Raw genomic sequence first — 51,211 nt, 5'->3', positions numbered from 1 at the left:
ACTCGACACGCTTTTCGTCGAGTTGACACCCCTCCTCGTGGGTGGCTCGCTCTGGCTCGGCTCGTGACGGGACCACCCACCCGAACCGCACCACCTACGCAACGCAACTCCGCCCAACGCAACAGGCGTGCCATCAACCCGCTGACGGCGTGGGCAGGTCTTTGATCAGATTGGCGGGGTCTGGGGCAGCGCCCCAGGAAAACTCTCGCAACCGCCAGGTAACTACGGCACGCAACCACCTACGGACTCGCAACCGGCAGCCGCCAACGCAACAGGGGGACGACCTACGCAACCTGCGCGCCCCAATCCACAAGCTGACGCAGGCGTCCCCTCAAAAGGAAGACCCCCTGAGCCCAAACGCTACTCAGGGGGTCCGACAAGATCGAAAATCCGACATCCGGCGGCCAGTCGATCCACCGATCTCCCAGCTCACCGCCGTACGAACGTCACCGCCGCATGAACGGCGGCACGTCAACCTCATCATCCGGATCATCAGTGACCGGCACCGGCCGAGAGGGCAACGACCCGTTCTGCGACAAAGACCGAGGCACCGACGGCACGTACCCGTTGCCCTGAGCAGGCGAAGGCTGCGGCGGCACAGAAGTAGCCGCCGGAGGAGCCTGCCGAACCTCACCCTGCGAACCAGGCTGATGCCCCGCCTGCGAATGCGCCTGCTGCTGGTGCACCGGCTGATGCACCTGCTGGTGAACCGGCTGCGACACCTGCTGATGCACCGGCTGAGCGACAGGCGGCGGAGGCGTCTGCGCCACCGGAGCCGACTGGTGCACCGGCGCCGCCGAAGCGGAAGCGATCGGCCCGGAAGCAGTCCGCGGCGGTGACGACAACGCCGTCGGCTCCAGCTTCTTGTGCGTGGGCCCGCCGCTGTCAAAACCCGCGGCGATCACCGTGACCCGAACCTCGTCGCCGAGCGAGTCGTCGATGACCGTACCGAAGATGATGTTCGCGTCCGGGTGAGCAGCTTCCTGGACCAGCGACGCGGACTCGTTGATCTCGAACAATCCGAGGTCGGAACCACCCGCGATCGACAGCAGCACCCCGTGGGCGCCCTCCATCGAGGCCTCCAGCAGCGGCGAGTTGATGGCCTTCTGCGCGGCCTGGACCGCGCGGCCTTCTCCTCGGGCCGAGCCGATGCCCATCAACGCCGAGCCCGCCCCGGACATGACCGACTTGACGTCGGCGAAGTCCAGGTTGATCAGACCAGGGGTCGTGATCAGGTCCGTGATGCCCTGAACACCGGACAGCAGCACCTCGTCGGCCGAACGGAACGCGTCCATCAGGCTGACACCGATGTCGCCCAGCTGAAGCAGCCGGTCGTTCGGGATGACGATCAGCGTGTCGCACTCGTTGCGCAGGGCCTGAATGCCGTCTTCGGCCTGCTTGGCGCGGCGCTTGCCCTCGAAGGAGAACGGGCGCGTCACGACGCCGATGGTCAGTGCGCCGAGCTTGCGAGCGATCGAGGCCACCACCGGTGCGCCACCGGTGCCCGTGCCGCCGCCCTCGCCGGCGGTCACGAAGACCATGTCGGCCCCCTTGAGGACCTCCTCGATCTCTTCTCTGTGGTCTTCGGCGGCCCTGTGCCCGACCTCGGGGTTCGCGCCCGCGCCGAGGCCGCGCGTCAGCTCGCGGCCGATGTCGAGCTTGACGTCGGCATCAGACATCAGCAAGGCCTGTGCGTCGGTGTTCACCGCGATGAACTCGACGCCTTTGAGCCCGACCTCGATCATGCGGTTGACGGCGTTGACGCCGCCACCACCGATGCCGACGACCTTGATCACCGCGAGGTAGTTGTGCGGGGGCGTCATCGGATCCGCCTTCCTGATCGTGGTCCGTGCTGTGGTGCTGGGTGGTGATGCACCCGGATTGAAACTCTCAACCTCTCCTAGAGGCTCAGAGTTATGTCAACCCCATATGTTCCTGCTGGACGGTAAGCACCGGTGGCACGTCGGTCCAGCAGCCACGCCGTAGGGTCCCAACACTGTGCGCTACTACTCCCCGGTCGTGCAGTCAAGTAGTGCGCACGGCCTGAGGACGACGCACCCCAAGCCTAGTCGGACGTCGAATCAGAGATCGTCTCGCCCGTCCTAACCCACGATTTCCTGTCGGTGCCGCCCGCTAGCGTGGTCACATGGGGATGAGAAAACTGTGCGTTGCCCTCGCGGCGATCGCACTGGGGGCAGTCGTGGCCGCGCCGGCGAGCGCCGCCACCGAGGGAAACAAGATCGTCGAGATCAGAAACGTGGGCCACGATCTCTGCGTCGACCTGACCCCGCAGGGCAGGGTCTCGCCCAGCCTCGCCACGTGCACGGGAAGCGCCGCGCAGCAGTTCGAGCGCGTCCCGGCGGCCATGGGCGGGGAGTTCCTGCGCGCCGTCGCGAGCGGGAACTGCCTGGACAGGCTGCAGCAGGGCATGGAGCTGTACCTGCTCCCGTGCAACGCGGAGGCGGCCAGCCAGCGCGTTCAGGTGCTGCCGGTCGCCACGGGCGCCGTCAAGCTCCGGTTCCAGGACAGGTTCGCCCAGGTCCTCTACTCCGACATGGGTGTGCTGTTCCTGAAGGACGACGGCGAGGAGAACGAGCTGTGGCAGATCCGCGAGGTCGGGGTCGCACCACCGCGGCAGGAGCCGGCTCGGGTCGTACGACTGAAGAACGCCGACCGCACCGACGCCTGCGTGACCGAGAACGGCGTCACGGCGATCATGCGGCCCTGCGCGGCGGCGCCCGGCCAGTCGTTCCGGCGTGTCGACCTCGGCGACGGCAGGACGGGGCTGCGCAGCACCAGGAGTGAGCTGTGCCTGGCCAACCTGAGGCACAGCGCGGTCACCCTGGAGAACTGCTCGGCGACGGACGCCGCCCAGCACTGGACGTTCACCGTCGACGAGCTCGGCAACCACAAGATCGCGAACGTGTCGACGGCCCGGCACCTCACGCCGGCCAGCGACGGCGAGGTGGCCACCTTCCCGTACTGGGGGATCAGCCTCTCGCAGCAGTGGCAGCTAGTGGTGTGACCCACCACGCCACTAGTCGCCGGTTGACCCGTCCAGCAGCTCCCTGACCACGTCCAGCTGACCGGCGTGCCGGGCGGTCTCCTCGATGACGTGCGCGAGCACCCATCGGGCCGAGACCGTCCGGTCGCCCCGGAACGGCACCTCGCCGTCGAGCTCCACGCCGGCGAGGATCTCCCGGCTCACCGAGGCCTGCCGCCGGTAGTCCTCCAGTAGCCCGGCGAGCGTCTCGCCCTCCTCGACGCGCCAGTCCGCGTCGGGGTCCTCCATCGTGTACGGCGCACGCGACCCCCGTCCGGCCAGCACCACCTCGAACCAGTGGTGCTCGACCCACCGCACGTGCTTCACCACACCCGCGGCTGTCGTCAGCTTCGACGGCAACACCGCACGCGCCGCGTCGCCCTCCGCGAGTCCCTCGACCTTCAGCTCGATCGTCGCGCGGAGGTAGTCCAACAGGGCCGTGTACGTCGCACGTTCATCAGCGACGAGTGGTGGTGCAGTCCGTGTCATGCGGCGCAGCCTGCATGAGCGCCCAGGTCACCGCACCGCATTTATCCGCTGGGCCGCAAGGCGTCCGGAGATCAGCACCGGCGGCACCCCGACACCCGGCGTGGTCCCCGCACCCGCCAACGCCACGTTCTCCACCCCGCGCACGACGTTGCGCGGCCGGAACGGTCCCGTCTGCGCGAAGGTGTGCGCGAGCCCGAACGGCGTGCCCGCCGCGTTGCCCCAGTCCAGCGGCGTCACGAGCACCTCGTCCCGGACAGCCGCACCGAACCCGTCCAGCCCGCGCGCCTCCAGCGTCCGCACCAGCTCGTCGCGGTACCGCGGCCCGACGCGCCGCCAGTCGATCGGCCCGGTCTTCAGGTTCGGGCACGGCGCCAGCACATAGTGCAGCCCGTCCTGCGCGTGCGTGACGAGCAGCGACGGGTCCGACATCAACTGTCCCTTGTGGACGATCTCGTCGAACGTCCCCCGCCACGCGCCCCCGAACAGGATGTTGTGGTGCCCGATGTCCCAAGTGCGATCTGTCGCCGCGTGCAACACCACGGCAGACGGCGACCAACGGTGCCCACCGAGCCGTCGCGGGCTCTTCCCGAGCAACCGGTACGCGTCCGGCAACTCACACGCCAAGACCACCGCGTCACACTCGATGCGCTCCTCAGCCGTGTGCACAGCCCTCACATTGGCCCCACGCCACTCCAGACGTGTGACCGTTGCGCCGTAACGGAACTCCGCACCGTGCTTCTCAGCGGCCTTGCCCAACGCCTGAGGCACCGCATGCATCCCACCGCGCGGGTAGTACACACCCGCGATGGTGTCCATGTACGCGATAACCCCGTACGCCGCGAGGGCATGCTGCGGCGGCACTCCCGCGTACAGAGCCTGGAACGAAAACACCCTGATGAGCCGCTCGTCCCTGATGAACCGCCGCAACTGCGACTCCAGCCGCCCGAACCCACCCAGCCGCGCCAGCTTCACCAACTCCGGCCGGACCAGGTCGAACGGCGAGTCGAAGTTGGCCCCGATGAAGTGCTCCCGCTGAGTCGAGTACAGCTCACCCAGCCACCGCCGCAAATTTCGATACCCGGCCGCTTCCCTTGCGCCGCAGACGTTGCGAACCTCGGCCTCCATGGCCTCGGCATCGGCGTGCACCGCGATCCGCGACCCGTCCGCGAACCGCGCGTGGTAAGCCGGATCGACCCGGTCGAGCGTCAGCCAGTCCGCCAGCCGCTCCCCCACCGCGCCAAAAGCCTCGTCGAGGTATTCCGGCATCGTCAGCACCGTCGGCCCGCTGTCCGCGACGAACCCACCCACCTGGACAGTCCCAGCGCGACCGCCTGGCACATCAGCCTTTTCGACGACGGTGACCCGCCACCCGGCGCCCCGCAAGTGCATCGCGGCCGACAGTCCGGCAAGACCAGCGCCCACAACCACGACGTGGCGAGCCATGAGTACTTCCTTCGGGTGACAACGACGAATCCGGCTAATACCGCGAGAAGCAGTCCGATGAGCACGGTAGTCGTTCACTACGAGGAGGCCCGTCTTGGCACCCGCACCCGCGTCCGTGCGTTCGCTCGTCATCGAGGCGATCGTGTTGGAACTCCTGACGAGCAGGGTGGGCAACCTGTTCGTGCGGGTCGCGACAGCGCTCAGGCCGAACGGCTGACCGGCGAGCCACAGGAGATCCCCCGTGGACCCTCTTCCACCGGAAGAACCGCATGCACAACCCCAGTGGAATGGGGCACACCTGACACGTTCTCCGTCGACGGCAGCATGACCGTGGCCGGCAGCTGTGGATCAGGTGGCTACAGCGACATTCGTGACGGGGCCCAGGTTGAGATCGTCAACCAGGACAACAAGATGCTCGGCGTGTCCGCGCTGAGGAAGGGCGAGGACCGTTGCGTCTTCACTTTCACGGTGCGGGACATACCGACAGGAGAGCGGCTCTACGGCGCGAGCACGGGCAACGTCAACCGCGGCGTGATCTGGAAGACACAGCAAGAGGCGATGGCCGAAGGCTTCCACCTCACGCTCGGCTGACCAAAGAACCTCAGGAGATCTCCATGTGCTCGCAGCCAACTCCCCGGTCCCCGCACCGACGTCCCCGCCGGTTCCCCACACCGTCCCGGCCACCAACCCCGCGTCCGTAGCCGGTCGCCGGCACGCCAGCCCCAGGGTCGTTGGCACGCCGGCGAACACCGCTGAGGAAGCGCTTCCAGCGTCAGGCCGGGATCGGATCAAGGCAGGGCAGAGCCGCCGATCCCGGCCCGCTGAAAGTCAGGAAACTAGGAAACCGTCGCCAGGTCCGGCGACGAGACGTCGTAGGTCGTGCCAGGCCGGGTCAGCAGCACCAGCAGCACGGCCGCCTTGCGCGGGGTGTCGTCGGAGCTGCCCCACTTCACCACGCGGTTCCCGGACAGCGTCAGCTTCACGTCGGCGCCGGACGTCGCCGCCACCGACGCCACCTCCGGCCGCAGCTTCTCCGGCAGCTCGTTCACCACCCCGACCGCGGCGCGCGTGGCCGGGTCCGCGGACGACGGCGCGGCGAGCACGAGTTCGGGCACGCCTGGTGCGGCCGCCGGCAGGACCGCGTAGTCCTTGCCGGTGCTGTCGACCAGGTGGAAGCCGTCGGGCAGTTTCACCGAGCCGACCGGGACGCGTTCGGTGATCAGCAACCGGACCGTGCCCGGCAGCTGGCGTTCGACTTCGACCGCGGCGACGCGCGGCATGGCGGCGACGCGGTCGTGGATGCCCTTGAGGTCCAAGCGCACCAACGGGGAGCCGGGTTCGATGGCGGCGACACCACGAATCTCGTCGTCGGTCAGCACCGCGGCACCACGGACGTCGACTTGATGGACGCCGAGCAACGGCGTGAAGAACACGCAGTAGGTCAACGCCACCACGGAAAGCAGCGTGAGCAGAGCTACCAGGCGGCGGCGCAAGATGATCCTGCGCCGCGCCCGGTACTCCGCGCTCTTCGGTCGCCGGTTCGCAGCGGGACGAACTCGCGTGGACCTGCCGCGAACCGGGGCACTCATGACAGCGCGCTGACGATCTCGGGGCCGAGCATCGTGACGTCGCCGGCGCCCATGGTGATCACGAGGTCGCCCTCGCGCACCAGCGAGGCGACCAGCGCGGGCACGCGGTCGAACGACGGCTCGTAGTGCACGGAAGCCGTTACCTGCTCGGCGATCAACCCGCCGGTGATGCCGGGCTCCGGCTCCTCGCGGGCGCCGTACACGTCCAGCACGATCACTTCGTCCGCCAGCGACAAGGCGGCGGCGAACTCGGTGGCGAACGTGCGCGTGCGTGAGTACAAGTGCGGTTGGAACACCACGACAACACGGCCCGCCGCCGCGACCGGACGTGCCGCACGCAGCTGTGCGTCGACCTCGGTCGGGTGGTGCGCGTAGTCGTCGTAGACGGACACGCCACCGGCGCGGCCCTTGAACTCGAACCGCCGCCGCACGCCACCGAACGCGGCGAGACCTTCCAGCAGCCCGGCCTGGTCCGCGCCCAGCTCCAGGCCGGCCAGCAGAGCGGCGACAGCGTTCAACGCCATGTGCTCGCCCGGCACCGCGACGCGCACCTCGACCGCGACGCCGTCGATCTCGACCGACGCCAGGCCACCGGTCTCGAGAGGCTTGTAGTCGACGAGACGCGCGTCCGCGGCGGCGCGCCCGTACTCGCGCACCCGAATCCCGCGGGCCCGCGCCTCGGCGATCAGTCGCGCCGAACCTGGATCGTCCACACAGGACACCAGCACGCCGCCCGGCACGATCCGCTCCAGGAACGAGTCGAACACGGCCGTGTAGGCCTCAACGGTGCCGTGGTGGTCCAAGTGGTCCGCCTCGACGTTCGTCACAACAGCGACAGACGGCGAGAAGAACAGGAACGAGCCGTCGGACTCGTCCGCCTCGGCCACGAACACGCCACCGGTGCCCTGGTGGGCGTTGGCGCCGGACTCGTTCAGGTCGCCACCGATCGCGAACGACGGGTCCAACCGGCAGTGCTGCAACGCGACGGTCAGCATCGACGTGGTCGACGTCTTGCCGTGCGTACCGGCAACACACACGACCCGGTGGTCTTCCATCAGCGCGGCAAGGGCTTCGGCGCGCCGCAGCACCGTGATGCCGCGCTCACGAGCCGCCGCGTACTCCGGGTTCGACTCCTTGATCGCGGTCGACACCACGACCTCGGTCGGGCCGCCGACGAGCTGGTCCAGGTTCGACGAGTCGTGCCCGACGGCGATCCGCGCGCCCTGAGCGCGCAGCGCCAGCACGGTCCGCGAGTCCTTGGCGTCCGAACCGGACACCTGCGCGCCGCGGGCGAGCAGAATGCGGGCGATGCCGCTCATGCCGGCACCACCGATGCCGACGAGGTGAACGCGCTCGAGACTCACTTCTGGATCACATCCAAGACGGTGCGGGCGAGGATCTCGTCGGCTTCGCGACGGCCGGTGCCGAGCGTCGCCGCGGACATCTGGGCCAGCCGGTTGCGGTCCGCCATCAGCGGCACCACCAGCGAGGCGACCTTCTGCGGCGTCAGTTCCTCGTCCGGCACCAGCACGCCACCACCGGCGGAGATGACCGGACCGGCGTTGAGGGCCTGCTCACCGTTGCCGTGCGGCAGCGGCACGAACACGGCGGGCAGACCGACGGCCGACACCTCGGCGACGGTCATCGCGCCGGAGCGGCACAGCACGGCGTCCGCGGCCGCGTAGGCCAGGTCCATGCGCTCCAGGTACGGCACCGTCACGTAGGTCGGCGCGCCCGGAACCTGTTGCACGGCAATGGTGTTCTTCGGGCCGTACGCGTGCAGCACGCCCACGCCGGCGCGCGCGAACTCGGCCGCCGCGGGTGCGACCGCCTCGTTGATCGAGCGCGCGCCCTGCGAGCCACCGAACACCAGCAGGACCGGCGCGTGCGGGTCCAGGCCGAAGAACCGGCGGGCCTCGTCGCGCAACGCGGCGCGGTTCAGCGTCGTGATCGACTGGCGCAGCGGGATGCCGATGATCTGCGCGTCCTGCAGACCGGAGTCCGGCACAGCCGCGGCGACGTGCGCGGCGAACTTGGCGCCGACCTTGTTCGCGAGACCGGCCTTGGCGTTCGCCTCGTGCACGACGATCGGGATGCGGCCGCGCGCGGCCAGGTACGCGGGCAGCGCCACGTAGCCGCCGAAGCCGACGACGACGTCCGCGCCGACGCGCTCCAGCACCTCACGGGTCTGCTTGACGGCGCCGCGCACGTTCAGCGGCAGCTTCAGCAGGTCCAAGGTCGGCTTGCGCGGCATCGGCACCGGCGGGATCAGCTCCAGCTGGTAGCCGCGGGCCGGCACGATCTTGTTCTCCAGGCCGCGCTCGGTGCCGAGAGCGACGACGCGTGCGTCCGGTCGCAGCCGCATGACCGCGTCGGCCAGCGCCAGTGCCGGCTCGATGTGTCCCGCAGTGCCACCGCCTGCGACCACGACGCACGGACCACTGGGGGCAGGGTGCCCGGTCAAGACTTGCCTCCGGAGATTGGTTTCGACTTCGACTTCTCAGTTGTATCGACCGCGACCGCGGGTCGATCGGCCTTGCTCGGAACGGCTCTGGTTCACCCGCCGCGTTTCGCGGCGACGGTACTCCGACGGCGGTGCGGACCTTCCAGCCATACGACGTTCATCGACGACCGGAAGTTGCGCGGTGCGCCTGCCCGGTGCGCGCGGAGGGGTGGACGGACGGACCGGCTTGCGCTTGGGCGGCGGCCGGTACGCCTCGGGCGCCGGCAGCCTGAGCAGCCCGCCGACGCGACCGGGACCGAGCGACCGCAGCGCCGCCACGGCCTCGGGCTCGTGACGGGCGCAGTTCGCGAGGATGCCGAACACGATCATGGTGGTGACCACGGAGGTGCCGCCGGAGGAGATCATCGGCAGCGTGATGCCGGTGACCGGCAGCAGCCGCACGACGTAGCCGATGTTGATCGCGGCCTGCGCGACCAGCCACACCGTCAGCGTCGCCGACACGATCCGGATCCACGGGTCGGTGTTGCGCGAGGCGATCCGCAGGCCGACCCACGCGAGCCCGCCGAACAGCGCCAGCACCAGCGCGCACCCGACGAACCCGAGCTCCTCGCCGATGACGGCGAAGATGAAGTCCGACTCGACGTTGGGCAGGTACCGCCACTGCGAGCTGCCCTGCGCGAGCCCCTTGCCGAAGAACCCGCCCTCGGCCAGTGCGAACATCGCCTGCCGCGCCTGCAGACCCGCGCCCTGCGGGTCGGCGTTGGGGTCGAGGAACGACGTCACGCGCTGCAGCCGGTACGCGGCGCCGATCGCGAGCACGACGGCACCCGCCACCGCGCCACCGGCGATCACGCCGAACAGTCTCATCGGCGCGCCCACGAACCACAGCATGCTGATCAGCACCACGCCGAGCGTGATCGTGCCGCCGAGGTCGGGCTGCAGCATGACCAGCGCGAACACCAGCATCGCGACCGGCACGACGGGCACCAGCAGGTGGCGGTACTGCGACAGCAACGCCCGCTTGGTGACCAGGACGTGCGCGCCCCACAACGCCAGCGCGAGCTTCACGGCCTCGATCGGCTGGAACGAGATCGGCCCGAGCATGAACCACGACCGGGCGCCACCGCGGACGTCGCCCAGCGGCGTGAGCACGAGCGCCAGCAACACCACGCCGATGCCCATCGCGGCCGTCGACAGGTGCCGCAACCGCCGCAGCGGGAACCGCAGGACCAGCCAGAACAACACCGCGCCGATGCAGACGTAGATCAACTGCTTCTGGAACACGCTGTAGGCGGACACGCCCGACGCGACCTGTCCCGGCGCCGACGCCGACAGCACCATCACCAGGCCGAGCACGGTGAGCATGCCGAAGATCGCGAGCAGCAGGTGGAAGTCGGCGAGCGGACGGCTCAGCCACGCGGTCAGACCGCCGCGCAACGACGCGATGCGGCCCGCAGGCCGCACCTTGCGCTTGGATCTCGTCTTCTCCGCGACGACGCTCATCGGCCGATGAGCTCCTGCACCGCGGTCGTGAAGGCCTGGCCGCGATGGGCGTAGTCGGTGAACATGTCCATGGAGGCCGCCGCCGGCGCGAGCAGCACGGTGTCTCCCGGCTTCGCAAGTTCCTGAGCAGCCCGTACCGCGACGGTCATGGGCTCATCGTCCCCCGTGTCAAGCACACGAACGGGGACATCCGGCGCGTGTCGCGCGAGAGCGTCCGCAATGACCTGGCGATCCTGCCCGATCAGCACCGCGCCGCGCAGCCGGTGCGCCTCGGTCCGGACCATCTCCTCGACCGAAGCGCCCTTCAGGAGCCCGCCGGCGATCCAGACGACGCTGTCGAACGCCCGCAGCGACGCCACCGCGGCGTGCGGGTTCGTAGCCTTCGAGTCGTTGATGTAGTGGATGTCAGCACCGTCGACGGCGACCAGCACCGCGCGGTGCGCAGCCGGTTCGAACGCCTCCAAGCCTTCGCGCACAGCCTCGGACGGCACACCGTACGCACGCGCCAGAGCCGTCGCGGCGAGAGCGTCCGCGATGCCGGGAGGACCGGCCGGGCGGATCTTCGAAACCTCGACCAACGCCTCGTCGTCGGCGAACGCCCGGTCGACCAGCCAGCCGTCGCGCACGCCGAGCTGGCCGTCCTCCGGCTCGTCGAGCGTGAACCCGATCCGGTCACGGGCGGGCGAGGCCTCCAGCAGGTCGACGACGAGGTCGTCGTCGAGCCAGCCGATCGCCACGTCACCGGTGAGGATCCGGGCCTTGGCCTGCGCGTACGGCTGCATGCCGCCGTGCCAGTCGAGGTGGTCCTCCGCGAGGTTGAGCAGCGCGCCCGCCTGCGGTCGCACCGACGGCGCCCAGTGCAACTGGAAGCTGGACAGCTCCACGGCCAGCACCCGGCGTCCCGCGAGCAGCGCGTCCACCACGGGCAGACCCACGTTTCCGCAGGCCACGGCGTCCGCGCCGGCCGCGTGCAGGATCGACTCCAGCATGCCGACCGTTGTGGTCTTGCCGTTCGTGCCGGTCACCGCGAGCCACACCGGTGGGTCGGCCAGCTCGGCGGCCATCCGCCAGGCCAGCTCGACCTCGCCGATCACCTCGATGCCCGCCGACGCGGCGGCCGCGAGCAACGGGCTCGACGGCTGCCAGCCGGGACTCGTGACGACCAGCGAGGTCCCGGCAGGGGGTTCGGTCAGGCCGGGCACCAGCTCGACGCCTTCGAGCATGGTCTCCAGCGCGGCCAGTCGCTCCTGCGACGAGTCCGTCACCACGACCTCCGCGCCCGCCGCGAGCAACGCCTCCGCGGCGGACCGGCCGGTCACTCCAGCACCGGCGACCAGCACCTTTGTTCCGGCCAGCTTGGTCATAGTTCTAGAACCCGCCCGTCAGCCACTCGCTGTAGAACACGCCAAGCCCGAACATGCAGCAGATTCCGGCCATCAGCCAGAACCGGATGATGACAGTGGTTTCCGCCCAGCCAGCTAGCTCGAAGTGGTGGTGGAACGGCGCCATTCGGAACAGGCGCCGTCGTGAGGTGCGGAAGACCGCGACCTGCAACGCCACCGACAGCGCCTCGACCACGAACAGACCGCCGATGACGATCATCAGCAGCTCGGTGCGGGTCGCGATCGCGAGACCGGCGACCAGGCCGCCGAGCGCCAGCGAACCCGTGTCACCCATGAAGATCTTGGCCGGAGCGGCGTTCCACCAGAGGAAGCCGATGCAGCCCGCCATCGCGGCCGCGGCGATCACCGCCAGATCCAGCGGGTCTCGCACGTCGTAGCAGCCGGCCACGGCGTAGCTGGAGCAGTTGTAGCGGAACTGCCAGAACGAGATCACCACGTAGGTGCCGAACACCATCGCCGACGAGCCACCGGCCAGGCCGTCGAGGCCGTCGGTCAGGTTCACGGCGTTCGACCACGCGGCGACCATGCCGTAGCAGAAGACGATGAACCCGACGACGCCGAACGAGACCACGGTGATGTCGCGGACGAACGACAGGTTGACCGACGCGGGCGTCAGGCCGTCCTTGTTCGGGAACTGGAGCACCAGGATCGCGAACGTGATCGTCGCGATGAACTGGCCGACCAGCTTGGCGGTCTTGTTCAGGCCCAGGTTGCGCGCCTTGCGGATCTTGATGAAGTCGTCCAGGAAGCCGACGATGCCCAGCGACGTCGTCAGCATCAGCACGAGCAGGCCGGACGCCGTCGGGGTCTGCCCGGACGCCGAGGCCGACATCGAGTTCACGAGGTGCGTGCCGAGATAGCCGGCCCACATGGCGACCAGGATGGCGAGGCCACCCATGGTCGGCGTGCCGCGCTTGGTCTTGTGGTGCTGCGGACCGTCCTCGCGGATCTCCTGGCCGAAGCCCTGCCGGGAGAAGATCTTGATCAGGTAGGGCGTCAGCAGGATCGACACCGCGAGTGCGATCGCTGCCGCGATCAGGATGCTCTTCACTTGGTTCCTGCCTCCAGCAGGGCCTCGGCAATGCGCCACAGGCGGTAGGCGTTTGATGCCTTGACCAGCACGACGTCACCGGGCCGGATTTCCGCGCGCAGCAACGCGATCGCCGCGTCCGCGTCCGGCACCAGGACGGATTCTTCCCCCCAAGATCCTTCCAGGTGCGCCCCTTGGTGCATCGCGCGGGCCGCGTCACCGATGACGACCAGCTTGCTGATGTCCAGCCGCACCACGAGGCGGCCGATCTCGTCGTGCTCGCGCACCGCGTCGTCGCCCAGTTCCGCCATCGGGCCGAGCACGGCCCAGCTGCGGCGGGCGGGCGTGGTGGCGCGCGAGATCGTCGCGAGCGCCTTCAACGCCGCTCGCACCGAGTCCGGGTTCGCGTTGTACGCGTCGTCGACGACGGTCACGCCGTCGGGCCGGTCGGTGATCACCATGCGGTGCGCGGAAACCCGTTCGGCGGCGCCGAGTCGTTCGGCGACCTCGGCGGGCGTGGCACCCAGTTCGAGGGCGATGGCGGCGGCGACCAGCGCGTTGCCGACCTGGTGCAGGCCGTTCAGCGCGAGCTTGACCTGCGCGTCGCCCTGCGCGGTCTTCAATGTGAAGCTCGCGCGGGCCTGCTCGTCCAGCTCGATGTTCTCGGCGCGGACGTCGGCCTTCTGGTTCTCACCGACGAGAACGACCTTGGCCTTCGTGCGGCTCGCCATGCCCGCCACCAGCGGGTCGTCGGCGTTGAGGATCGCGACGCCGTCCTCCGGCAGCGACTCGATCAGCTCGCCCTTGCCCTGCGCGATGCCCTCGCGGGAACCGAACTCCGACAGGTGCGCGGTGCCGACGTTGAGCACGGCGCCGAACTTCGGCGGGGCGATCTCGCAGAGGTTCGCGATGTGGCCGATACCGCGCGCGGACAGCTCCAGCACCAGGAACTTCGTGTCCTCGGTGGCGCGCAGTGCGGTCCACGGGTGGCCGAGCTCGTTGTTGAACGACTCCGGCGGCGCGATCACGTCCCCGACCGGCCGCAGCACCTGCGCGATCAGGTCCTTCGTGGACGTCTTGCCGGCCGAGCCGGTGACGCCGACGATCGTGAGGTCCTGGAGCTGGTCGGTGACGTACCGCGCGAGCTTGGCCAGCGCGGCCAGCACCGCGGCGCCCTCGCCGGTCGTGTCGCCGGCCAGCACGTAAGCGTTGGCGTGCTTGGTCTCCACCGGCGGCGCGATCACCGCGGGGGCGTCGACCTCACGGCCGGCCAGCACGCCGGCGGCACCGCTCGCGACCGCCTGGGCGGCGAAGTCGTGGCCGTCCACGCGCTCACCGGGCAACGCCAGGAAGAGGCCGCCCTCGGTGACCTTGCGGGTGTCGAACTCGATGGAGCCCGTGACTGCCGGGCTGCCATCGGTTGCGTGCAACCGTCCGCCGACGATCTTCGCGATCTCGGCGAGCGTGAGTGCGATCAACGGTGAGCCTTTCTGATCGCGGCGGTCAGCGTCTCGACGTCCGAGAACGGGTGGATCACGCCGGCGATCTCCTGTCCCGTTTCGTGTCCCTTGCCGGCCACCACGACGACATCGCCCGGACGTGCGAGCTCGACGGCCTTCTCGATCGCGAGCCTCCGGTCGCCGATCTCGAGCACCTCGCCCCTGTTGTCGGCGGCGAGGGCGCCTTCGAGCATGGCGGCCCTAATAGAGGACGCGTCTTCGCTCCTCGGGTTGTCATCGGTGATGATCAACACCTCGGCGCGTTCCGCGGCGGCCTCGCCCATCAGCGGTCGTTTGGCCTTGTCGCGGTCACCGCCGCAGCCCAGCACGATGATCACCCGGCCGTCGGTCTTCGCGCGCACGGCGTCCAGCGCGAGGGCGACGGCGGCGGGCTTGTGCGAGTAGTCGACGACGGCGGTGAAGTCCTGGCCCTCGTCGACGCGCTGCATGCGGCCGGGGACCTGGACGTTCGTGAGGCCTTCCGCGATGGCTTCTTCCGAAATGCCCTCCGCGTGCAGGCAGGCGATCGCGAGCAGGGCGTTCGCGATGTTGAAGCTGCCGGCGAGCTGGAGGTGGATCTCGATGTCGCCGTCGGGCCCGTGCGCGATGAACGTCTGCTCGCCGGTCGGCGACACCTCGACGTTGCTCGCGGTCCAGGTGGCGGGCTTGGTGGTGGCGACGGTGATCGTGTGGTCGCGGACGAGACGGGGACCCCACTCGCCGTCGACGCAGACGATCTCCTTGCGCGCGCGGCCGTCGAACAGCTGCGCCTTCACCTCGAAGTACTCCTCCATCGAGGAGTGGAAGTCGAGGTGGTCCTGGCTGAGGTTCGTGAACGCGCCGATCTCGAACTCGGTGGCGGCGACACGGCCCAGTTCCAGCGCGTGGCTCGACACCTCCATCGCCACGTCGGTGATGCCGCGCTCAGCCATGACGGCGAACAGCGCCTGCAGGTCCGGCGCCTCGGGCGTGGTGTGCGAGCTGTCGAGCTGCTCGTCGCCGATGCGCGTGCCGACGGTGCCGATGAGGCCCGTCCGCTTCTTCGCGGCCCGGAGCACCGACTCGATCATGTACGTGGTGGTGGTCTTGCCGGACGTGCCGGTGACCCCCCACAGCTTGATCTTCGTCGACGGCTGGCCGTAGACGTGCGCGGCGAGCAGACCCACGACCTCGCGCGGCCGCGGGTGGATCAGCACGGGCACGTCCTTGAGGGACTCGCGCGCGGCACCGGCCTCGTCCGTCAGCACCGCGACGGCACCGTTGGCCAAGGCCGTCTCGGCGAAGTCGGCACCGTGCACACGGGCACCGGGCAGCGCCGCGTAGAGGTCTCCGGGGACCACGTGCTGTGCACGCAGAGTCACCCCCGTCACCTGGACGTCAGCATGCGCTGGCCTGGTCAGGTGCACGTCGGCAACCGCGGCGAGTGCGGCCACGGAAGCAGGGCGAATGGCGTTGGGGCGGGGCGGGGCGGTCGCGACCTTGCCCTCGAGCTTGGCAGGCACGGGCAAGAGGCTACCGGCGTGCGCGGAGTGGCCGAGCGGCGCGTTGGCAATCGGGTGATGATCTGCCGTGATAGGCCGTTCGAGTGGCCGTTTCGGGTGCTCTTCAGGGGTGAGCCCGTCCGGCCGAACAAGTTCATGCCCGCTTAGTGACTTCCGACCCTGTGGTCAGTTGTGTGCGCGCGGTGAGGTAGGGGGCGGCAGGAGGCGGCAATGAGAACACGCACGGCGGTGGAACCCAGGAGATTTTCTTTCTGGGCACCGGATTTCAGTCGTTCCGTGACGGTGGGCGTCGACACTTCCGAGTCCGCCTACCACGCGTTCGAGTGGGCGGCACGCCACGCGTGGTCACTCAGAACAGACCTCCAGGTGTACCTCGCGGACCCCGGCGACACGACGGTCCAGCGAGTCCTCGAACGACTCCCCATGCTCACCGCCCACTTCCGCCCGAGCGGTGACGACCCGGTGGCCGCACTGGTGAGGGCGTCGGACTCCAGCGCGACCTTGGTCTTGGGGTGCAAAGGAGAACAGCACCGCAGCCTGGGTCTGGGCTCCCTCGTCCTCCCGGTGTTGCGCCGCGCGCGGTGCGGAGTCGTGGTGGTGCGCGGACGACCCCCGGCAATCCGCGGCGAGTACGGCTGGATCACCGCTGCCGTCGGCGGGTGCGAGGACCCGGTCGTGCTGCGGCGCGCGGTCGAGTTCTGCCGCACCCGCCGAGCGTCACTGCGCCTGCTGCACGTCCACCCACCAGCCCAGCACGGCGTCTCCGTCCCCCGCGACGAGGCCGCGGTCCGCCGCGCCGTCCTGTTCCTGCGCACCACAGCCCCCGAGCTGACACCCGACGTTCTGGTGGAGTCGCGGCATCCGCACGAGGCCCTGGCCGCCCTGGACTCGGACCTGGTCGTGGTGGGGCGGGGTGGGCAGGGTGACGGGGTTGGGCTGATCACTCGTGCGGCGCTTTACCACGCGTCTTGTCCGGTGCTGGTGGCTCGGCCTGAGCCGATGCACGACGACCGGGTGACGCTCTAGCAAAGACTCGTTCGGCCGCGCACGAAGTCTTTAGCATGTGCCGATGCCGCCTGAGCCAGCGACAAATCTCCGCAGCGCGTTGAAGGTGCTCGGCCGGAACGACGCACTGTGGCTGGAAGATGTCGATGGCCAGCTCGGCAACGTCCTGACCGGTACCGAGCCGAGCAAGTCGATGCACGGCGTGTTCGGCTGGGTTGATCCGCACGGCGAGGTCTCCCCGCTGGTACGCCAGGCGATGAACCGCACTGTCGACGAGCTGCCGTCGATCAGCGGGCTCGTGCGCCGCCAACTCGTCTTCGCCGTGCACACCACATTGCTGACGGTGGCGTTCTTCGACGAGATTCGCCTGGCTTTGGGAAGCGGGACTCACCTCAGGCCACCGGACGCCGCCCGCTGGCATCAGGAAGACCGTTCATTCGTCTCGAACCTGTACTCGGACGACCTGCCCGCTCCTGCCGCGGTCACAAGCTTCTCCGCCCACCTCGTGGACGTCACGCTGTGGGCCTCCGACCGATGCGACCGGTTCCGTAAAGCCTTGCAACGGGAGCACCCATCCGCGGGTACGGCCCTCGCGCGCATCGATGCCGGCGAACTGACCGCAACGAGGTACGAAGCCGCGTATCGCTCTCTCGCCGCGCACATCCCCGAGTTCGCCCTGTGGGCGGGTCTCGGCGACCCCTCCCGCGGGTTCGCCCAGGTCCGCCATGTACCCGCGACCGATCCGCTGAAGGTGCTGCGCGACGCCAACGATGCCGTGCCGAACCAGCCTCTGGACCACGACCCGAGCACGCCGCCGCTCGGCCGGCTGTACGTCCGACCACGTTTCCGCACCGCCGTTGCGGATTCCACCGCCCGGCTGACCGATGACAACTGGTGGCCGGCGGAAGCCGAGCCGGCAGACGATGTCGACCTGCTGTTCGCCGCACATTTCAGCAGCACGCTGGCTCACAGCGTCCCACTGCTGGTGATCGGTGGCAGCGGAGCCGGCGCGTCGGTGCTGACCGAGATGCTCGCGGCGGCACCTCCCCTCGACTCGCTCGCCGTCGTGCGGGTGCCGTTGCGGTCGGCTGATCCGTTCGTGCCCGTCCTGGACCACGTCGAGGACGCGTTGTACGACCTCACCGACGGCAAAGTTACCTGGAGCGACCTCGACGGCGAGATGTGCGTCGTGGTGCTGGACGGGCTGCAGGACCTTCTGGTGTCCGGGGCGAACACCGACTACCTGTCCGAGGTCGTCCGGTTCCAGCGGATCGAGGCCTCGCAGGACCATCCGGTGGCGGTGGTGGTCACATTGCGCACCGAGTTCGTGGAGCGGGTGCTCATCCCGGACGGCACGCCGGTGGCGCGGCTGGAGGAATTCGACGACCGGCAGATCGGCCAGTGGCTCGACCACTGGAACCGAGCGACCACCGGTACCACCCGGCGCCCGCTCAGTCTGGAGACCGCACTCGCCCACAGGTCGCTCACCCGGCAACCGCGGTTGCTGATGATGCTCGCTTCGTACCTGAGCGACCGATCGGTGCTGTCGTCCGACGCCGGCCTCCACACGGAGGTTCTCTTGGGGCGCATGATCCGGCGCTTCACGCGTCAGGCGACCGCGAACGCGCCCGTGCTCGCCATCGCCGCGATCGGCATGTTCAACCGCAGCGACCAGCGGATCTCCGAACTGGACCTCCTCGACGACCTGGCCGCGCTCGGGCACGAGGTCGAGATGGTCGACGAGTCCGTGCTGAGCCACGGCCCGCTCGCCGACCACCAGATCGCGGCGTTCCTCCTGGAAGGACTGACGACGCGCTGGGCGGAAGACCTGTTGTTCCCGCTGCTCTCCCATCGTCTTCTCGCCGCGCAGCCGCAGATCCTGTCGTCGGTGCTCGGCCTGGCCGCGGACCTTGGCGACGACGGACGGCGAACGCTGACCCACGCCGTGGACGAACTGGTCCGGCGATCGCTCGAGGTCCGCGGGAGCGCTCGGTACGCCCGATACCAGCCCACCTCGCCATCCCCAGCCCTCGCCATGGCGACGTACTCGGCCAACCTGGCCCTGTTGCGGCTGCACCTGGCAGCAGACGCACCGTTCTCACCGGGCCGTCAGCTTCTCGACCTGTGGCGTGCCGAGGGATTGCGCGAACTCGACTCGATCGTCGTGATCGAGAACGAGACCATCGTCCGACGGGCGGTGCGACGGAAACAGATCACACCAGAGTCCCCTCGCACCGGGATCGAGCTGGTGCACCGGGCGCTGCTCTCACTCAGCAGCTCGGTCGAGCACATCAGCTGGTCCTCGGACGGAAGGCTGTTGGCAACCAACTCCGGCAGCGGTGTTGACCTGTGGGAGATCGCCGACGACCTGACATCGCGGCCGATCGAGTCCTTCGGGTGGGCGGCAGATGTCGCATGGCACCCGAGTTCGTCGATCGCGGCGATCGTGCAGAGCAGGACCGCCCTGTATCAGTTGGAAGGCCCCGAACAGGCCACCCACGAGGTGATCCTCACCGGACCTGGCGCCACGGAGCCACGCGAACTCTGCTCCACGGGCCCGGAAACCCAGGTCAGCTGGTCGCCTGACGGCACAGTCCTCGCACTGATCACGCCTCAACGCCTGAAGATCATCAACGTCGCCTCCCGCAACACGGTGGCCGAGGGGGTGGTCGAGTACCCACCAAAGCGCCGGAAGAAGCACCGCCCGCGACCACAGTGGACAGCGGACGGCGACCAAATCGTGATCACGCATGGAACCAACATGCTCGTGTTCGTCTTGCCAGAACTGAGGGCTGCGAACGGCATGGAATCCAGCGAGAACGTGTTGGAGGTCTTTGTTTCCGCGGAGTCACGCGCCATCGGCGTGCTGACGCTAGACGGTGGAACCGGTGTGGAGATCTTCGACCTCAGCTCGTTCAAAGGGCTGGCCGTGCTGGAAGGGCACACCAAACGCGTAGTGAGCGCCAAGTTCTCACCGGACGGCAACTTCCTCGCCACGATGTCGATGGACAACACGGTCCGGATCTGGCGAGCCCGCGACTGGTACTGCGTCGCGACCCAGCCGCGTGAGAACGTCGACCGCCCAGGCGGGCTCGCGTTCCACCCCACCCAGCCGCTGCTCGCTGTCACCAACGGCAAGAAGGTCGACGTCGTTCGCCTCGACTACGCGGTTCTGGACAACGTCGGCGCAGCGAAAACCGCCCGCCGCTACGTCAACGCCAAGATCGTGCTCGTAGGCGACACCGGCGTCGGTAAGTCCGGCCTGGGGCTCGTGCTCAGCGGTCAGCCGTTCGCTCCGACCGACTCGACTCACGGTCGCAACGTGTGGACCTTCGAGAAGTCCCACGCGACCATGCCGTCGGGCGACGTCCAGACCCGCGAGACGCTGCTCTGGGACCTCGCCGGCCAGCCCGGCTACCGGATGGTGCACCAACTGCACCTGAACGAAGTCGCTGTCGCACTGGTGGTGTTCGACGCGCGCAGCGAGACCGATCCGTTCGCCGGTGTCCACTACTGGAGCCGGGCACTCGCGCAGGCACGCCGGCTCGACGACATGGCGGCTGTCCGGTTGCGCGTCTACCTCGTCGCCGCGCGGGCGGACCGCGGCACCTCGGCCGTGAGCCGGGAACGAATCGACGCGACCGTCCAGGCGCTCGGGTTCGACGGATACTTGGAGACCAGCGCCAAGGAGGGCTGGGGCGTTGACGACCTGATCCGCAGCGTCCGCGACGGCATCGACTGGGACGCGCTGCCGGTGGTCAGCTCGACGGCGCTGTTCGAGGCGATCAAGGACTTCGTGCTGGAAGAGAAGCAGCAGGGCGGGATTCTGTCCACCGTGGACGATCTGATGCGCGGATTCCGACGCACGCGGCCGGACACGCCCGAGGCCGACCTGGCGGACGGGTTCGCTGTCTGCATCGGGCGCTTAGAGAGCGTTGGCGTTGTGCGGCGCATGTCGTACGGCGACTTCGTGCTGCTGCGACCCGAGTTGCTCGACTCCTACGCCTCGTCGTTGGTGGAGGCTGCCAAGAATGAGCCGGACGGCATGGGTTTCGTCAAGGAAGAAGACGCGCTTGAAGGGCGTTTCCGGATCCCAGAGTCCGAACGGCTGACCAACCCGAAGCAGGAACGAGTCCTGCTCAACGCCGTGGTCCAGGAGCTGCTGCGCAGGGAGATCGCACTCAAGGAGATCACCGACCGGGAGGTTGACCTGATCTTCCCGTCGCAGTTCACCAAGGAACGGCCGGACGCACCGGAGCTGCCTGGCCAGGACGTGGTGTTCACCTTCACCGGTTCCCTCTACTCGATCTACTCGACCCTCGCGGTGCGGCTGTCGCACTCGCGGTTCTTCCGGAGGGACGAGATGTGGCACAACTCCGCCTGCTACCGAGCGGACGCGGGAGGGACGTGCGGGATCGCCGTCCGGGAGATCGTCGAGGGCGAGGGCGAGCTCGTCCTGTTCTACGACGAACAAATCCAGCCGATCGTGCGAAGGCAGTTCGAGGCTTACGTCGTCGAGCATCTCGAGCAACGGGCTGGCAACGTCGTGATGCGCCGGGTACGGCGATGCGCGCCGTGCGACTACGCGATCGACGACGAGGTGGTGCGGCGCAGGCTGAGCCGCGGGTTGACGACGGTGATCTGCCAGCTCTGCGATCGCCCGGTCTCGCTGGTCGACGATCAACCCGAGGTCGGGGACGTCCGGCCCGCGGTCGCGGAGATGAACTCACACGCCGACGCGCAGCGCGACCAGGACGTCATCGCGGTCAAGCTGAAAGGCAAGCGCGACACGGGCGCATACGACGTCTTCCTGTGCCACAACGAGCTGGACAAGCCGAAGGTGCTGGAGATCGCGGCACGTCTGGAGGCTCTCGGTCTCCTCCCCTGGCTCGACGTCCACGACATCCCACCCGGCTCCCACTGGCAGGGCGCCATGGCCGACGGCATCGCGGCGAGCAAGGCCGCGGCTGTGGTCATCGGCCCTGGTGGCCGGGGCCGATGGCGCGAAGCCGAGCTGGAACTGATCCAGGACCTGGCGCTGGGCACCGAGAAGCCGGTCATCCCCGTGATCCTCAGCGGGACGGAGGGCGATCCGGACTTCCCTGGGTTTCTGCGCATCCGGTCCGCGATCGACATGCGCAGGACCTACCCTGACCCGTTTGAGCAGTTGGTCTGGGGGATCACCGGCGAGCAGCCTCGGTGGGGTTAGCAGGGCTTGCGCAGCACTGAGCCGGTTGTGCCCGCCAAGGCGACGAAGGTGACCGGGGCGCCGTTTTCGTTGGTGTGGGTCTCGGGGAGCCGGATGGTCACGGCGCCGGTGCCGGTTTTGTTGGCGTTGACGAGCACGGTGCCGCACTCGAAGTCGCGCTGGTGCACGTTGGTGGCCACCTCGTGGTGTTCGCCGAGGGGCTTGCCCAGGTCCCAGTCGTATTCGGTGCGCCATTCGGAGGGGTTGTCGTAGCGGTCGGTCTCCTCGATCTCGGAGATCGCCGCGTGCTCGCCCTTGGCCAGCAGGTAGCTGGCGAAGGCGTAGCGGAAGGGTTGTTCGGCGCCGCTGTGGTGGGGTTGGACCCAGGTGATCTTGCCCTTGGCCTCGTTGGCGGTGATCTGGGCCAGCTGGCGGCTCCAGCCCTGCGGGTATTCGGAGAGCAGGTCGTTGTCGTTGAAGGTCAGCCACCACTCGTCGAAGCCGCCGTCGAGGTGTTCGACGTAGGTGTCCCAGGCGCCCTCGTAGAGACGGGCGTTGGACATGTTCGCGACGGTTTTGAGGCCCGCGTCGACGAACTTCTGGCGGGTGTTGGCGAGCATTGAGCGGTAGGCGTCGCGCATCGACTCGTCGGTGCGGTAGTTCGAAGGACAGACGCCGTCGTGGTAGGTGTCGCAGGCGAACAGGGCGTTGTCCATGAACACGCCGTCGAAGGCCTTGCTGGAGGCGATCACGTTGTCGGCCCAGGCGTTCTGGTAGCCGGGGTTGCCGACGTCCATCTGCCAGTGGCCGTCATAGCCGTTGTACTCGAAGCGCCGACCGTTCGGACCGAGAAGAAACCACTCGGGGTGATTGTTCGAGGCCTCGCAGTAACCGACGCCGGCGGGGAGAGCGGAATCGTCGGTGCCGTTCGAGCAGGCGTAGCTGCGGGTCGAGGAGAGGTCCTTGTAGACGAAGGTCTGGATCTTGGGATTGGCCGCCTTGAGCTTCTTGGCAAGATCGCTTTCCCAGGCGTTGAGCACGACGTACGAGCGTCGCTGCGCCTCCAGATTGATCATTTCGTCGGACGCGGGAGTGCTGTTCATGTGGAGCCAGTACGACTTCGCGGTCCACTCGACTTCTTCTGCTTGAGCTGCGGGAACCATGGTCACCGCCATTGTGCCCGCCAAGATCAAATAGCTGAATGAACGCACGCTGAACCCCATCTCGCCTTGCTCTCCGGTTTCGGAGTATTAGACGTGATGGAATGCGTCTCATTACGAAAAAGTGAAGTGCGGTATTTCACTGTTAAAGAATGAAATTGCTCATTGCCACGCGTGGGCGTGTCTCAGATCACTTGCAAAAGGGCCGCGCATCACCAACAATGCGCGGCCCGAAAATGATCTGGCAACTCTAGAGCTGCAGCTGCACGAACGGCGTCTGCTCGGCCGACATCGGCACCTGGAACCGCTGGGTCAGGAACGCGGCGATGTCGTGGAACAGGGGCGCGGCCGACGAGCTGAACTGGGTGCCGTGCGGGCCGTCGAGCATGATGCCGACGACGTAGCGCGGGTTGTCGGCCGGGAGGATGCCGGCGAACGTGATCCAGTACTCGGACTGCGAGTAGCACTTGCAGACCGGGTCGATCTGCTGGGCCGTGCCGGTCTTGCCCGCGATCTGGTAGCCGGGCAGGGCTGCCTGCCGGCCGGTGCCGTTCTGGTTCGCGTCGCGCGGGTCGGTCTGGGCGACGTAGCGGAACATGTCGCGGACGATCTTCGCGCTCTCCGGCGACACCACGCGGACGCCGTCGGGGCGGGGCTTCTCGGAGCGGGCGCCCTCCTCGCCGATCTCGGCGCGGATCAGCCGCGGCGGGATGCGGACGCCGTCGTTGGCGATGGCCTGGTACATGCCGGTCATCTGCAGCAACGTCATCGAGAGACCCTGGCCGATCGGCAGGTTGCCGAACGTCGAGCCGGACCACTGGTTCAGCGGCGGCACGACACCGGACTCCTCGGCGGGGACGCCGGACTGGGTGCGCTTGCCGAGGCCGAACTTCTGCAGCATCTCGGCGTAGCGCTCCTTGCCGACCTCCTGGGCGGCGAGCAGCGTGCCGACGTTCGAGGACTTCGCGAACACGCCGGTGAACGACATGGGCACGGTCCCGTGGTTCCACGCGTCCTTGATCGTGCGGTCGGCGACCTTCAGCGACCCCGGCACCTGCAGCACGTCGTCCGGCTTGAACAGGCCGTACTCGACGGCGGCGGCGGCCGTGACGATCTTGTTCACCGAGCCCGGCTCGAAGCTCGACGCCACCGCGGCGTTGCGCTTCTGGTCCTCCGACGCCTTGCCGAAGTCGGTCGGGTCGTAGGTCTTGTCGTTGGCCATGGCGACGATCTCGCCGGTGCGGCTGTCCAGCACGACGGCGGACGCCGACTTGGCGCCCGACTTCTTGGCGTAGTCGGTGACCAGGCGCTGGACGGCGTACTGGGTGTCGATGTCGATCGTCAGCTCGAGGCTCTTGCCTGGCTGCGGCTTCACGAGCTCGCGCTCGGTGTTCGGGATGACCAGGGTGTCGTCACCGGACATCGTGTCGACCACGCGGCGGCCCATGCGGCCGGCGAGGACGTTGTCCGCGGCGTTCTCCAGCCCGAGGATGCCCTGGGTGGTCGGCGGCTTCTCGTCCTGGCGCCAGTTCGCGGCACCGATGATGTTCGACGCCAGTTCGCCGTTGGGGTAGATGCGCTTCGAGCGGTACTCGGAACCGATCTCCGCCGGGAACTTCGCGACGATCTTCGCGGCCTTGGCCGGCTCGGCTTCCTTGACCAGCACCTCGTAGCTGATGTCCTCGACGAGCTGCCGGTAGACGCTTTCCTCGTCGGTCTTCTCGCCGTTGACCTCAGGACCGAGCGTCGACGAGATGAACTTCGCGACCTCACGCGCATGGTCGTCGTAGGACAGCGGGTACTGCTCCGGGTCCTTCGCGCGGGCTTCGTCCCAGGTCTTGCGGGCCCGCTGCGGCAGGACGTAGAGCGCGCGCACCTCGATCGAGAACGCGAGCTGGTTGCCGTTGCGGTCCAGGATCGAACCGCGCTCGGCTGGGATGTCGAGGCGCGTCGTGCGCTGCTTCTGCGCCTGCTGTGAGAGCTCGTCGGCCTGCAGGCCCTGCACCTGCACGAGCTTCACGCCCGCGATCAGCAACGCGCCGATCAGCAGGATGCGGCCGACGGCGATGCGCACCTTGCTGTTGCCACCCGTGCGCGCGGCCGGGCGAGAGCCGCGCACCGACAACGGGCGGCGCTGCCCTCGCTGCTGCGGACCGGGCATCAGCCACCCGCCGGAGGAGTCGTGGTTCCGGCAGGCGGCGTCTGACCGGCGGGCGGCGGCTGCTCCGTGGACGGCGGAGGCGGCGGCGTCGACTTGGTCGGCGCGCTCGGCTTGCCGAACTCCTCGACCGTGCCGTCCGGGTTCTGCCGCAACCGCGCCGGGTTCGACGGCTCGACCAGGCCCATCTCACCTGCCCGGCGGGCGAGGTCGGTCGGCGACTCGAGCAGTGCCACCTCCCGGCGCAGCTGCTCCATCTGCAACGTCAGCTTCTCCGCCTCCGCCCGCGCTTCCTGCAGGCGGTAGGTGTCGGCGGCGGCCTGGGTCGAGAAGTACATGATCCCGGCGACGCCCGCACCGAGCACGAGCATCACGAGCACGACGAACGGAGCCTTGGACACGGCCTTCTGCTGCGGCGAGGCGGTGCCGTTGCGCAGGTTCTGGGCGCGCTGGGCACGACGGGCGTAGGCGCGCTCGGCACCCGCGGTCCGCCGGCGGGCCTTGTCCCGGTCGTTGCGGTCGTCACGGTCCTTCGAGGGGTCGCGGGGCGACGGTCCGCCGACCCGTGCGGGTGCCGTCATCTCGGTTCTCCGATCCGTTCCGCCGCACGCAGCCGCACCGGCGCCGCACGCGGGTTGTCCTCGATTTCCTGCTCCGACGCGAGCTCCGCGCCCTTCGTGAGCAACTTGACCTCTGGCCCGTGGCCCGGCAGTTCGACCGGCAGACCCTGCGGCGTCTTCGACTTCGCCAGCTCCGCGAGCGCCTGCTTCACCATCCGGTCCTCGAGGGACTGGTACGACTCGACGACGATGCGCCCGCCCATGCCCAGCACGCCCAAGGCGGCGGGCAGCGCCAGTCGCAACGACTCCAGCTCGCCGTTGACCTCGATCCGCAACGCCTGGAACGTGCGCTTCGCCGGATGCCCGCCCGTGCGCCGGGACGCCGCGGGCACCACCGCGTAGAGCAGCTCGACGAGCCGCCCCGAGTTGGTGAACGGCTCCTTCTCGCGCTCGCGCAGCACCGCCGAGGCGATCTTGCCCGCGAACCGCTCCTCGCCGTACGTGGAGAGGATCCGCGCGAGGTCGCCGTGCGCGTACGTGTTGAGCACGTCCGCCGCCGTCATGCCGGTGCCCTTGGACATCCGCATGTCCAGCGGCGCGTCCTTCGAGTACGCGAACCCGCGCTCTTCCTCGTCCAGCTGCAACGAGGACACGCCGAGGTCCATCAGCACACCGTCCACATGCGAGTAGCCGAGCTCTTCCACGGCTTCGTCGATGTGGTCGTAGGTGACGTTGACGAGGTGCACTCGGTCGCCGTGGCGGGCGAGCCGCTTCGAGGCCATCTCGATGGCCTGCGGGTCGCGGTCGAGTCCGATGAGGGTGAGCTCGGGATGGGCGCTCAACAACGCGTCGGAGTGGCCGCCCATGCCGAGCGTCGTGTCGACGACGACGGCGGGCTTGCCGGAGAGCGCTGGAGCGAAGAGTTCCAGGACGCGGTCCAGCAGCACCGGAACGTGCCGCGGCTGATCCATCGTCCCTCTACTCCCCTGATGCGCGTTCGGGTGACGTCAGGTCCCCGCCCGCCCGTCGAACCTGGCGCCGGGGAAGGTGCGCCAGGGCCGATAGTCGAGCGGACCGAGGCCTCACGGCACCCGAATCGCGTGTGGAACATCCGGCCTGTTGCTCGGCTGACCGCCATCAGAAGACGCCCGGTATGACCTCCTCGCGAGCCTCGGCGTAGCCGTCCTCATGCTCTTCGAGATAGGTCTGCCAGGCCGTCGCGTCCCAGATCTCCATCCTGGTGAACGCGCCGACGACCACGCACTCCTTGGTCAACCCGGCATACCGGCGCAGTTCCGGTGCGATCAGAACGCGGCCCTGACCGTCCGGACGCTGCTCGTCCGTACCCGCGAACAGATACCGCTGATAGGCGCGTACGGCGTCGTTGGTGAACGGCGCCTCGGCGACTTTCCTCGCCATCTGCTCGAACTCAGCCCGGGGAAACACGTACAGGCAGTGGTCCTGGCCCTTGGTGACCATGAGACCTCCCGCCAGTTCGTCCCGGAACTTCGCAGGCAGTGTCAGCCGACCTTTGTCGTCCAGGCGCGGGTAGTGAGTGCCGAGGAACACGGCAGCCACCTCCCTTGCCGGGCGACGAGACCGGCAGTGGAGCCCCCGTCTGCCCCACCGGCCGCCACAGTACCCCACTTTTCACCACAGTCAACGCTGAAACGACTGGTTGGACACCAACTTGTCACCCGTTTCCCCAGGTAGGCGCGGTGGGGAGGCGTGGGGGGATGGTGGGGGAGCTGGTCAGCCACCACCTTGCCGAGTGAGGGTTCAGCCCAGATTCAGCACTCGAACGGCCTAGCAATTTCCGTCAAAACGACGCGTTGGGGCGGGTTGGTGGGGGAAGGTGGAAACTGGTGGAGCGAACCCGATGTAGCCCGCAGGTGTAGGGCACTTAGCCGTGGTTTGACACACTGCGTGAAACGCTCACACGTCCGTGTTCCGGACACGGCTGCTGGAGGTTTAGTGACACCGGGAAGCCCAAGCGCGAACAGTCACGCGCCGGTCGATCAGATCCTGGGAGAGTTGCACGGCGCCGTCCAGCGGATCGCCGCCAACGTCGAACGGGTTCTCGTCGGCAAACCCGACGTGGTCCGGCTCGCTCTCGTGACACTGCTCGCCGAGGGGCACCTGCTCGTGGAGGACGTGCCGGGTGTCGGCAAGACCTCCCTCGCGAAGGCGCTTGCCCGCTCCATCGACTGCACCGTGAGCCGCGTGCAGTTCACGCCCGACCTGTTGCCCAGCGACATCACGGGCTCGTCGATCTACAACCGGCAGGAGAACGACTTCGAGTTCAGGCCGGGACCGATCTTCGCGAACATCGTGGTCGGCGACGAGATCAACCGCGCCTCCCCCAAGACGCAGTCCGCGATGCTGGAATGCATGGAGGAGCACCAGGTCACCGTCGACGCGAACACCTACCCACTGGGTTCGCCGTTCATGGTGATCGCCACGCAGAACCCGATCGAGATGGAGGGCACCTACGCCCTGCCGGAGGCGCAGCGCGACAGGTTCACCATCCGCCTGTCGATCGGCTACCCGGACCCGGCGGCGGAGCTCGCGATGGTCGACGAGCACGCCGGCCACAACCCGATCGACGACCTGCGGCCCGTCTCGGACGCGGCCCAGGTGCTGCGACTGATCGAGGCCGTGCGCCGGGTGCACCTGTCCCCCGAGGTGCGTCGTTACGCCGTCGAACTGGTGTCGGCCACCCGCCGTCTGCCGGAACTGCGACTGGGCGCCTCACCGCGGTCCACGCTGCATCTCGTGCGCGCCGCACGGGCACAGGCCGCGCTCGCGGGCCGTGACTTCGTGGTGCCGGACGACATCCACTCGATCGCGATCCCGGTGCTCGCGCACCGGCTGGTGATGACCGCGGAGGCGCAGGCCGCCCGCCGGTCCCCCGCCGAGCTGATCAGGGCACTGCTGCAGCGGGTGCCGGTTCCCACGGCGGCGCTGGATCCGAGCGCCGCGTACGTCCGCAGCATGAACAACAACGCAGGGACGCCACGCTGACGATGCGCACCGCACTCTCCGGTCTGACCACGCGCGGAAGATGCTTGCTGGCCGCGGGGTTCGCCGCCGGAGTGTGCGCCGCGGTCCTGAACGAACGCGACCTGCTCAGGGTCGCGGCGTTCGTGATCGCGCTGCCGCTGCTGGCCGCGTGGCTCGCGACGAGGGCTCGGGTGGGCTTGCACGCCGCCCGGTTCCTCGCGCCGAGCCGGGTGCCGGTCGGGGCGGCGTCCGAGGTGAAGCTGGACCTGCGCAGCACCGGCCGGCTGCCCACGGGCGGGCTGATGCTGGAGGACACCGTGCCGTACGCCCTGGGCGCGCGGCCGCGGTTCCTGGTGGAGCGGCTGCCCCGCAACACGCCCACGACGTTGCGCTACCCGCTCAAGCCGGTCATGCGCGGCATCCAGCAGGTCGGCCCGCTGATGGCGCGGATCACCGACCCGTTCGGGCTGGCCGAGTTCGACCGCGAACTCGCCGGCCGGTCGCGGCTCGTCGTGGTCCCGCGCGTCGTGCGGCTGGCGGGCTTGCCCGGCGGCTCCGGCATGGGCGCGGGCGACGACGGATCGGTGCGGCTGCGGGCGGGTCAGGGCGAGGACGACGCGGTGGTGCGACCGTACCGCCAGGGCGATGACCTGCGGAAAGTCCACTGGCGGTCCACGGCACGGCGCGACGAGCTGATGGTGCGCGTCGAGGAACGTCCGTGGCGTGGCGGCACGACCGTGCTGCTTGACCACCGCGTGCACGCGCACCGCGGTAGCGGGCCCACGGCGTCGTTGGAGTGGGCGATCTCGTTCGTGGCGTCGGTCTGCATGCACCTGCACCACTTCGGGCACCAGGTCCGCCTGGTCTCCGAGGACGGCAGGGTGCTCGCCGGTGGGGCGTCCGAGGGCGGGCACAGCGACCACGTGGTGCTGGACTCGCTGGCCGCGCTGCAGGGCTCGCACCGGCGTGAGCTCAGCGCCGGGATCGACCCCGGCGCGGGCCAGGAGGTCATCGCGGTGCTGGGCGGCGTGTCGCCGGCGTCGATCGAGGAACTGATCCGGTACCGGCCGCGCGGCATGCGCAGCCTGGCCGTGCTGCTGGACGTGAACGCGTGGGCCGGTGGCAGCAACGACTCAGCCGCGACCGCTCCCGAACCCGAGGACGCGCGCCGGTTGCTGACCGGCGCGGGCTGGGGCGTGGCGATCGCGCGGCCGTCGGCCTCGATGCAACAGGTGTGGCAGGAGCTGTGCGCCTCGGCGGGCAACCGAGGTCCGTCGATCCGGTCGGAGGTGGGCTGAGATGGGGACCCGTTCCGCCGCTCCAGCGAAGGGCACGGAGCCCGAGTGGTTCACGTCGGCGACGCCGTGGATCGCCGCGCTGGCCGTACTGTGCGCGTCGACCGCGCTCTCCGGCGTGATCGAGGGTGACCTGTGGCTGGTGCGCATCGGCGTGGTGATCATCGCGATCACCGTGACCGGCGCGTTCCTGCGCGCGACCCGGCTGACCCCGCCGCTGGTCGCGATCGCCCAGGTCTTCGTGCTGTTGTGCCTGCTCACGGCGTTGCACACGCGGTCGGGCATCTTCCTGTTCATCCCCGGCCCCGAGGCGCTGGGCGAACTCGGCGACGTGCTCGCGGAGTCCGTCGCGCAGGTGCAGACCGGGGTGCCGCCGGTGCACGCGTCGCCGGCGATCCAGGCACTCGTGGTGCTCGCGATCGGCCTGGTCGCGGTGCTGGTGGACACGCTGGCCGTCGCGGCAGCTGCCCCGGCGGCGTCCGGGCTGGTGCTGCTGTGCGTGTTCGCGGTGCCCGCGTCGCTGGCCGACGAAATGCTGCCGTTCTGGACGTTCATCCTGGGCGCGGCGGCGTTCGCGATGCTGCTCGCGGTCGACGGTCAGCACCGGCACGAGGCGTGGCGGGGCAGGCTCGGGTCCGGGTCGGCCAGCGGGTCCGGCAGTTCCGCGACCTCGGTGGCGAGCATCGCGATGGTGATCGCGTTGATCGTCGGCGCCGGCTTCACGTTCGTCGGCACGGTCGGCAGGCTGCCGGGCGGCAGCGGCGGTGGCGGTGGCAAGGGCGGCATCGGGCTCAGCGAGATGACGTCGTTGCGCGGCATGCTCAACCGCGGCCGGGAAACCGAGGTGTTCTACGTCGAAGGCCTGCAGGAGGACGCCTACATGCGGGCGACCACGCTGGCCAGGTACGTGCCGAACAAGGGCTGGGAGCGCGGCCTCAACCCCGACGGAAACCCCGCGCGTGGCGAGCTGCCGCCGCAGCCGGGCGACCGCGGTGAGGGCAAGACGACGACGATCAAGATCGAGCCGCGCGACTGGAAGAGCTACTGGCTGCCGACCTACGGCGCCATCCGCAGCATCAACACCCCGGACGACGACTACCGGTTCGACCCGAAGAAGGGCTCGATCTTCACGACGAAGGAGCGCGAGCCGGAGGCGTACGAGATCGGCACGGTGCTCTCGACGCCGACCAAGCAGGCGCTGCGGCTGGCCCCGCCCGGCGGGAAGAACATCATCGAGCAGGAGTACTTCAAGTTCGACGGCGTCGAGCAGCCGGTGATCGACGCGGCGAACAAGGCCGTCGAGGGCGCCACCAACGACTTCGACAAGGCCGCCAAGCTCTCCGAGTTCTTCAACAGCCCGACGAGCGGGTTCAAGTACGACCTGAAGACCCAGGGCGACGTCACCAAGGACGCGCTGACGGACTTCGTGACCAGGTCCAAGGTCGGCTACTGCGAGCAGTACGCCTCCGCGATGGCCGTGATGGCCCGCGTGGTCGGCCTGGCGTCCCGCGTGGCGATCGGCTTCACGGCCGGTGTCAAGGCCGCGGACAGCAAGGGCCGCGTGATCAGCACCCAGGACGCGCACGCGTGGGTGGAGATCTTCTTCCCGAACTACGGCTGGATGACCTTCGACCCGACGCCGGTCGACGACGGCCGCGGTGTCGTGCCGCCGTACATGCGGGAGACCCAGGGCCCCGACGACGAGGTGCCGACCGGCGAGACGAACTCCGAGTCGGTGGCGCCGTCCGCGACCGGGTCGGCCCAGACGTCCACCGCCACCGACGGCACCGAGAACAACCAGAACCTGCAGGAAGCCGGTCCGACCGGGCCGCCGGCGTGGCTGGTGTGGGCGATCATCGCGGTGCTGGCGCTGGCGGTCCTGGTGACGCTGTTCCTGGTGCTGACGCTGCTCGGCGTGGTCGGTGCGGGCCTGATGGGCGCCACGTGGGCGCGCAAGCTGCTGATATCGGCCGCGGCCGGGTTGTGGCTGATGGGCGCCGGTCTGGCCGCTGCCTTGATCTCGTGGTGGCTGGCCGTGCTGCTGGTCGTCACGGGGCTCGTCCTGACGCCGCTGCTGGTTCGCACCGTGCGCCGGCGCAACCGCCTGCACGAGGTCGCGAAGCTCGGCCCCGGTGCGGCCTCGGCGGCCTGGAGCGAGCTCATGGCGGAGTCGATCGACCGGGGCGCGCCCGTACCCGCGGCCGAGACGATCAGGACCGCCGCGCGCCGGTTGGCTCGCGAGCACAACCTGGACGACGCGGGCAAGGACGGGCTGCGGCTGGTGATCGGGACGATCGAACGGTCCTGGTACAGCGCGAACCCCGTCGCTGACCCGGCGCTGCCCGGAGCGCTGGCGGCGGTGCGGCAGTCGTTGCGGCAGAACGCTCCGCTGTCGTGGCGCGCGAAGCTGTTCCCGAAGTCGGTGCTGAAGCCGGCGCCCGCGCCGGTGGCCGACGCGCAGGAGCGCGAGCCGGTTCCGGTCTAGGCCTCGAAAGACAAGCGAATGGGCCCGCTCCCTCTCGGGGGGGGCGGGCCCATCGCTTTGCGGTCCTGGAAGGCTTACTGCTCGTCGTCGAAGCGACGGCGGAAGCGCTCCTCCATCCGTTCGGAGAACGAGCTGCGACTGCGCGTCGGCTTGCCGTCCTCCTGCGCTCCTTCGGCGACCTGGTCACCGCGACGCAGTGTCGTCACGACGATGAGCAGACCGAAGAACATGAGCAGGAAGCCGAAGACGCTCACCACGGGGACGCTGGCGATCGCGAGCTGCGGGAGTGTCACTCCGATGATGAGAGCGGCCACGCCGACCACGAACAACACGATGCCCTGCACGCGGCGTCGCTTCGACGGCCGCCGCAACTTGGCGCCTCGTACGGTGGATGCGAACTTCGGGTCCTCGGCGTAGAGCGCGCGCTCGATCTGGTCGAGCAGTCGCTGCTCGTGCTCGGAGAGTGGCATCGTTCCTCCTCCGGCACAGCGGTCGCGGGCGCCGGGTGTTTTCGGTTACCGCCGAACCCGGCGGACGACCCACCCTGGGGACGTCACCCCCCAGGATACGATCCGCGCGCCCCGGCGACTACCCAGTCGGCCTTCTCATACGGTCGGTTCTGTCACCATCATCCTCCTGGGGCAGTGGTGAGGCCTTCGTGAGGCACTTTCACGAGCCTTGTGGCCTGCCGTTCACATCTCGTTGGGCCGGGTGATCCGTCCGGGACAGCCCCGCTTGCTCGGATCAGTCCCATGACCGAACTCATCGTCAACGGCGACGCAGAGCAGGGCCTGACCGGCTGGCTCACCGTCGCGGGCGCCCCTGTCGTGCTGCGGTACGACACGGGGCAGGGGTATCCGGGGCCCGGCGATCCCGGACCGGCACAGCGCGGTGCCTCGTTCTTCGGCGGCGGCGACACGCCCCTGAGCACGCTTCGACAGAGCGTGACGTTGCCGCGGCGCCCGTCTCAGTTCGTGATCTCCGCCTGGCTCGGCGGCTACGCCTCGCAGCAGGACGGCGCCCGGCTGTCCGTCGAGTTCCTCGACGCGGCCGGCACCCCGCGCGGCCTCGTCGTGCTCGGGCCGCTCACCGCGGAGGAGCGCACGAGCCGCACCGGCCTGTTCGAACGGACCACGCGCGGCACGGTGCCACCGGGCAGCCGGACCGCCGTCGTCACGCTGCAGATGACCCGATCCGGTGGTGGTACGTCGAACGACGGCTACGCGGACAACATCTCGTTCACGGTGAAAGGTCGCTGATGTTGAACCGACGTGATCTGCTGCGCGCCGCGGCCGCTGCCGGTGCTCTGGGCACCGTGTGGCCACTGTCCGCCGGCCTGTCCCCCGCCGAGGCCCACGCGGCCGCTCTCGATCTCGGCGCGTCGTGGGACCCGGCGCCGTTCACCCTGGGCGTCGGATCCGGGGACCCGTTGCCGGACAGCGTGATCCTCTGGACGCGGCTCGCCCCGGAGCCGCTGGCGTTCGAGCAGCCGCTGCCCGAGATCGTCGAGGTCGAGTGGTTCGTCGCACTGGACCGCACGATGCGGTCGCGGGTGGCGTGCGGGACGGTCGCTGCCTCGAACCTGTTGGGGCACAGCGTGCACGTGCCCGTTCACGGTCTCCGTCCCGGTCGCACCTACTACTACCAGTTCTCGGCGCTCGGCAAGCGCAGTCGCGTCGGTCGCACGCGCACGGCTCCGGTCGGGCACGTCTCGAAGGTGCGCTTCGCAACGGCCAACTGCCAGGCGTTCCACGACGGCTTCTACGCGGCGCATCGCGGAATCGCACGCGAGAACCTCGATTTCGTCGTGCACCTCGGCGACTACATCTACGAACACGGCCAGGTCGGCGGCACGCACGTGCGTGATCACGAAGGCCCCGCCGTTCTGTCCCTTGCGGACTACCGACGCCGCCACGCCCTGTACAAGGGCGACCCGTCGTTGCGCGACGCCCACGCGGCGCACCCGTTCTTCCTGACGTGGGACGACCACGAGGTCGCGAACGACTACAGCGGCACGGATGGCTCGGCGCCGTTCGTGAAGCGGCGCGCTGCGGCCTACCAGGCCTGGTACGAACACCTGCCGATCCGCGCGGGTTCGGCGCTGGAGCCGCAGATCTACCGGCGGCGGCAGTGGGGCTCGCTGCTCGACCTCACCGTGCTGGATCTCCGGCAGTACCGGTCCGCCCAGAACCTCCCGGACGGCACGATTTTGGGCGCTGAGCAGAAACAGTGGCTGCTGGACGGCATCTCGGGCGCCCGCGAGGCCTGGCAGGTGTGGATCAACTCGATCATGCTGTCGCAGCTCGCCCGCACCGGCGGTGGTTACTACTTCACCGACCAGTGGGACGGCTTCCTGGCCGAGCGGCGCGAGGTGCTCGGGCACGTGGCCGCCTCGGAGATGAAGGACCTCGTCGTGCTCACCGGGGACTGGCACTCGGCGTTCGTCGACGACATCCGGCCGGACTTCAACGACCTGTCGTCACCGGTGATCGGCACCGAGTTCACGGCGCACTCGGTCAGTTCCGGGGCGTACTCGCCGGAGTGGAACGCGGTGAACGGGCCGGTGATGGGCGCGGCGAACCCGCACCTGAAGTACTTCGAGGGCAACAGGTACGGGTACGACGTGTACGAGGTGACGCCGCAGCGGTTCACCACGCACATGAAGGTGATCGGGGACCGGCGTGATGCTGCTTCGCCGGTTTCGACGCTGACCACGTTCCACGTCGATCGTGGGAAGGCCGGGAGTTACGAGGATCCGGGGACGGTGGGCTCGCCCGCGCAGTACCGGCGTCCGTGAGAAGACTGCGCGGGCGGGTTGTCCCGCCCGCGCAGGTTCGTTCAACTGGCGATCTTGTAGGCGCGGATGATCGTCACCTCGCCCGTGTTGCCCGCCGCGTCCGTGGTCTTGGCGCGCAGCGAAGCGAACTTCGCGTCCTTCGGGTGGTGCACGATCGCCTTGTCGCCGGCCACCTGCACCTGCTTCCAGGTCTTGCCGTCGTCGAACGACACCTCCACGTTGACGCGCTTGACCTTCGGCGTGTTCTCCGCCTGCTCGACCTTCAGCGGGACGAGCAGGACACGGCCGTGTGCGGTGTCCTTGTCGTCGAGCTTGGGCTGGAAGCGGACCACCGAGTACGGCAGGTGCGTGATGTCGGTCGTGTGCTTGGCCTTGAAGGTCCAGGCCCCGCTGACCTTCGTCGACAGCTCGGCGTCACGGCTGTGCTCCATCTCGGCCCGGTACGAGCCTTCGGCTGCCGGCACGTCGAAGATCCCCGACTGCTGGGGGAACTCGCCGAGCTTGGTGCCGTTGTGGAACAAGGTGGTCTTCGCCGTGCCGGTGCCGGCGCGGCCCTCGCCGCCGTTGCTGTCGGTGAAGAGCGGGACCCTGACGGCGATCTGGTCTTCGAGCCTCGCGATGCCGAAGCCCGGCGCCGATGGGACGGACGGGCCGAGGACGGCCTTGCCGAACGTCTGCGCGTACTTCCTGCCGCCCCTGAAGGAGCCGGCCGGGGTCTCCGCGGAGTACTCGTTGACGTTGCCGGGAGCGACGCGGTCGTAGATCCAGCTCCACTTGCCACCGGTGGTCGACACCAGGTCGACGGCCCGGCCGTTGTCGGGCACCACGGTGAACCAGGCGAATCCGCCGCTGCCGTCGGTCGGGTGCGGCATCGCCGCGACGCCGTGGCGGTAGCCCTCGCCGCCCGGACGGAAGTTGCTCGTCATCTCGGCGAGCTCGTTCGCCTTGGCGGTGCGCTCGAAGCCGGTCGGCATGCCCTTCTCGGTGTACATCAGGCGGTAGCTGACCGGGGTCTTCTCGTCGCGAGGTGTGCCCTGGAACTGCTCGGCGAACGTCGTCGTGAAGCCCGGCGCGTCCGGTCCGATCTGGGCGGTGGACACGTGGCCGGCCAGGCCCTCGAAGAACGCCCAGCCGGAGCCGTACGCCTGGCCCGCCACCTGCGTCGTGTACGAGATCGTGCCGATCATGCCCTTCGCTGCCGCGTCCGGCGTCTTCAGCGCGACCGGCTTGGCCTTGCGCGCGTCGACGGTGATCGAGGACTTGCCGCCCACCACGAACCTGGGCTGCACCTGGAACACGACCTTGTTGTCCGGCGTGATCACCGCGCTGTCGACGACGTACTCGCCCTTGGGCAGCCGGATGTTCTTGGCGGACGCCGAATAGCCCTTGCCGGTCTTGGTGTTGATGAACACCGTGCCGTGGTTCTCCGCCGGGTTGCCGTCGACACCCAGCACCGAGACGCCGACCTCGTAGCTCTCGACCTCGCGGTTGACGCTCACCAGCGTGCGCAGGCCGTTCGACGCGACGATCGCGCCGCTGTAGGCACCGTCGGCCGCGTTGACCTTGGTGTCCGCGGTGATCGTGGCCTTGGCCTCGCCGCCGGCCGGGACCGTGACCTTCGCCGGCGACACGGTGAACAGACCTGCGGGCGAGGGCTTGCCGTCCGGTCCGGTGGTGTCCGCGGCTAGGTCGAGCGTCACGGGCTCCTTGCCCGGATTGCGGTAGGTGACCTCGCGGACGACCTTCTGGTCGTCGTCGTGCGGCCACTGCTGAACGCCGAAGTTGATGTTGCTCGGCTCGGCGATCACCCGCTGCGCCAGCATCTTCGGCACGTCGACGCGGCCGGTGCCCTGGTCGAACGGCTTCAGTGCCGGATTCGCCTTGGCCGACGCCATGATCGTCGCCTTGAGCCGCGTGCCGGTCCAGTCCGGGTGCTGCTGCTTGAGCAGCGCGACAACGCCCGCCACGTGCGGCGTGGCCATCGACGTGCCGGACATCGCGACGTGGCCCTGAGTTCCGGCCTCGGCCGCCACGATGTCGACGCCGGGCGCGGTCACGTCCGGCTTCACCGCACCGTCCGCGGCCGGGCCACGGCTGGAGAACGGCGCGATGCCGTCGTTGCGGTCCACGGCACCCACGGTCAACGCGGACTCCGCGCTACCGGGCGAGCCGATCGTCTCCGGCCGCCCCGAGTTGCCCGCCGCGATCACGAACAGCGCGCCGGTCTGACCGGAGATCCGGTTGACCGCCTCCTCGATCGGGTCGATGTCGGGGGTGTCCCCGCCACCCAGGCTCATGTTGATGACGTGCGCGCCCTGCTCGGCCGCCCACTGCATGCCGCCGAGGATCGCCGACTCGGTGCAGCCACCCGGGTAGCAGACCTTGCCGTCGAGGATCTCCGCGTCCGGCGCGACCCCGCGGTACTTCTCGCCCTTGCTGGCGATCGTCGACGCGACGTGCGTGCCGTGGCCGACCTCGTCGGTGTTGTCCGGCGAGTCGGTGAAGTTCTTCTCCGCGACCTGCTTGCCCTGCAGATCCGGGTGCTTCTCGTCGACGCCCGTGTCGAGCACGGCGACCTTCACGCCCTTGCCGGTGACACCGGCCTGCCACGCTTCCGGCGCGCCGATCTGCTTGGTGCTGCGGTCGAGCGTCACCTTGCGGACGCCGTCGAGCCACACCTTCTCGACCGCGCCGGACCGCAGCGACTCCCACGCGCTGCCCGACTTCGCGACCGAGCCGGTCACCAGGTCGGCCACGGATCCCTTGGCGCTCAACGCGGTGATGCCCGATCGTGCGCCCACCGCCGGCCGCACGATCACCGGCACCGAGTCGCGCCGCGCGTCGTCGTAGCCGAACTCGACCAGCGACGTCACGTCGAACAGCCTCGAGTCCAGCTTTCCTTGGGACACCAGCACAACCGCGTCCGCGGGCACGACGTGCTGATGCCCGTTCCGCGTGAACGTGCGCACGGCGAGCTTGCCCCGCCCCGGACCCGGCACGTACCGCACGACGCGGTTGCCGACCAGGTCCACCCGGTCACCGGTGATCAGCGTGACGCTCTGGTCACGCTGGCCCGGCGCCGATTCCTCCGCATGCGCGACAGCAGCCGTTGTCGTGGTGACAAGGCCGGCTGACAGCGCGAGCGCGGTGATCCCCCGACGGGCACCTCGCTGTCCTGCTCTCACTGGTCCTCCAGTGTTCGATGAGGTGTTGCCTCAGTGACCGTAGGGACACCGAGCGTCACCCCACCTCCATCTGAAGGCCGGAGGTGGTGCCGGGGATGTCATCCCGCAGAGGTATGCGGAGTGGCCGATCGACCGGTTGACACACCCGCCGTTGTTTCGGGATTGAGTCGTGACCGTCCTTTCGTGCACACTTCCTGCTGCCGCCATCTGCGTGCGGCATGGGGGCTCTGGGGGAAGGTCGCTTTACTCATGCGTGTTTCGTTGCGTGCTGCCATCGCAGTGGCGCTTCTGGTCGGTTTCTACGTCCTCGCCTTCGGGTTGATCGGCGGGCTCCTCGCGCTGGAGACGTACGCCCTGATCGAACGGCCGTTCGTCGGCCTGAAGCTGGCGCTGTTCGTCGTGCCGGTGGTGTTCGCTCTGGTCAAGGGCCTGGTCTCGCTGGAACGCCGCGCGCAGGACGAGGTGCCCGGCACCCTCGTCACGCCCGAGCAGCAGCCCGCGCTCTGGGACCTCGTCCACCGCCTGGCCGCCGACGTCGGCACCCGCCCGCCGGACGAGATCCGGATCCTCGCCGCGGTGAACGCCGGTGTCGCCGAGGACACCCGCTTCCTGGGCCTGCGCGTGCTGAAGCGCCGGATGTTCATCGGTGCTCCGCTGCTCACCTCCTTGACCGAGAAGCAACTCATCGCCGTGCTCGCCCACGAGCTCGGGCACTACGCCAACAAGGACACGCGCCTGGCCGGCGTCGTGGTCTCCGGCCGCAACGCCATGCTGCGCGCCGGCTCCCACATGAACGCCGAACACTGGTTCCAGCGCATGATCGCCAAGCTGTTCCTGGGCTACGCCAAGCTGTACCTCCGTGTCTCCCAGGCGATCAGCAGGCGCCAGGAGTTCGCCGCCGACCGCTTCTCCGCCTCACTCGCCGGCTCGTCCGCCGCCGCCTCCGCCCTGCGCGAGCTGCCGGTGATCGACGCCGCGTGGGACCTGTTCACCAACCGCCACCTGACCGTCGCGTGGGAACTCGGCTACCTCCCCACGACGTTCTTCGACGGCTTCGCCCGCCTGCGCACCTCCTCCGAACTCCACGAGGAACTGGAGCAGATCCGCCAGCACCCGACGGACCCCGACCGCGGCCCGTACGACTCGCACCCGCCGATGCTGGACCGCATCGCCGCCATCGAAGCCCTGGGCCTCGAACCCGAGTCGGGCTGGGGCGACCGCCCGGCGATCGAACTCCTCACGGACCCCATGCCGCTGCTCGACGCCGCCGTGCTGAACACACTGGTGTCCGACGCAAACCAGAAGCAGCGCGTCGACTGGGCCACGCTCGGCCACATCGGCGCCCGCGCCCGCGTGGTGCGAGGCACCCAGCGGCTGTTGCAGGCAGCCTCCACCGCGACGAACCAGCCGCCGTCACTCACGACCGTCCTCGACGCACTGGACGCGGGCCACCTGGCCGACCTGGGCTCGTACACGCCGGGCGCCAGGGACGCGGGCCCACGAGCCCGCCGCGAGATGGCCCGCGGCGAAGTGCTGCCCGAGCTGTCCGCGTTGGTGGCACTGGCGTTCTCCGACGCGGGCCTCGCTCACTGGGAACTGGACTGGCTGGGACGGACCACGTTCGTCACCTCCTCTCACGACTTCGACATGACCGACCACCTGGACGCCGCGGTCGCCGACAACGGCAGCACCGAGGGCCTGCGAGGCGTGCTCGCCACAGCCGGCGTGGCCCTCGACTACCGCCCCGCGAACTGACTTCTTTCTCTGGAGAAACCCCGTGGTGCTCTCACTTCTGTTCAAGCCCAAGGAACTCGTCAACGTCTTCCGCCTGATGCGCGAAGCCAAGCGCCTGGGCGTGGAGATCGACGAACTCCCCACCGACGTAGTTGCCAGCTTCGTGCTCCCCAAGACCCACCCCGAGCGCTACGGCCTGGTCCCCGACACCGAGGTGACGACGACCACGCCCCTCGAGGACCTGGCCCTCGCCGCCGTGAAGGACGACGTCCGCGCCGGCAACTGGGAGAACGCCGCCGACCTCGTCACCGCCACGCACGGCGACTGGGACCGCCGCCAGCGCGTGGTGTGGGCCCTGGCCGACCTGGCCGCCAAGGACGAGACCTGGATGACCGCCTGGCAGGCCGCTCGCCCAGGCGACCCGCACTGGCTGGTGGTGCACGCGATGTCGCTCGTGTCCCTGGCCTGGGACATCCGCGGCAGCGCCCGCGCCTCCGAAACCACCCGCGAACAGTTCGAGGGCTTCCACCGCGTCCTGTTCGAAGCCCGCGAGGCCGCGGGCGTGGCTGCCTCCGTTCTGCCGGACGACCCGACTCCGTTGAACACCTTGCTGACCCTCGCGCGTGGCTTGCAGGTGGACCACGACGAGTTCCGCGCGATCTGGGCCGAACTGATCTCCCGGGATCCGTTGCACCACAACGGACACCAGCAGGCCCTGCAGTACTGGTGCCGCAAGTGGCACGGATCCGACGAACTCGCTCTGGAGTTCGCGCTGAAGGCCGCGGCCGAGTCGCCGAAGTTCTTGGCTCTGCCACTGCACGCCGCTTATGAGGCGCAGAGCACTTCGCCGGACATGTGGAAGACGCCTTCAGTGGTGGCCTCCTTGGATGCGTTGCTGAAGCGGCTTGCTGACGAGGGCTCGGACACCTACGCGGTTCGGGACGACCGGGGATACGCGGCCTTCGGGTTGATCCGGTTGGAGCGGTTCGAGGAGGCCTTGGGGCAGTTCCGGGCTTTGGGGACGTTGGCGGATGCCGGACCTTGGGACTACTTCGAGGAGCCGCGGATCACGTTCCTGAGCTTGCGGGGTGTGGCGATCAAGGCTGTGGCGAAGGGCAAGGGCATCAAGGCTCCGGTTCGGTAGGGATTGGGGCGGGGGCTCTGCGGGGCTGGAGGCCTCCGCGGGGGCTGGGCTGCGGGCTCGACGGGGCTGGCGGGCTCAACCGGGTTGGATTGCGGGCCAACGGGGTTGCGTTGTGGGCCAACGGGGTTGGGCTCCACGGGGCTGTGAGCCAACGGGTTGGGGCTGCGGGCTCCACGGGGCAGCCGGGCTCGACGGGGCTGGGTTGTGGGCCCACGGGGTTAAGCCTCAACCGGGTCGGGTTGTGGGCTTGGGAACTGCGGGTCAGGGCTTGGAGACTCGCGAGGTCGCGGCGCCGGCGCAGTGATGTGGGGCGAGGTGTCGCTGGGCAACGCCGCGATGGGCGGGCCGCGTGGCATTGCCGCGATGGGTGCTCTGTCGGTGTTGCCGCGCCGGGTGAGCCCGCGTGGTGATTCCTCGCTGGGTAGCGGTGCGCCCCAATCGCAATCGTCGCGAAGCGGCGATGCACCCCCACGCCTCGTCAATGCCCGCGCAACCACCCACGCAAGGTGACATGCGCACGCCAGGCGACCCCTTCGTTGGAACGCGACCACCCGCACGCAAGCCGACCCACACAGGGCGCTAACCGATGGCCAGAGGCACGCGGGCTTGCGGGACCGCTGGCGGGCGGCGTTCCATCACGGCCAGTTCCAGTTGGCGCGCTGGGGATTCGCCCAGGAGTTTGCGGGCCAGGGTGGTGCCCTTGCGCGGGGCCAGGGCCAGTTCGGCGCGGAGGGCTGCCACGCCTACGTAGTGGGAGACCTCGTCGAGGATGGCTTTGGTGTCGGCGATCGAGCGGGTGCGGCGGATCGCGTCCACGGCGGCGCGTTCCAGGGGTGCCACGTGGAAGCCTCGGCGGATGGCCGGTTTCGGTAGGCGGTCTGTGCGTTCCAGGTGCAGGGTTGCGTAGCCGCAGGCTTTTGAGTGGCGTGGTGCCAGTACGTGGATGGCGTCGGCTGTGGGCAGGACGGATCTCATGCCGTGCAGGTACAGGGCGTCGAAGGCGGTGAGCATGGCGCGCTCGCCTGAGTAGAGGAGGGCTGCCTGCACGAGTTGTTCGCGGGACGGGCCGGCTCGGGACAGCAGGAAGATGCTGGGGAACAGGCGTTGCCAGGGGCCGCCTGGGCGGGCTCGCTGGTCGATCAGGGACGAGGACAGTCCTATGTGGATCAGGGCTGCCACCGGGGCTACGCGGTGGGCGAAGAGGGAGCCGAGGGCTTCCAGGTCGATGGGGTGGCGCATGGGTTCATCTTGGGGGGTGGGGGAGGTCGGGGAACTGGGGTTGAGCGGAAGCTGTGGACAAGTCGCGGGTTGTGGACAACTCGCGATCACTCCGGCTTCGGTTCGGGCTCCACTGTCCTATCTGGACTTTCGCGCAGCAGGGAGGCTGGGCGGACGGCTAGCGAGCCGAAGCGGGAACGGGCCTGGTCGGCGGCTTGGTCGGCTTCGCGCCAGCCGCGTTCTGGGGCGTCGAAGATCAGTTGCTGGGCGGAGTCGGCGTTGTCAAGGCCTTCTATTCGGACGCCGATCAGGCGGACCGCTCCCGGTGGGACCTGGGTGTCCAGCAGCTCAGCCGCGGTGCGGTAGACCTCTTGGGTCACGTCGGTCGACACGGGGAGCGTGCGCGAGCGGGTGATCGTGGTGAAGTCGGAGAAGCGGACCTTGATGGAGACCGTTCTGCCACGCAAACCCTTGGCGCGCAACGAACCCGTTGAGCGCTCGGACAGGCGGAGAAGCTCACGGCGCAGCAGCACGCGGTCGTAGTGGTCGACCTCGAACGTCTCCTCGGCGCCGATCGACTTCTCTCGCGACGTGGGCACCACCGCACGGTCGTCCACGCCCGAGGCCAGCGCGAAGAGGTGCTCCGCCAGCGCGACGCCGATCATGCGGCGCAGCCGGGGCAGGGGTGTCTTGGCCACGTCGGCGACGGTGTCCAAGCCCAGTTCCTCAAGGCGCGCAGCGGTTTTCGCACCGACGCCCCACAGTGCGGACACCGGCAGCGGGTGCAGGAAGTCCAGGACATCAGAGGCAGGCACGACCATCATTCCGTCGGGCTTGCACATGCCCGAGGCGAGTTTCGCGAGGAACTTCGTCGGCGCCACACCGACGGAACAAGACACACCGTGATCAGCGAACACACGCGACCTGACCAGCTCGCCGATGCCACCGGGCGTCAGACCCAACCGGCGTAGAGCCCCACCGACGTCCAAAAAAGCCTCGTCCAACGAGAGAGGCTCCACCAACGGCGTGATGTCGCGGAAGATCGCCATCACGCCACGAGAGACCTCCTGGTAGAGGTCGAACTGCGGCGGCAGGTACACGGCGTTGGGGATCAGGCGACGCGCGTGAGCGGTAGGCATCGCAGACCGAACGCCGTACTCGCGCGCGATGTAGTTCGCGGAACACACGACGCCACGCCCGCCAACGCCACCGACGACGACAGGCACGGTAGCGAGCTCAGGGCGTTCGCGGATCTCCACCGACGCGTAGAAGGCGTCCATGTCGACGTGCAGCATCCGGCAGCCCGTGTCGTCAGGCCACACACCATCACGCGCACGGAACCGGTCGACCAGGCCGCGTGGCAGGCTCGCACTGCGGCCCATGAACACCCCCTCGAACGTGAGTTCGAGACGAATCCTACAGTTTGTACACGCGCGCCGCGTTGTCCGACGCGATGAGCCGTGCGATCCGATGTGCGTCCTCCTCGAGGAACACGTCACGACGCAGTCCGTCAGACAAGAAGTCCGACAACGCACGGCGGAACAGCAGCGCACCGAGGTAGTACAACTCGGGCAGTCCGAACGCGTCGGAGGAGAACAAGAACTTGCCGTAAGGCACGATCTCCAGCGCCTCCGCCAGCACCCGCGGCGCCTGATGCCCCAGCCCGTGCGTCGCCAGCCCGAGATCGCAGAACACGTGCGGGAACACCTGCGCGAGATACCCGGCCTGCCGGTGGAACGGGTAGTTGTGCAGCAACAGCACCGGCACGCCGAGAGAAGCCGTCGCGCGCAAGAACGGCGTCAACAACGACGGATCGCAACGGTGCAGATCGATGTCCGAGTCGCCGTAACCCACGTGGAACTGCAACGGCAGCCCAGCGTCCAACGCCTCCCACGCCAGCCAAGTGATCACCACCGGCGACACCAGCCGACCCGACGACCACGCCTCCACCGCCTGCACGACGTCCGAATCCATCGGCCGCGAACCGGGCAGATCAAGCCCAACCCGATACGCCGCAACGGACTTCGCCCCCACCGCCGACGAAGAAGCAAGCCGCGAACGCACAGCGTCCAAGAACTCCGACGGCGACACTGACGAACGCAGCGACTCAGCCAGGTGCTCCAGCCGCACGATGTCGTGCGACACCACCCCGGCCAACGACCCGAGCTCGGCACCGGACAGCAGCCGATCAGGCTGGAACCCGCCGTCCACCAGGAACGTGTGGATACCCGACGCCATCAGGAACGTCCGCGACACCTCGGTGATGTGCAGCGAGTTGCGCCGTTCGAGGTACGCCTCAGCCGAAGCGTGCCGAGGCAGATCCAACAGCGGTGCACACCATCGTCGCACCGCGAACCCGAGAGCCGAGTCGAAGAAGGACCCACCCAACGGCGAGACCGCGTCGGCCTCCAACAACAGCGACTCGAACTCCTCACGCGTGCTGTCAGTGCGCAACACACCGTGGCAGTGGTGATCAATCAACCCGAGTTCGGCGACGAACGGCAAGATGCCCATAACCTTAGGATCGTGGACTCTGCGGAACGGGACCAGCGGTTCGACCGGGCGACCGAACTCTTCGACGGACTGAACGCGAAGAACGTGAGCGTCGTGGCGCTCACCTGGGTCGACAACAGCGGCATCACACGCACGAAGTCCGTGCCTCTGCGCAGACTCGCCCACGCGGCAGCACACGGCGTGGGCGCCTCACCGGTGTTCGACGTGTTCCTGTTCGACGACTGGATCATCCAGGGCCGGTTCGCCGGCGGCCCCGTCGGCGACCTGCGGCTGCACCCCGACCTCGACCGCCTCACCGTCCTCGCCGGCCAGCCCGGCTGGGCCTGGGCGCCTGCCGACCGCCACTTCCAGAGCGGCGTCCCCTACCCCATGGACCAGCGGCTGCAAGCGCGCAAGGCCGAGCAGAACCTCCACGAGCGAGGCCTCACCGCCAAGGCCGGCTTCGAGATCGAGTGGTGCGTCGGCAAGGCGGACACCGACGACTGGGTGCCCGCGACGAGCGGCTCCGCCTACGGGCACGCCCGCCAGGTCGAGCTGTCCGACTACTGCGTCGACCTCCTCAACGCACTCGACCAGCAGGACGTCGAGGTCCTCCAGTTCCACCCCGAGTACGCCGCGGGCCAGTTCGAAGTCTCCACCGCACCTGAGGACCCGATCGCGGCAGCAGACACCGCGGTCCTCGTGAAAGAGACCATCCGCGCCGTGACGATCCGGCACGGCATGCGCCCGTCGTTCTCCCCCAAGGTGATCAACGGCGGCGTCGGCAACGGCGGCCACCTGCACCTCAGCCTCTGGCGCGACGGCACGAACCTCTTCGACGGCTTCCAGGACGAGGCCAGGCAGTTCAGCGCGGGCGTGCTCAACCACATCCGCTCGTTGTGCGCGATCGGCTGTCCCTCTCTCGCGAGCTACCTCAGGCTCGTACCGCACACGTGGGCCGCACCGTTCGCGGCATGGGGTGAGGAGAACCGCGAAACGGCGCTGCGCCTGATCCGGGACAACCTCGAAATCAAGTGCTTCGACCTGACCGCGAACCCGTACCTCGTCGTCGCGGGCGTGATCGCGGCCGGTCTGGACGGCATCGCGACCCAGGCCGAACTGCCGGAAGGCCTCAACGTCGACCCGGCGCTGCTCGACGGCGTCCCGCGGCTGCCCACGTCCCTCAGGGAAGCTGTCGAGGAGTTCGAGAAGGACCCCGTGCTCACCGAGGCGTTCGGTCAGGAACTGGCGGGCACGATCGTCGACGTGCGGCGCGGCGAGATGGAGCGCTACAAGGACGCCAGCCCGCAGGGAATCGCCAACATCACTCGCTGGCGGTATTGATCTCCTTGCGCAGCCGCAGCAACGCCCGGTGCTGAGCCACCCGCACCGCACCGGGCGTGGAGCCCACCGCCTCGGCCGTCTCCTCCGCCGACAACCCCACCACCACACGCAGCACAACGATCTCGCGCTGCTTCTCGGGCAACACGCGCAGAAGCGCCGCCATCTGATCTGAGAGCTCACCCTGCATCGCCCGCTGCTCCGGCCCGGCCGCGGTGTCCATCGACTCCGGTACCTCGGACACGGCCTCGGAGCGGTTGCGCGAGAAGGTCCGGAACGAGTCGGCGACCTTGTGCGCCGCGATCCCGTAGACGAAAGCCAGGAACGGACGCCCCTGGTCGCGATACGAGGGCAACGAGGTCAGCACGGCCAGGCAGACCTCCTGCGCCACGTCGTCCGCCGACGCGAACGAGCCAACGCGCGCGCGGCAGTACCGGACGATCAACGGCCGGATGGTGCCGAGAAGCCGGTTGATGGCGGCCGGGTCACCCGCCACAGCGCGCGCGACGTGGTCGTCAGCGGCCTCGGGGCGGCTCGAGTAGTAGGTGGGCGCGGGCGGATCAACGGGAATCTTGGGAGCATCCGCGGTCCGCTCCACCAACGAGTCGAGGGCTGCCGGCGTGACGTCGATCGACCCGCCGACTGAGGAGCCCTTGAGAGCTTCCGCAGGGACCTTGCGGTGCAGACCGGGTGAGAACTCCACGCAGATCACCGTTCCTCGTCTGGATGCCGGCGCACGGCCTGACGCGCGCGCCGGATCCGTCCTTCGACCGCGCGCGGGGTGAGTCGCAACAACTCAGCGATCTCCGCGTGCGAATAGCCCTGGTCGTGAAGGAAGAGCAACCGCCTGTTGTCCTCGCTCAACGCGGCGAAAGCCGCGTTGGCCGCTGCCTGCTCGATGACCGCGTCCTCGGGTGTCCCCTCGGTCACGATGTTGTCGAGCGAGGCGAAGCTGTCCACGAGCCGCACGTCCTGCCAGCCGCTCACACGCCTCTGCCAGCGCCGGTAGACGTTCGGGAACGCCAGTACGCACGCGTTGACGAAGTACTCGGTGAGCGGTTGACCGTGCTCGACTGACCATTGCTTGCCGAGCAACCCGCGGTCGCGGAAGTAGACGAAGCCATCGAACACCGCGTCGCTCGCCAGCTCTTCGGCTTCCTGCGGCGAGATCTCCTGCTGATGCAGGTAACGGCCGTGCCGCCCGCACCGGGAGAACATCGCGCCGGACCGCACGAGCTTCGTAACGATCGTGAGTCCGTGTCCGAGAAGCTGACGATGGAACTGGTCCCAACGTGGCCCGGCGAGCCCTGACTCACGGAAGTGCTGCACGAGCACCCCGTCGATGCGCAGCCGGTCGGCGGCGAGCGCTGAGTCCGAACTCCCCATGCCCCCTGGTCCTTATGTCGGCGTCTTCCTGCCTCTAGGTATGTCGTTTGGGTGCATCAATCCCACGCACCCGCCCCCACTCGTAACAAAAGCAAACGAACATCACCCGATCGGGAGAGCCAAAGCGGCAATTTCCTTGCGCAGACGCCCGAGGGCACGGTGCTGAGCGACCCGAACCGCGCCGGGCGTCGACCCGACGGCTTCCGCGGTCTCCTCGGCAGACAGACCCACCACCACTCGCAGCACGAGAATCTCGCGCTGCTTTTCCGGCAGGACGCGCAGCAGCTCGCCCAGCGCTCCGTTCAACTCACCCTGGAGGGCGAAATCCTCGGGCCCACCGACTCGCGAAGGCTGATCGGGCACCTCCGCCGTTGGCTCCGCACGGTTACGAGCAAGCGCACGGTGCGCGTCGGCAACCTTGTGCGCCGCGATGCCGTAGACGAATGCCAGGAAGGGCCTGCCCTGCTCCCGGTAGTTCGGCAGCGCCGTCAGGACGGCCAGGCAGACGTCCTGCGCAACGTCGTCCGCGGTTGTCGCCGAACGCCCCACACGCACGCGACAGTACTTGACCACCAGCGGTCGCAGGTAGCGAAGCACCTGGTCAGTGGCTCTGCGGTCGCCCTGCACCGCCAAGCTGACCAGTTCCGCGGATAAAGCCGAACTCTCCATTCGAAGTGTCCCCTCGTCGACGTCCCGAAGAGGAGACGTGCGACACGTCGCTCCTTATGCGGAAAGTAGGGAGAAACTTCAACGTCACCCGTTTGCAGCAACCATCAGCGGTTGGTAATAGGCGTCAAGCAACCACTCCACGTAACCGAAACCGGCGCGTTCCACCAATTCGGTGATTTCATGACGGGTAATCGCCCAATACCGTGCCTTGCCCACGAAGACGCGCCACGAGTCGGCTTCATGCAGCCGGAACATCTCCAGTTCGTACTGGTCTCCGTCCCAATGCCAGAGCTGGAACCACACGACCCGCCCCGGCCCCACGGACGGAGGCGTCGACAACGGCCGTTCGCGCCGAATCTCGTCGTAGTCACGCGTCGAGATGATGAGCCGACCGCCAGGACGCAGCACACGACGCATCTCACGCACCGCCGCGAGCACATCATCAGAGGTCAACAGGTGCGGCAGCGCGTTGTCAGCCGCCAGAACCACGTCGAACGAAGCATCAGCGAACGGCAGAGACCGCATGTCCGCCGCCGCCACGGGCAACGCGACACCACGTGCAGAGGCCTCCACAACGGCCCGAGAAGCCGCCTTAGGGCTCAGATCGGCGCCCACGACCTCATAGCCGCGCAGAGCCAGACCGATCGCCTGAGTACCGATGCCGCACGCACAGTCCAGAACGCGCGCGCCAGGTGGAACGAACTCCGCGAGCTGCGCGGCCTGCCGGGCCATCGACGCGTCCCAGTCCGGGAACATCAGGTCGTACGTCCCGGCCAGCCCGTCGTAGAAGGCGCCGGTCAAATGAGCTCCTCGACCCCCACGGACGAGCGCAGTTTCGCCAGCGCGCGGTGCTGAGCCACCCGCACGGCACCCGGCGTCGAGCCGACGGCCTCGGCCGTCTCCTCTGCCGACAACCCGACCACGACGCGCAGCAGCAGGATCTCGCGCTGCTTGTCCGGCAGCACCAGGAGCAACTGGCCCAGCCGGACCGAGAGCGACCCGAGCAGCGCGTTCTCCTCCGGATCGACGGTCAGCGACGGCCCGTCCGGCACTTCGGCGACCGGCTCGGAGCGGTTGCGCGCCGACACGCGGTGAGCGTCCGCGACCTTGTGCGCGGCGATGCCGTAGACGAACGCGAGGAACGGTCGCCCCTGCTCGCGGTAGGTGGGCAACGCCGTGAGGACTGCCAAGCAGACTTCCTGCGCGACGTCGTCCGCCGACGCATACGCCCGTTCGTTGCGACCGACGCGCGCACGGCAGTAACGCGACACGAGCGGCCGGACAGACGCCAGCAGCCGGTCGAGGGCACGCCGGTCACCCGCAACGGCCTCGTTCACGAGCGAGGCCAGCAGGTCCGAACTCTCCATGGCGTTGGTCCCTACGTCGGCTGCGAACACACTATCTTTCGCCGCAAAGTCGTTTGGGACCACTCATCAGAACCATAAAAGTTTCTGATGCAAACGCTGTCAGACAGTGCGGCGGGCGAGCACGTGCAGTCGGGCGGCGACGTCCCGGAGCGGGGACCGCGTGGCAGCGGCCAGTTCCAGCTCGGCGAGCGCGTCGGCGGCACCCGGATTCGCGTCCAGCACGACACCGGGCACGAGGTCGGAAACAATGCCATGACCTTGCAGGAGCTCGACAGAAAGCCCCGCCTCGAGAACGAGTTTCTCGAGACCTGGGACGTCGAACCGGCGTTGCAGCGGGTCACGAGTACCCGCCAGCTGACCGGCGTCGTCGTCCAGCAACCTTCGTGCGTCGACGATACGGCCGGCGATCGCGCGGTGCAGGATCGCCGCGAACCTGTTCGCCACCAGGACCGACACGGCACCGCCCGGCGCGACGGCGGCGGCCAGCGAGGACAGCGCGGCCGAGGCGTCGTCGACGACCTCCAGCAGCCCGTGCGCCAGCACCAGATCCGCCTCACCAGCGGGAACACCCAACGAGTCGGTGTCGCCCTGGACCGCGTTGATCGTCACGCCGGCCTCACGCGCACGGGTGTGCAGCGTGGCCAGTGCGTTCGGCGACGGCTCCACGACCGTGACCGCGCACCCCGCCGCGGCGAGAGGCACGGCCCAGACGCCGCTGCCGCCACCAACGTCGAGCACGCGCGGAGGTTCTCCACCTCTGCGCTCTCTCGCGGCGGCCAATTCGGCGTCGAGCACCCTGTGTACGGCGTCCGGTCGCATGGCACTAAGAGTAGGAGACCCTAGAGTAGGTCTGTGCATACGGTGTCCGTGCTCAGCCTCAAGGGAGGCGTCGGCAAGACGACGGTGGTCCTCGGCCTCGCCTCGGCCGCTCTCCGTCGTGGCGTTCGCACGCTGGTGATCGACCTAGACCCGCAGTGCAACGCCACGTCGACGCTGGAACCCGAGGAGTCCAAGGCAAGCATCTACGACGTCCTCCAGGTCCCCTCCGAGGAGAACCT

At 68.7% G+C, this 51,211-nt stretch carries 41 protein-coding genes (1 of these 41 only partly in view); 14 read left to right on the top strand and 27 right to left on the bottom strand.

Annotated elements, in window-relative coordinates; translation table 11 throughout:
• Positions 1 to 446: 446 nt before the first annotated feature.
• Positions 447 to 1,823, bottom strand: coding sequence for a cell division protein FtsZ (ftsZ, locus tag ACWGE0_RS32915; protein ID WP_452264803.1), 1,377 nt, complete (start codon positions 1,821 to 1,823; stop codon positions 447 to 449).
• Between the two features lie 323 nt (positions 1,824 to 2,146).
• On the opposite strand from ftsZ, the gene ACWGE0_RS32910 reads away from it, so the two are divergent.
• Positions 2,147 to 3,025: an RICIN domain-containing protein gene (locus tag ACWGE0_RS32910; protein ID WP_452264802.1), complete on the top strand. Its 879-nt coding sequence runs from the start codon at positions 2,147 to 2,149 to the stop codon at positions 3,023 to 3,025.
• A 12-nt stretch (positions 3,026 to 3,037) separates the two neighbouring features.
• Here the strand turns inward: ACWGE0_RS32910 and ACWGE0_RS32905 are convergent, their stop codons facing one another.
• Both ACWGE0_RS32905 and crtI read right to left on the bottom strand, forming a co-directional pair.
• Entirely contained in the window at positions 3,038 to 3,532 is a 495-nt protein-coding gene (locus ACWGE0_RS32905) for a DinB family protein (RefSeq protein WP_452264801.1), read from the bottom strand.
• A 27-nt stretch (positions 3,533 to 3,559) separates the two neighbouring features.
• Positions 3,560 to 4,975: a phytoene desaturase family protein gene (gene crtI, locus ACWGE0_RS32900; RefSeq protein WP_452264800.1), complete on the bottom strand. Its 1,416-nt coding sequence runs from the start codon at positions 4,973 to 4,975 to the stop codon at positions 3,560 to 3,562.
• Between the two features lie 94 nt (positions 4,976 to 5,069).
• Between crtI and ACWGE0_RS32895 the strand changes: the two genes are divergently transcribed.
• Together ACWGE0_RS32895 and ACWGE0_RS32890 are read left to right on the top strand one after the other, a co-directional pair.
• Positions 5,070 to 5,192 carry a hypothetical protein gene (locus ACWGE0_RS32895; protein WP_452264799.1) on the top strand — a complete coding sequence of 41 codons (123 nt, stop codon included), beginning with the start codon at positions 5,070 to 5,072 and terminating at the stop codon, positions 5,190 to 5,192.
• Positions 5,193 to 5,299: 107 nt separating this feature from the next.
• Positions 5,300 to 5,566 (top strand): hypothetical protein, encoded by a 267-nt coding sequence (locus ACWGE0_RS32890; protein ID WP_452264798.1) that lies wholly within the window; start codon positions 5,300 to 5,302, stop codon positions 5,564 to 5,566.
• Positions 5,567 to 5,811: 245 nt separating this feature from the next.
• Here ACWGE0_RS32890 and ACWGE0_RS32885 read toward each other — a convergent pair whose 3' ends face one another.
• From ACWGE0_RS32885 to ACWGE0_RS32850, 8 genes are read right to left on the bottom strand one after another with little or no spacing between them, the layout of a single operon-like run.
• Positions 5,812 to 6,564, bottom strand: coding sequence for a cell division protein FtsQ/DivIB (locus tag ACWGE0_RS32885; RefSeq protein WP_452264797.1), 753 nt, complete (start codon positions 6,562 to 6,564; stop codon positions 5,812 to 5,814).
• A complete protein-coding gene (gene murC, locus ACWGE0_RS32880) occupies positions 6,561 to 7,928 on the bottom strand; it encodes a UDP-N-acetylmuramate--L-alanine ligase (protein ID WP_452264796.1) in 1,368 nt (455 codons plus the stop codon). The genes ACWGE0_RS32885 and murC overlap by 4 nt, the downstream gene beginning before the upstream one ends.
• A complete protein-coding gene (gene murG / locus ACWGE0_RS32875; protein ID WP_452264795.1) occupies positions 7,925 to 9,028 on the bottom strand; it encodes an undecaprenyldiphospho-muramoylpentapeptide beta-N-acetylglucosaminyltransferase in 1,104 nt (367 codons plus the stop codon). The genes murC and murG overlap by 4 nt, the downstream gene beginning before the upstream one ends.
• 36 nt (positions 9,029 to 9,064) lie before the next feature.
• Positions 9,065 to 10,531, bottom strand: coding sequence for a putative lipid II flippase FtsW (ftsW, locus tag ACWGE0_RS32870; protein WP_319968678.1), 1,467 nt, complete (start codon positions 10,529 to 10,531; stop codon positions 9,065 to 9,067).
• Entirely contained in the window at positions 10,528 to 11,895 is a 1,368-nt protein-coding gene (murD, locus tag ACWGE0_RS32865; RefSeq protein WP_452264794.1) for a UDP-N-acetylmuramoyl-L-alanine--D-glutamate ligase, read from the bottom strand. The genes ftsW and murD overlap by 4 nt, the downstream gene beginning before the upstream one ends.
• Before the next feature lie 4 nt (positions 11,896 to 11,899).
• Positions 11,900 to 12,985: a phospho-N-acetylmuramoyl-pentapeptide-transferase gene (gene mraY / locus ACWGE0_RS32860; RefSeq protein ID WP_253323429.1), complete on the bottom strand. Its 1,086-nt coding sequence runs from the start codon at positions 12,983 to 12,985 to the stop codon at positions 11,900 to 11,902.
• Positions 12,982 to 14,442: a UDP-N-acetylmuramoyl-tripeptide--D-alanyl-D-alanine ligase gene (locus ACWGE0_RS32855; protein ID WP_452264793.1), complete on the bottom strand. Its 1,461-nt coding sequence runs from the start codon at positions 14,440 to 14,442 to the stop codon at positions 12,982 to 12,984. The genes mraY and ACWGE0_RS32855 overlap by 4 nt, the downstream gene beginning before the upstream one ends.
• On the bottom strand, positions 14,439 to 15,965 hold the full coding sequence (locus tag ACWGE0_RS32850; protein ID WP_452264792.1) for a UDP-N-acetylmuramoyl-L-alanyl-D-glutamate--2,6-diaminopimelate ligase: 1,527 nt from the start codon (positions 15,963 to 15,965) through the stop codon (positions 14,439 to 14,441). The genes ACWGE0_RS32855 and ACWGE0_RS32850 overlap by 4 nt, the downstream gene beginning before the upstream one ends.
• A gap of 276 nt (positions 15,966 to 16,241) precedes the next feature.
• On the opposite strand from ACWGE0_RS32850, the gene ACWGE0_RS32845 reads away from it, so the two are divergent.
• The gene (locus ACWGE0_RS32845; RefSeq protein WP_452264791.1) at positions 16,242 to 16,991 is read left to right on the top strand and encodes a universal stress protein; all 750 of its coding nucleotides are present in this window, start codon (positions 16,242 to 16,244) and stop codon (positions 16,989 to 16,991) included.
• A gap of 43 nt (positions 16,992 to 17,034) precedes the next feature.
• Entirely contained in the window at positions 17,035 to 22,179 is a 5,145-nt protein-coding gene (locus ACWGE0_RS32840; protein WP_452264790.1) for an NACHT N-terminal helical domain 7-containing protein, read from the top strand.
• On the opposite strand, the gene ACWGE0_RS32835 is transcribed toward ACWGE0_RS32840, so the two are convergent.
• The 5 genes from ACWGE0_RS32835 to mraZ all read right to left on the bottom strand — a co-directional run bounded on the left by ACWGE0_RS32835 (position 22,176) and on the right by mraZ (position 27,605).
• Entirely contained in the window at positions 22,176 to 23,321 is a 1,146-nt protein-coding gene (locus tag ACWGE0_RS32835) for a putative glycoside hydrolase (RefSeq protein WP_452264789.1), read from the bottom strand. The two genes, ACWGE0_RS32840 and ACWGE0_RS32835, sit on opposite strands and share 4 nt — an antisense overlap.
• 247 nt (positions 23,322 to 23,568) lie before the next feature.
• A complete protein-coding gene (locus tag ACWGE0_RS32830) occupies positions 23,569 to 25,479 on the bottom strand; it encodes a peptidoglycan D,D-transpeptidase FtsI family protein (RefSeq protein ID WP_452264788.1) in 1,911 nt (636 codons plus the stop codon).
• Positions 25,479 to 26,057, bottom strand: coding sequence for a hypothetical protein (locus ACWGE0_RS32825; protein WP_452264787.1), 579 nt, complete (start codon positions 26,055 to 26,057; stop codon positions 25,479 to 25,481). The genes ACWGE0_RS32830 and ACWGE0_RS32825 overlap by 1 nt, the downstream gene beginning before the upstream one ends.
• Complete coding sequence (gene rsmH, locus ACWGE0_RS32820; protein WP_452264786.1) at positions 26,054 to 27,007, bottom strand: 16S rRNA (cytosine(1402)-N(4))-methyltransferase RsmH; 954 nt, start codon at positions 27,005 to 27,007, stop codon at positions 26,054 to 26,056. Before rsmH ends, ACWGE0_RS32825 begins: the two co-directional genes overlap by 4 nt.
• A 166-nt stretch (positions 27,008 to 27,173) precedes the next feature.
• On the bottom strand, positions 27,174 to 27,605 hold the full coding sequence (gene mraZ / locus ACWGE0_RS32815) for a division/cell wall cluster transcriptional repressor MraZ (RefSeq protein ID WP_086664612.1): 432 nt from the start codon (positions 27,603 to 27,605) through the stop codon (positions 27,174 to 27,176).
• A 405-nt stretch (positions 27,606 to 28,010) separates the two neighbouring features.
• Between mraZ and ACWGE0_RS32810 the strand changes: the two genes are divergently transcribed.
• The 3 genes from ACWGE0_RS32810 to ACWGE0_RS32800 are packed head-to-tail and all read left to right on the top strand — an operon-like array spanning position 28,011 to position 32,819.
• Positions 28,011 to 29,060 carry an AAA family ATPase gene (locus ACWGE0_RS32810; protein WP_452264785.1) on the top strand — a complete coding sequence of 350 codons (1,050 nt, stop codon included), beginning with the start codon at positions 28,011 to 28,013 and terminating at the stop codon, positions 29,058 to 29,060.
• 2 nt (positions 29,061 to 29,062) lie between these two features.
• Positions 29,063 to 30,337 (top strand): DUF58 domain-containing protein, encoded by a 1,275-nt coding sequence (locus tag ACWGE0_RS32805; protein WP_452264784.1) that lies wholly within the window; start codon positions 29,063 to 29,065, stop codon positions 30,335 to 30,337.
• Between the two features lies 1 nt (position 30,338).
• Positions 30,339 to 32,819, top strand: a complete 2,481-nt coding sequence (locus ACWGE0_RS32800) for a transglutaminase family protein (RefSeq protein WP_452264783.1) — start codon at positions 30,339 to 30,341, stop codon at positions 32,817 to 32,819.
• A gap of 74 nt (positions 32,820 to 32,893) precedes the next feature.
• Here the strand turns inward: ACWGE0_RS32800 and ACWGE0_RS32795 are convergent, their stop codons facing one another.
• On the bottom strand, positions 32,894 to 33,289 hold the full coding sequence (locus ACWGE0_RS32795) for a DUF3040 domain-containing protein (RefSeq protein WP_452264782.1): 396 nt from the start codon (positions 33,287 to 33,289) through the stop codon (positions 32,894 to 32,896).
• Positions 33,290 to 33,571: 282 nt separating this feature from the next.
• Between ACWGE0_RS32795 and ACWGE0_RS32790 the strand changes: the two genes are divergently transcribed.
• Together ACWGE0_RS32790 and ACWGE0_RS32785 are read left to right on the top strand one after the other, a co-directional pair.
• Positions 33,572 to 34,078, top strand: coding sequence for a hypothetical protein (locus ACWGE0_RS32790; RefSeq protein ID WP_452264781.1), 507 nt, complete (start codon positions 33,572 to 33,574; stop codon positions 34,076 to 34,078).
• Positions 34,078 to 35,616 (top strand): alkaline phosphatase D family protein, encoded by a 1,539-nt coding sequence (locus tag ACWGE0_RS32785; RefSeq protein WP_452264780.1) that lies wholly within the window; start codon positions 34,078 to 34,080, stop codon positions 35,614 to 35,616. Before ACWGE0_RS32790 ends, ACWGE0_RS32785 begins: the two co-directional genes overlap by 1 nt.
• Before the next feature lie 41 nt (positions 35,617 to 35,657).
• On the opposite strand, the gene ACWGE0_RS32780 is transcribed toward ACWGE0_RS32785, so the two are convergent.
• A complete protein-coding gene (locus ACWGE0_RS32780; RefSeq protein WP_452264779.1) occupies positions 35,658 to 38,801 on the bottom strand; it encodes a S8 family peptidase in 3,144 nt (1,047 codons plus the stop codon).
• 249 nt (positions 38,802 to 39,050) lie between these two features.
• On the opposite strand from ACWGE0_RS32780, the gene ACWGE0_RS32775 reads away from it, so the two are divergent.
• A complete protein-coding gene (locus tag ACWGE0_RS32775) occupies positions 39,051 to 40,556 on the top strand; it encodes a M48 family metalloprotease (RefSeq protein WP_452264778.1) in 1,506 nt (501 codons plus the stop codon).
• Positions 40,557 to 40,578: 22 nt separating this feature from the next.
• Positions 40,579 to 41,679, top strand: a complete 1,101-nt coding sequence (locus ACWGE0_RS32770) for a DUF4034 domain-containing protein (RefSeq protein WP_452264777.1) — start codon at positions 40,579 to 40,581, stop codon at positions 41,677 to 41,679.
• 579 nt (positions 41,680 to 42,258) lie between these two features.
• Here the strand turns inward: ACWGE0_RS32770 and ACWGE0_RS32765 are convergent.
• From ACWGE0_RS32765 to ACWGE0_RS32755, 3 genes are all read right to left on the bottom strand, one after another.
• Positions 42,259 to 42,918: a hypothetical protein gene (locus ACWGE0_RS32765; RefSeq protein ID WP_452264776.1), complete on the bottom strand. Its 660-nt coding sequence runs from the start codon at positions 42,916 to 42,918 to the stop codon at positions 42,259 to 42,261.
• Positions 42,919 to 43,004: 86 nt separating this feature from the next.
• Positions 43,005 to 44,279: a DNA polymerase IV gene (gene dinB / locus ACWGE0_RS32760; RefSeq protein WP_452264775.1), complete on the bottom strand. Its 1,275-nt coding sequence runs from the start codon at positions 44,277 to 44,279 to the stop codon at positions 43,005 to 43,007.
• A 34-nt stretch (positions 44,280 to 44,313) separates the two neighbouring features.
• On the bottom strand, positions 44,314 to 45,411 hold the full coding sequence (locus tag ACWGE0_RS32755; RefSeq protein WP_452264774.1) for an amidohydrolase family protein: 1,098 nt from the start codon (positions 45,409 to 45,411) through the stop codon (positions 44,314 to 44,316).
• A gap of 12 nt (positions 45,412 to 45,423) precedes the next feature.
• On the opposite strand from ACWGE0_RS32755, the gene ACWGE0_RS32750 reads away from it, so the two are divergent.
• Positions 45,424 to 46,734, top strand: a complete 1,311-nt coding sequence (locus tag ACWGE0_RS32750; RefSeq protein ID WP_452264773.1) for a glutamine synthetase — start codon at positions 45,424 to 45,426, stop codon at positions 46,732 to 46,734.
• Here the strand turns inward: ACWGE0_RS32750 and ACWGE0_RS32745 are convergent.
• The 6 genes from ACWGE0_RS32745 to ACWGE0_RS32720 form a co-directional block, all read right to left on the bottom strand.
• Positions 46,715 to 47,227, bottom strand: a complete 513-nt coding sequence (locus tag ACWGE0_RS32745; protein ID WP_452264807.1) for a sigma-70 family RNA polymerase sigma factor — start codon at positions 47,225 to 47,227, stop codon at positions 46,715 to 46,717. The two genes, ACWGE0_RS32750 and ACWGE0_RS32745, sit on opposite strands and share 20 nt — an antisense overlap.
• 212 nt (positions 47,228 to 47,439) lie before the next feature.
• Positions 47,440 to 48,117: an RNA polymerase sigma factor gene (locus ACWGE0_RS32740; RefSeq protein ID WP_452264772.1), complete on the bottom strand. Its 678-nt coding sequence runs from the start codon at positions 48,115 to 48,117 to the stop codon at positions 47,440 to 47,442.
• Between the two features lie 102 nt (positions 48,118 to 48,219).
• Complete coding sequence (locus ACWGE0_RS32735) at positions 48,220 to 48,786, bottom strand: sigma-70 family RNA polymerase sigma factor (RefSeq protein WP_452264771.1); 567 nt, start codon at positions 48,784 to 48,786, stop codon at positions 48,220 to 48,222.
• Between the two features lie 84 nt (positions 48,787 to 48,870).
• Positions 48,871 to 49,587, bottom strand: a complete 717-nt coding sequence (locus tag ACWGE0_RS32730) for a methyltransferase domain-containing protein (RefSeq protein ID WP_452264770.1) — start codon at positions 49,585 to 49,587, stop codon at positions 48,871 to 48,873.
• A complete protein-coding gene (locus tag ACWGE0_RS32725) occupies positions 49,584 to 50,153 on the bottom strand; it encodes a sigma-70 family RNA polymerase sigma factor (protein ID WP_452264769.1) in 570 nt (189 codons plus the stop codon). The genes ACWGE0_RS32730 and ACWGE0_RS32725 overlap by 4 nt, the downstream gene beginning before the upstream one ends.
• A 99-nt stretch (positions 50,154 to 50,252) precedes the next feature.
• Positions 50,253 to 50,972 carry a class I SAM-dependent methyltransferase gene (locus ACWGE0_RS32720; protein WP_452264768.1) on the bottom strand — a complete coding sequence of 240 codons (720 nt, stop codon included), beginning with the start codon at positions 50,970 to 50,972 and terminating at the stop codon, positions 50,253 to 50,255.
• A gap of 33 nt (positions 50,973 to 51,005) precedes the next feature.
• Between ACWGE0_RS32720 and ACWGE0_RS32715 the strand changes: the two genes are divergently transcribed.
• Positions 51,006 to 51,211, top strand: the start of a protein-coding gene (locus ACWGE0_RS32715; protein ID WP_319968712.1) for a ParA family protein. It continues 640 nt past the right edge of the window; 206 of the gene's 846 nt are visible here — the first part of the coding sequence; the start codon lies at positions 51,006 to 51,008; its stop codon lies off the right edge, out of view.

This window comes from Lentzea sp. NPDC054927, from assembly GCF_053610285.1.
This window is presented reverse-complemented; position numbering and strand designations above follow the sequence as displayed.

What these genes read in the sequence shown, in the direction of transcription:
- ftsZ (WP_452264803.1), bottom strand. Translation starts at nt 1,823, where the DNA reads ATGACGCCCCCGCACAACTACCTCGCGGTGATCAAGGTCGTCGGCATC.
- ACWGE0_RS32910 (WP_452264802.1), top strand. Translation starts at nt 2,147, where the DNA reads ATGGGGATGAGAAAACTGTGCGTTGCCCTCGCGGCGATCGCACTGGGG.
- ACWGE0_RS32905 (WP_452264801.1), bottom strand. Translation starts at nt 3,532, where the DNA reads ATGACACGGACTGCACCACCACTCGTCGCTGATGAACGTGCGACGTAC.
- crtI (WP_452264800.1), bottom strand. Translation starts at nt 4,975, where the DNA reads ATGGCTCGCCACGTCGTGGTTGTGGGCGCTGGTCTTGCCGGACTGTCG.
- ACWGE0_RS32890 (WP_452264798.1), top strand. Translation starts at nt 5,300, where the DNA reads ATGACCGTGGCCGGCAGCTGTGGATCAGGTGGCTACAGCGACATTCGT.
- ACWGE0_RS32885 (WP_452264797.1), bottom strand. Translation starts at nt 6,564, where the DNA reads ATGAGTGCCCCGGTTCGCGGCAGGTCCACGCGAGTTCGTCCCGCTGCG.
- ftsW (WP_319968678.1), bottom strand. Translation starts at nt 10,531, where the DNA reads ATGAGCGTCGTCGCGGAGAAGACGAGATCCAAGCGCAAGGTGCGGCCT.
- murD (WP_452264794.1), bottom strand. Translation starts at nt 11,895, where the DNA reads ATGACCAAGCTGGCCGGAACAAAGGTGCTGGTCGCCGGTGCTGGAGTG.
- ACWGE0_RS32840 (WP_452264790.1), top strand. Translation starts at nt 17,035, where the DNA reads ATGCCGCCTGAGCCAGCGACAAATCTCCGCAGCGCGTTGAAGGTGCTC.
- ACWGE0_RS32835 (WP_452264789.1), bottom strand. Translation starts at nt 23,321, where the DNA reads ATGGTTCCCGCAGCTCAAGCAGAAGAAGTCGAGTGGACCGCGAAGTCG.
- ACWGE0_RS32830 (WP_452264788.1), bottom strand. Translation starts at nt 25,479, where the DNA reads ATGCCCGGTCCGCAGCAGCGAGGGCAGCGCCGCCCGTTGTCGGTGCGC.
- ACWGE0_RS32825 (WP_452264787.1), bottom strand. Translation starts at nt 26,057, where the DNA reads ATGACGGCACCCGCACGGGTCGGCGGACCGTCGCCCCGCGACCCCTCG.
- rsmH (WP_452264786.1), bottom strand. Translation starts at nt 27,007, where the DNA reads ATGGATCAGCCGCGGCACGTTCCGGTGCTGCTGGACCGCGTCCTGGAA.
- ACWGE0_RS32805 (WP_452264784.1), top strand. Translation starts at nt 29,063, where the DNA reads ATGCGCACCGCACTCTCCGGTCTGACCACGCGCGGAAGATGCTTGCTG.
- ACWGE0_RS32800 (WP_452264783.1), top strand. Translation starts at nt 30,339, where the DNA reads ATGGGGACCCGTTCCGCCGCTCCAGCGAAGGGCACGGAGCCCGAGTGG.
- ACWGE0_RS32795 (WP_452264782.1), bottom strand. Translation starts at nt 33,289, where the DNA reads ATGCCACTCTCCGAGCACGAGCAGCGACTGCTCGACCAGATCGAGCGC.
- ACWGE0_RS32790 (WP_452264781.1), top strand. Translation starts at nt 33,572, where the DNA reads ATGACCGAACTCATCGTCAACGGCGACGCAGAGCAGGGCCTGACCGGC.
- ACWGE0_RS32785 (WP_452264780.1), top strand. Translation starts at nt 34,078, where the DNA reads ATGTTGAACCGACGTGATCTGCTGCGCGCCGCGGCCGCTGCCGGTGCT.
- ACWGE0_RS32775 (WP_452264778.1), top strand. Translation starts at nt 39,051, where the DNA reads ATGCGTGTTTCGTTGCGTGCTGCCATCGCAGTGGCGCTTCTGGTCGGT.
- ACWGE0_RS32765 (WP_452264776.1), bottom strand. Translation starts at nt 42,918, where the DNA reads ATGCGCCACCCCATCGACCTGGAAGCCCTCGGCTCCCTCTTCGCCCAC.
- dinB (WP_452264775.1), bottom strand. Translation starts at nt 44,279, where the DNA reads ATGGGCCGCAGTGCGAGCCTGCCACGCGGCCTGGTCGACCGGTTCCGT.
- ACWGE0_RS32755 (WP_452264774.1), bottom strand. Translation starts at nt 45,411, where the DNA reads ATGGGCATCTTGCCGTTCGTCGCCGAACTCGGGTTGATTGATCACCAC.
- ACWGE0_RS32740 (WP_452264772.1), bottom strand. Translation starts at nt 48,117, where the DNA reads ATGGGGAGTTCGGACTCAGCGCTCGCCGCCGACCGGCTGCGCATCGAC.
- ACWGE0_RS32735 (WP_452264771.1), bottom strand. Translation starts at nt 48,786, where the DNA reads ATGGAGAGTTCGGCTTTATCCGCGGAACTGGTCAGCTTGGCGGTGCAG.
- ACWGE0_RS32725 (WP_452264769.1), bottom strand. Translation starts at nt 50,153, where the DNA reads ATGGAGAGTTCGGACCTGCTGGCCTCGCTCGTGAACGAGGCCGTTGCG.
- ACWGE0_RS32720 (WP_452264768.1), bottom strand. Translation starts at nt 50,972, where the DNA reads ATGCGACCGGACGCCGTACACAGGGTGCTCGACGCCGAATTGGCCGCC.